This is a genomic window from Brevibacterium sanguinis (assembly GCF_039528855.1).
Taxonomy (GTDB): domain Bacteria; phylum Actinomycetota; class Actinomycetes; order Actinomycetales; family Brevibacteriaceae; genus Brevibacterium; species Brevibacterium sanguinis.
The window spans coordinates 98,145-155,472 of the sequence record NZ_BAAAMB010000007.1 but is presented as its reverse complement, the minus strand read 5'-3'; the positions used below and the strand labels follow the sequence as shown (position 1 = coordinate 155,472).

Here is a 57,328-nt window from a genome sequence, read left to right as displayed (position 1 = left end):
CTCGGTCGGTGGTTTGAGCCCGAGCTCGAACGCCGGTGAGCCGACCTCCGCCTCGGCGGGGCGGACACCAAGGGCGCCGTCGGCCTCGGCGAGGACCGCCTGCTCCCCCGCCCACTGGCCCATCCGGGTGCGCAGGCGCTTCTCGGCGAGCCGGCGCGCCTCGGCGACATCGATCATGGCCTCACCCTACCGAGTGCTGTCCGCACCTCATCGCGCGCGGCTCTCCCCTATCGGCTGCCGTCCCCGGTCGAGATGGCCTCGGCTGTCGAGACGGATTCCGCTGCCGCGACCGTCTCCGCAGCCTCACCGGCCTCCGGGCTCACAACCGGTTCCACCGTCGCACCCGGTTCCACCGTCGCACCGGACTCGACGAGGACAGGGTCGCCCGCCCCCGCCTCGGCGCCGGAATCACCACCACCAGAAACATCCTTCCCCGCAGCCCCGTCACCAGCCCCGTCCCCGTCGGTCTCCCAGACCATGTACGCGACGACGGACTTCGCGCGGGTGGGATTGTCGATCGCGGCGGCGGCGCCGACGTAGGGCTCGATCGTCTGGAGGAGCTTCTGCGGGGTGGCGAGCACCATGTGGAAGCCGAACTCGACGAAGATGTTGAGCGCCATCCGCGTGTAGCGCGAATCCGCCTTGTCGAAGGCCTCGTCGAGGATGATCGTGCCGTACTTCGCGACCGGTTCGTCGGGGTCGGCGAGCTGGTAGCGCAGGGCCGCGGCGAGGCAGAAGACGACGAGCTTCTGCTGCTGCCCGCCCGACATCGCCGCCCCGGAATCGTACGTCGCCTGTGGAGTGCCGTCGCGGTCGAGCTCCTCGGCGAGGAACGTCACGTGCAGACGCGTGTCGAGGCACTGGGTGCGCCACACGCGGTCGATGTGCTCGCTCGAGGCGAACCGGCGCATGATGTCGGCGAGCAGCTCGTACTTCATCTCCGCCGTCTCGAGGTCCTCATCGCCCCAGCTGCCCTCGGAGATCGTCGCGAGATCGCGCATGAACGCCTTGACCGTCTCACTCCGCCGGGTCTTGACGCGCAGGTGGAGGAAGCGATCCGTGTCGAACTCCGACCGCTGCAGCGAGGCGTTGACCGGGTCGACGCGGTCCTGGATCTCCCGCGGCGCCCCGAGGATCTCCCCGCGCAGCTCGCCGATGAGGTCCCGCGAGCGCTTCCGCAGCAGGTCGAGGAACCGTCCTTCGTGTTCGGGCAGGCCGTGGGCCTGGATCTCGGCAAGCATGTCGAGGAAGCCCTGCCGGTCCTCGACGTCGGAGGTGAGGTTCGCCGAGGCGGACGGCCAGGCCGCTTGGAACTGCGCTGCCAGCCGGGTGACGTCCTGCCCGGCTGCGGTCGCACGGTCCGCGGCGGCGTCCCGTTCGTCCTGCAGCCGGGTCATGACGGCCTGTCCGACGTCGCCGAGGATGTCGCGGGTGATCTTGCGCCTGACCGCCCGGAACCGCTCGTCGAGTGCCGTGCCCACGGCCGCCGACACCTCCGGGTACTCGCCGGCGGCGATCGCCTCCCGCAGGGCCTCGGCCGCAGCGGCGAGGCCGTCGCGGGTGGCGCGGGCGGTGCGCAGCCGGAAGCTCACGTCGTCGGCGCGGGTGCGCGCGTCGTCGAGGGCGGTCTCCGCCTCGTCGCGGGCGCGGTTGGCGGCCTGGAGGTCGCTGTCGCCGGCCATGAGCTCGTCGAGGCGCGCCTGGAGGGTGTCGATCTCCTTCTGCGCCCCGTCGGCGTCGACGTCGCGCCATGTCTGCCGGCGGACTCCGGCGAGGAGGCCCCGGCGTTCGTTCGCCTTCGCAACGTCCGCCTCGGCGGTCTCGACGATCGTGCGCACGGCCTGCAGGTCCGCCTCGGCGGCCTTGAGTTCGTCGATGAGGGCTTCGAGCTTCGCATCCCGGTCCCCGAGCACCCACTGCGAACGGTCGTCGATGCGGCGCCGGTCGTCCTTCTCGTACCGGGTCCGGGAGGTTTTGATCTGCCCGTTGATCGTCACGGCCTTGACGTGGTCGTCCATCTCGGACAGGTGATCGACGCATGCGTAGTCGTAGCGCTCCGACAGTGCCCAGCTCACCCACTCGCCGACCCCGGTCTCCGCCACCCGCACCCGGTTGACCAGGGAGATCGCGCTCTTCGCGGGGCGCGGGGAGGCAGCGGTCTGGGGCACCTCCTCGAACACGAGGCGGGTTGTGATCCGGTGGGAGTCGACCCAGGAGCGGACCGTTCCGAGGTGGTCGGAGCGGACGAGGAGCGTGAGCGCGAACGGTCGGAGCACGCGTTCGATCGCCCCCGTCCACGCGGCGTGCTCGGGTTTGACCTCGATGAGCTCGGCACCGAAGGGCAGGGCGGATTCGGGCAGGCCGACCGCCTCGGCGAGCATCGTGCGCACCTCGAGGAGGTGCCCGGGCACGGTGGTGCCGCTGCGGCGCAGGGCGGTGATCGCGGCTTCGGCGGCGGCGACGCGGGCGCGGGCCTTCGAGAACCGGTCGTGGTCGGCGTGGCTCGGGCCCGCCGGGGACTCTGAGCCGTCGAGGATGCGTGCGATCTCGGCCTGGAGTTCGGCGAACTCGGCGGCGGTCGTCGGGGCGTCGTCGATGCCCGCTTCGCTCAGCTGCGTGCGCAGGGACTCCCAGCGGTTCTTCGCGGTCCGGCGGGTCTCCTCCCCGGCGCGGATCTTCTCGTGGAGGAACGCGGTCTCCGACCCGCCGAGTTCGAGGGCGGCGCGCTCGGCCCGTTTGAGGTCGTCGGCGGCGGCGCGCAGGGTGCGGTCGGCGTCGTCGGCTTCGGCGTCGAGGGTGGCGATGCGCTCGTCGAGGGTCGAGCGCTCGGCGTCGAGGAGGTCGAGCTCCCGGCGCTTCTGGAACGGAATGACGCTTGCGGCGAGTTCGCGCACTTCGGCGACGGCGGCGTGCGCGGTGTCGTACCTCGTCGCCGCGTCACGCAGTTCGAGGAGGTGATCGCGCTGGTGACGGAGCTGGACGACGTGTTCGTGGGCGTCCTTGAGGTCGCCGAACTCGTCGACGGCGGTGTCGGCGAGGGCGAAGGTCGCCGGGGGTTCGAGCATGTGCTCGCGGAAGAGCTGGTCGAGGCTGTCGAGGTGCTTGGCCGACTGCGTCTTGTGGAGGAGTTGCAGCGCGGATTCGTGTTCGATGTCGAAGAGTGAGCGCATCCGGGCGTAGAACCGGCCGTGGGCGCCGTTCGAGGTGATGACGGCGTCGGGGTGGGCGGCCTTGAGCGCCCGGGTCTGGATCCCGCCGAGCGCGTATTCCTGCAGGTCAGCTAGGTCGATGCCGGAGCGGTCGAGGAGGCAGAGGTCGGAGACGTCGGAGTTCTTCGTCCCGCTGCCCTTGACGAAGAACAGGCGGGCGAGGGTCACCGGCGGGTCGATCTCGTTCTCGAAGCGCAGGACGATGCCGCTCCACGTCGCGTGCGGGCGCAGGTAGCGGCTGACGACGCGGTCCTCCTCGGCGTCGGTCATCCGCGTCCACGCCCCGCGGACGTAGCTGATGATGCTCCGCTGCTCGGTCCGGGCGCCCGCGGTCTGGGCGGCGACGTTGAAGCGCAGCCATTTGTCGGGTGTGAGCACCGAGGCGATCGCGTCGAGCAGCGACGACTTCCCCGAACCGGAGGGTCCGGTGATGAGCTGGCCCTGCCGGGAGACGGGGATCGTGTGGATCTCCCCGTCGAAGGTGCCCCAGTTCGCGAGCTGGATCCGGCTGAGCCGCCACTGCCCCGACAGCGCGGCGGTGACCTCGGCGTCGGGTTCGGGGACGCCGTCGAAGACGGAGCCGCGGGCGTCCTCGGGCAGGATCGAGAGGAGGTCGGTCTCGGTCATTCCGCGTCCTCCTCGGTGGTGGTGTGGTCTGGGCTGTCGGGGTCAGGGGCGTCCGGATCGGGGGTATCGGAGTCAGGCCCATCCTCGCCGAGGCTGTCCCCGGTGCCGGTGTCACCGGCAGGATCGACCGCCTCGGCGCTGCCCTCATCACTGCCCCCGTTGCCACCGTCCTCTCCGGCGGCGATGCGCTGGTACGTGGCGGTGAGTTCGCGGACGCGGTCCTCGTCGATGAGGAAACGGACCATCGGGGAGATCTCGAAGCGCTCGTCGCCGACCTTGTGGAGGACGCGCAGGCGGTTCGACATCCGCGCCCACGCGCCGTTGAGGTTGCGGAGAAACGTCGATTCGTCGCCGGTGCGGTAGATCATCAGGGAGTCGTAGACCTCGTCCTTGCCGACGATGACGCGGCGTTCGCCGGGGGCGGCGAGGAGGAGCTGGCGGAGGACGAGGAGCATCGCGGTGTCGATGAAGGTGAGCCGTTCGCTGCGGACCGCGCTGGGGACGTCGATCTCCTCGGTGACGACCTTGCGGGTGAACGCGAATTCGTCGACGGGGTCGATGACGAGGTCGAGGAAGAGTTCGTGGAGGCGTGAGCGCACGCTCGTCTCGTCGGCGATGAGGGCGGCCCACAGGCCGGGGTTCTGGGCGCCGGAGACGTAGGGGCCCTTGAGGAGTTCGAGGAGGACGCGGCGGGTGCGTTCGTGGAGGACACCGGTGTCACCGGACCACAGACCGGTCCCGGCGGGCCGGTCCTCGAGCGGCTGCTCGTCGGGATCGAGATCAGCAGGAGGCAGATCGTCCTGACGCAGATCGTCCTGGCTCAAACGGGGATCTCCTTCGTGAAGAGGCGGCGGTGGGTGGCCGCGCGGCGGGGCACACCGTCGGTGCCGGTCCAGGTGAGCACGTCGGCGGTGGTGGGGTCGACGGTGCCGTGGGTGGTGGCGAGCGAGAGCAGCCCGACGACGCTCGCCAGGCCCTGGCTGGCCGGGAAGCGTTCGAGCACCTCGGCGACGGTGATGTCGGCGGCACCGGCCAGGGCGGTGTTGACGTTGTCGGTGAGTTCGGTGAAGTCGATCTCGGATTCGCGGGCGACGCGGATGAGCTCGCCGAGGTCGACGGTCGATTCGCCGGCGGCGCTCAGGGCGACGCCGGCGTCGAATTCGTCGGGGTCGTGCAGCGTGACCTCGCCGAGCGAGGCGATCGGTACGGTCGAGAGGTCCAGGGCGACCCCAGAGTCCGCATAGGGTTTGCGCTGCTGGGCGGCGGGCACCGCCTCGGCGAGCGCGTCCTGGAGGAGGGTGCGCATGACGCGGTCGCGCTGGAACTCGTGGGAGTGGACGTAGCGGCGCAGGCCGCGGGCGAAGTCGGACAGCGCGCTGTGGACTTCGCGGCTGCCGTCCTTCATGTCGCGCATGAGTCCGCGCAGGGTGCGTCGGGTGGCCAGCGGCAGGGAGCGGGCGAAGTCGCGGTCGAGGATCGCCGAGACGTCGTCGTCGAAGGCCGAGGACTGTTCGGGGTCGCGGACGAGCCCGGAGAACGCGGTGAAGGTGCGGCCCTCGTCGGAGGATTCGATGAGGTCGACGCCGCGGAAGATGTCGTCGAGGACGTGGGTCTGGGCGTCCTCGGAGCTGAGGATGCTCGTGCGCAGGTCGTGGTTGAGCTCTTCGAAGCGGGCTCGGACGCGGGCGAAGTCGGCGGGCAGGCCCTGGGCCTGGCCGAGGATGTCGCTGACCCTCTCACCTGCGCGTCTGCGGTCGAGCGTGGTCGACATCGCGTCGCCGCGGCGGACGCGGGCGATCTCGGCGTCGATGCGGTCGCGTTGGGCTTCGAGGGAGCGCAGGCGCCGTGAGGTGTCGGGGTCGGTGTCGATGGCGAGCTGTCGGACCGCCTGGGCGAGGGCGACGAGGCGGGATTCGGTGGCCGTGCGGGGTGGGGTGCGCAGCTGTTCGAGGATGCGGATCGCATCGAAGCCGGCCGCGGAGAGTTCGTAGGTCTCGCCGCGGGCACCGGTGGCGGGGCGGCGGATGATGATGTCGGCCCGGCGCCAGTCGTCGCAGTAGGCCTTCGCCGTGCGGGTGCCGAGGTCGAAGTGGTCGCGCAGCTCCTCGAGGTCGGCGTCGATCGCCTCGTGGACGTCGTCGGTGGACAGACGGCTGCCCGGGCTGCCGAGGAGGTTGCCCAGGGTCGCGGCCATGATCGCGAGGTTGTCGGCCCGCAGCATGCGCAGGGTCGCGTTGTCGTCGATGAGGCGACGGAACGCGAGCGCGGAGGACAGAGCGGACATGGCCTCCATTGTCCCGCGCGGTGCCGGGGCGGGGAAATCGGGGCACGGGCCTCGTTAGACTCGGGGGCATGCCTGAGTCTCCTCATCTGCTCGTCGCCGCGCTCGGCGGCACCATCGCCTCGACCGCTGACGGCAGCGGCGGGGTTGCCCCGGCTCTCAGCGGTGCGGAGATCGCCGCGGCCGCGGGTCTCGATGAGATCTGGCCGGATCTGCGCACGGATTTCACGCAGGTCGCGCAGGTGTCGAGTGCGAACGTCACACTGGAGATGCTCCTCGACGTTGCGCAGCTCGCCCGGGAGACCGAGGCGCACGGCATCGTCCTCACGCAGGGCACAGACACCCTCGAGGAGAGTGCCTTCGCGCTGTCGCTGCTCAATGACTCAGGGGTGCCGATCTCCGTCACCGGGGCGATGCGCAATCCGACCCTGCCAGGCGCCGATGGTCCCGCGAACGTCCGGTCCGCCGCACTGACGGCGCTGTCCCCGCAGGCGCGGCACCTGCCGGTGACGCTCGTGTTCAACGACGAGATCCACGATCCCCGGCATGTCCGCAAGGCGCATGTGTCGTCGACGGCGGCGTTCTCGTCCGGTCCGGTGCTCGGCGCGATCGGGTGGATCAGCGAGGACGTCGTCCGCGTCCCCCATGCCCCGGCCGCGCTCACCTCGCCGTTCGCCCGGCGGGATCGCCCTGAGGCGATCGCCCCGGTCGCGCTCGTCGAGGTGGGGATGGGTGAGCCGGCGGAGACGTTCGCCCACCTCGCCGAGGCGGGGTTCGCCGGCGCGGTCATCGCCGGCGTCGGCGGTGGTCACGTGCCCGAGCTTCTCGTGCCCGCGGTCTCCCGCCTCAGCGCGCAGATGCCCGTCGTCCTCGCCTCCCGACCGGGGGCGGGGGCGAGCCTCACCCGCACGTACGGCTACGTCGGCGGGGAGATCGGTCTGCTCGAGGCCGGTCTCCTGCCCGCGGGCGTCCTCGATGCGAGGAAGGCCCGGATCGCGCTGACCCTGGCACTGAGCTTCGGAGTCGATCCCGCCGAGGTGTTCGCGCAGTTCCGGTGAGGTGCGAAGATGTTCGGCATCCAGCGGGACCGACGACACCGAGCCACCTCTGCGACATCAGTCTTCGTATCCGCCTGCCCAAGTCCAGTTTGAGCCGGTTCAGTCCGACGAACGCCCCTCTTCGGCAACATGTGACCGCAGAGACGTCGCAAGTGAGGGCAGGTATTCCGTGACCACATCGGTGACGATGTCTCGGTCGATACCGAAATACTGGTGAACGAGGATGTTCCGAAAGCCGCGGATCTGAGCCCACGCAACTTCCGGGTGGGCGTCGACGATCTCAGGCGGAAGTCGATTCGCCGCTTCCCCGATGATCTGAAGATTGCGCTCAATGGCGTCCTCTGCCATTTCAGCGAGCTGCTCATCACCACTGGTCAGCGCCTCCAGGTAGCGCTGACTGCGTTCGATGCCCTCAAGGATGTCGGCAACGCGCTGAGCGGCACTTCTGCTCACAACGCCACCGCGTCATCGATGGCCGTTCTCGAAACCGAGCGCCTGAGCAGCTGAACGGGAAAGACGTCGATGTCGTCACGACCGTAAAGTACGCGGGTTTCCTCCATGAGCCCAGATGCGCGCATCAGCAGATTCCCGTCGGCGGGGTCCATATCGACGAGAATGTCGATGTCGCTTCCTTCGACGGCGGTTCCCCGTGCGACTGAACCGAACAGCCTCGGATTCGTCGCAGAGTACTTCGTCAGCAGCTGCTCGAACTCCTCGCGTTTCACGCCGATCAGCTCGCGGAGGGCAAGCGATTCGGGTGTCACGTCGTTCGTCGACATGCACCCAGGTTACCGGGCACGAACGGACTCATCGACGGGGTCGTCCGCCTCGTCCGTCCGTCAGGGCTCGAACCGCGCAGACGATCGGGACCGCTCGCGCCTCCGCCATCAGACGGCCGAGGAGGAGTGGCCCCGGGCCCTTACTCCCGCTCCCCCACCGCGACGACCATCTTGCCGAAGTTGCCGCCGGTGAGGAGTTCGTTGAAGTACTCGGGTGCCCGGTCGAGGCCGGACCGGATGTCCTCGCGGTAGCGGATCCTGCCCTCCTGGATCCACGTGCTCATGTCGTGGAGGAACTGCTCGCCGAGGCGGTCGACGAACTCCGACTGGATGAACCCGCGGAACGTCAGCGACTTCCGGAGGATCGCCCCCATGAGCAGTCCCGTGCGATCGGGGCCCGCCGGGAGCTCGGTGAGGTTGTAGGAGGAAACGAGACCGCACACGGGCACGCGCGCGAACGGGTTGAGCAGCGGCACGACAGCTTCGAGGACCTTTCCGCCGACGTTCTCGAAGTAGACGTCGATGCCCTGGGGCACCGCCTCGGCGAGCTCCTCCTTGAAGTTCGGGGAACGGTGGTCGAGGACGATGTCGAAGCCGAGCTCCTTGAGGTGGTTGACCTTCGCGGGCCCGCCGGCGATGCCCACCGAGGTGGCCCCGACGATCTTCGCGATCTGCCCGACGACCGACCCGACGGGTCCGGTCGCGGCGGCCACGGCCACGGTCTCGCCGGGTTTCGGCATGCCGATCTCGAGCAGACCGGCATAGGCGGTGAACCCGGGCATGCCGAGCACCCCGAGGGCGGTGCTGATCGGCGCGATCTCCGGATCGATCTTCCGCAGCTGCGACGCCGGCTCGATCGAGTACTCCTGCCATCCGCCGTAGCCGAGGACGATGTCACCGGGTTCGAAGTCCGGTGACTGCGACTCGACGACCTCGGAGACCGTCGCCCCGACCATCACCTCGCCGAGCTCGACGGGCTTCGCGTACGACTTCGCATCCGACATCCGTCCGCGCATGTACGGATCGAGCGAGAGATAGAGGGTCCGCAGCAGCACCTGGCCCTCGCCGGGGGACTCGACCGGCACCTCGTCGTGGAGGAAGTTCTCGGCGGTCGGGGCGCCCACGGGGCGCGAGTTGAGGCGGATGCGGTGGTTCGTCGCCATGTCAGTTCAGTCCTCTCATCGGCTGTCCGGTCTCCTGTAACAACCGCTCGGTATCCGCTGATGTTCCCGCTGACCAGGAGAAATTCCGCCCGCCGAGGTGGTCGGTGCCGGCCCGAGCCGGAGCGTGGCCGGGTGCTCGGTCGGTCCGAATCCGGCGAGATCGAGTGCGAGATCGGCCCACCGCGGGTCGAAGGCCCACCGGAACTCCTCGAGGCGGTCGAGGACGAGTGCGCCGTTGGCCCGGACGATGTCCGACCACTGCGGCGGCCAGTACCCGTAGGCGCCCGCCGCGGCGATCTCGTGGACGTCCTTGAACACCGCGCCCCGCGGGTTGAGGCTGCCGTCGGGCAGGTGGAGCGGTTCGCTCGCGACGGGGAACGTGATGTCGAGGATGAGATCGCATGTGAAGACCGCCTCGGCGGTGCGACGGTGAGTCGTCTCGAGATTGACGTACCACTCGACCCGCGGCGGATTCGGGGCACCCTGCTGAGGTGCCGTCGTCTCCGCGGCCGATGGCACCGCGGCGGTCGCCTCGGCGGGTTTGACGAGCACCCACACGGAGAAGGGAACGTTCGGCGGGGCGAGCTTGAGCACGCCGTGACCCTGCCAGCGCGCGGGGATCATGATGCGTTCGGGGGCCTGTCCGCGGGGGCGGAAACGGACGTCGAGCGGGACGTCGTGGGCGCTCATGCCCTCCCAGCCGACGAGACCGGTGTCGACGACCTCGGTGCCGCCGGGCATCCAGAGCACCGCGCCGTTCGGGCCGTCGTCGATGACGCGCATCGGGCGGCGCACCTCGACATGGTCGAGGTCGTAGTCGAAGCGCCGGTACGTCCAGGTCACAGCCTGACCGGGTGTCCAGAACGGAGGTTCGCCGAGGCGCGCGGCCGTGCCGGGGACCGTGATCTCGAACGGGTCGGTGAACTCCATAGCCGCAGTCTAGGGTCGCTCACTGCGCGCATCCTGGGGATGGGATTCGGCCGTCCCCGCATAGTTGTCGGTACCGCAAAGTGTCGGTACCGCACGGTGTCGTCCTCGCATCGTGTCAGTGCCGCACGGTGTCGGTCCCGCGCCGCGTCGGTACCGCACAGTAGGGTGGGGACATGATCGCACCACCCCGCAGCGACGCGGAGATCCCGACCTACGTCGAGGCGCTCGGGCTGCCCGGGCTCGCCGACATCCACGTGCACTTCCTCCCGCAGAACGTCCTCGACAAGGTGTGGTCGTACTTCGACGACGCCGAGGCGAACTACGGAAGGCCGTGGCCGATCCACTACCGCTTCGACACGGACACCCGCCTGCAGATCCTCCGCGAGCTCAGCCTCCACGCGATTCCCGCGCTCACGTACCCGCACCGGCCGGGTATGGCCGCCTGGCTCAACGACTGGAACCGCGACTTCGCCGCCGCCCACCGCGACGTCATCCACTGTGCGACCCTCTTCGCCGAGCCCGAGTCCGCCGACTACGTTCCTGCCGCGCTCGCAGCCGGGGCGCGACTGTTCAAGGTCCACGTCCAGGTCGGCGGGTTCGCCCCCGATGATCGGGTCCTCGATCCCGCGTGGGCGGCGCTGTCCGAGGCGCAGGTGCCCATCGTCATCCACGCCGGATCCGAACCGCTGCCGGGAGCCTTCACCGGCCCCGAGGCGATCGCGCGGGTGCTCGAGCGCTTCCCCGCGCTCAACTTCGTCATCGCCCACATGGGCATGCCCGAATACGAGGCGTTCGCAGATCTCGCCGAGGCCTACAGCGGCGTCCACCTCGACACGACGATGTACGTCTCCGGGTTCTTCTCCTCTCCCGCCGAGGTGACCCCCGCCTTCCGGGAGCGCCTGGTCTCCCTGCAGGACAAGGTCGTCCTCGGCTCGGACTTCCCGAACATCCCGTACCCGTACGCGGATCAGATCTCGGGTCTGGCCGGGCTCGAGCTCGGCGACGAGTGGATGCGCGCGGTGCTCTGGGACAACGGCGCGCGCCTCCTCGGGCTCGCGCAGCGGGTGCCTGGCGAGCCCTGACTCAGCCGTCGCGGTGCACGCGGTCGGCGCGGCCGCCGCGCGGGCCGGGTCAGGCCCGGGACCGCCTCGGCGCGCCGGACGACCTCACCGCGTCGCCAGCCATTCGTCGACGGTCACGGCCGACAGCCTCGGTGCGGGCGGGATGAGTCCGTCACCAGAGCTCGCCCCGGGCACGGGGACGGGGACGACGCGCCGCGGGCGGCGACCGGCGGCGTCGACGCGGGCGATCTTCGCGGCGATCGCGGCGAGATCGCTGATCTCGGGGCCGGCGACCTCGACTGTGCCGCGCTCTCCGGCCTCGATCGCCTCGGCCATCAGCCGGGCGGCTTCGTCGGCGGCCAGCGCCCGCACCCGCATCTTCGGGGTGAAGATGACGCGACCGACGCTCACTGAGGTCGTCTCCGCGAGTTCGTACCACTGAGCGGAGCGGAACATGAGGAGCTGGTCGGCGGGCACGAGCCGGCGGTACACGCGTTCCTGCAGGTCCTTGCCCTGGTAGTAGGCGAAGAGCTTCGACTCGGCGACCTCCGGACGGAACGCGATCGACAGGCACACCATCGCCGCACCGGGGTTCTCGGCGGCGGCCAACGCGATCGAGCGGGCGCTGCGGGAGAAGAAGTCGAGGGCTCGGTGCCGGTTGTTCGTCATGAGATTGACGGCATCGACGAGTACATCGCTGCCGACGGCCGCCTCGGTGACGCCCTCACCGGTGTACGTGTCGACGCCGATCCCGCGATGGGCCGCGATCACCGAGTGCCCCTGCGCCCGCAGGCGTGAGACGAGCCGCGACCCGAACGTGCCGGTGGCTCCGTAGACCGTGACCTGCATGTGCCCGTCCTTCCGCCCCGAGGCGCTCCCGGCCTCGGGCTTCCTCAGCCCAGTTCCGGCTGCCCAGTTCCGGTTGCCCGGTTCCGGCTGTCTAGTTCTGCTCGATCGAGATCGCTCCGGTGTCCGCGGACACCGTGACCGGAATGATCGCCTTGCCCTCGGCATCCGGCGAGTTCTTCGCGGCCTCGTACTTCTCGAGGTCCTTCGCGATGTCGACGCTGCCGTTGTTCGACTTCGCATTGATCCGGTAGAAGAGGTCCTTGACCTCGTCGCCGCCGGATCCCTCGCCGCCGTTCGCAGCCTCGGCGGTCATGTTCTCCTTGACGAGGTCGAGGCGGGGCAGCTGCAGGTCGATCTTGCCCTCTTCCGCATTGAGGCTGATGCCGGCGGTCGGCACCGTCTCGGCGGCGAGCTCGACGTCGATCGCGCCGGTCGTCGTCGTGGCGTCGAGGCGGTCGCGGACCCGCAGATCGGAGCCGTCGACGGTGCCGACCTCGGACTTCGCCTCGATCGTGCCGTACGTGCCCTTGAACTCCGTCTGGCCCCACTCCGTCGACGTCTGCACGCGGTCGAAGGTGCCGTTGAGCTCGATCGATCCGGCGTCGGTGTTCGCCGTGACCTCGTTGAACTCACCGGTGACAGCGACGGTGCCGAGGCCGCCGGCGAAGTCGAGGTTCGTCTCCGGGGACGTCGCGGTCGGCACAGTGAGCACGAGGCGGGCGTTCTCGAACGTCGGCTTGTCGTCGATCGAGATGACGGACTTGCCGTTGATCTCCTCGACCTGCAGCTGCGGGACGTTGTCGCGTGGGCCGGTGCCGGTCAGTGCGACCGTCGGCGCTGGGACATCCTCGGTGCGCACGACGACGGCGGCCCCGGTGTCGAGGTCGAAACGGACATCGGTGGTCCCGACGGGCAGGTCCTCGCTCGACTCGACCTTCGTGTAGTTGAGTCGGGATGCCCCGTACGCGACGCTCGCGACGACGGGGATGAGGAGGGCGATGACGGCCGCGATGATGAGGACGGCGCGCAGACCCGTGCGGGCCGAAGGGCTGACGAGGACGGTGGCTGGCATTCTAGGCTCCGAGGAATGTGAGGACGGCGAGGACGCGACGGTTGTCCGAGGTGTCCGCGGTGAGGCCGAACTTGGTGAAGATCGAGCTGATGTGCTTCTCGACGGCGCCGGCGCTGAGGAAGAGGGTGCCGGCGATCGCGGCGTTCGACTTGCCCTCGGCCATGAGCTGGAGGACTTCGAGTTCGCGGGGGCTCAGGGTCGACAGGCCGTCGGTCTTGCGGGTGCGCACGAGGATCTGGGAGACGACCTCCGGGTCGAGGACGGTGCCGCCGGAGGCGACCTCGTCGACGGCGCCGAGGAAGTCCTCGACATCGGCGACCCGGTCCTTGAGCAGGTAGCCGAATCCGCCGGTGTTCTCGGCGATGAGCTCGGAGGCGTACTGCTCTTCGACGTACTGGCTGAAGACGAGGACCTTGACGTCGGGGTTCTGCTTGCGGATGAGCACCGCGGCGCGGATGCCCTCATCGGTGAACGTCGGAGGCATGCGCACGTCGATGACAGCGAGGTCGGGAGGCGTCGTGTTGACGGCGGCGAGGAGTTCGTTGGCATCGGCGACGGCCGCGATGACGTCGTGTCCGGCGTCGACGAGGAGTCGTTCGAGTCCGGCCCTGAGGATGGCTGAGTCTTCGGCGATCACGATGCGCATGGCACCTCCACAACGATGGTAGTCGGCCCACCTGCGGGGCTGGTCAGGTTCAGTGTCCCACGGGCGGCTTCGACCCGGTCGACGAGACCGGCGATGCCGGTGTGCCGACCCGAGCGGTCGACCCGGGCCCCGCCGTGACCGTTGTCGGTGACGACGATCTGGACTCCCGCCTCAGTGGGGGTGATGAGGACCTTCGCCGAGGTGGCTCCCGAGTGCTTGGCGATGTTCGTCAGGCATTCGGCGACGACGAAGTAGGCGACGGCCTCGGCTTCGCGTTCGATGCGCCCGCCCAGCCGGACATCGACGTCGACGGGGATCGGCGAGCGGCCGGCGAGCGCGGAGACGGCTGCGTCGAGACCGCGGTCGGTGAGCACGGCGGGGTGGATGCCGCGGGCGAGCTGGCGGAGTTCGCCGACGATGCCCTTCGCCTCGGCGTGGGCTTCGGAGATGAGCTCTTTGGCGCGTTCGGGGTCGGAGTCGATCTTCGACTTCGCCAGGCCCAGGGTCATCGTCAGGGCGACGAGGCGGGGCTGCGCGCCGTCGTGGAGGTCGCGTTCGATGCGGAGGCGTTCGGCCGATGCGGCATCGATCCCGGCCATGCGCGCCCGGTCGAGTTCGGTGACCTCCGCCTGGAGGGCGGCGGTGCGGGCCGGCGGCAGCAGGCTGCGGTCGAGCGCCCGGTCGAGGTACGGGGTGAACCAGAGGATCGCGAGCGACGAGGCGAGGACGATGAGCGCCCCGATGGTCAGCCCGATGCGGCCGAGGCCGCCGGTGGGACCGCCGAGGAAGAAGGTCTCGACCCCGTCGGGGTTGATCGCGGCGAAGACCGCGGTGATCGAGGCGGAGATGCCGGCGAAGGTGCCGCCGATGACGACGAGTCCGAGCAGCATCTTGACGTAGTGGTGGGCGGTCGAGCGCCAGAAGGATCCGGAGGAGACGAGCAGCCAGCGGTTGTGGAGGAAGCGCGTGAACCCGGAATCGCGGTCGCTGCGGGGGATCTTCGGCACGGGGATGCGATCCCCGTAGACGAGTTCGGCGCGGTAGCGTTCGAAGACGTTGGCGACCTGTTGGACGAGGACCCATACGACGAGGGCGAGCACACCGAGGCCGAGGGCGAAGATGCCGCCGATGCCGGTGAAGAGGAGGCCGAGCGGGATCCAGGCCCAGATGATCGCCATGACCGCTGACAGGATGACGTTGGCGACTCCGACGACCCCGACGGGGCGCTTGGGCCATTCGACGGGTCCGTCTGCGGGGATCTCCGTGACGTCGGTGCGGGTCAGCGGCATCGAACCGGTGACCGGCACGTACTCGAGCGGCGCGGTGCGGGTCCGCTTCCGCCGAGGCGGCCTCTGGGGCTGCATCGGCTGTTGGGACTGCATCGGCGGCTGTCCTCCCGGCAGCGGCTGCGCATGGTGCGGGTAGCGCACGGCCTGGCGGGGTTCGCGCGGCTGTGGCTGCGGGGTCTGCGACGTTTGGCCCTGCGGATGGTGCGGGGGCTGGGGGCCGACGGCGTGGAGCGGGCTCCCGGAGGCCATCGGCTCGTGGTACGTCTGCGCGGGGGTGCCGTAGACCTGCGTCTGCGGGTACTGGGCCGTCGGCTCCGGAATCGGTCCGGCTGCGCCACCGAGAACCTGTCCCTGCGGGTAGGCACGAGTGTGCGGGTATTCCTGAGTGTGACCGTCCGTCCACCCGTATTGCGCGGTCGGCGCCGCGAAGGGAACGTCGAGGTCGAGCGGGGTGGTGCGGAACTGTCCGGCCTCGGTGGCCAACGGCGCTGCGGTCTGCGCCTCCGCCGGAGGTGCAGTCGGTGCCGGCGGCGGGCCGCTGGCAGGTGTGTGCACCTGTGCGTCATGCGCCGAGGCGCCGTCGCCGCGGGTGCGCTGGTCCTCAGCGCGGTCGGGGCCGGTCGGCTCCGAGTCCTGCGGATGCTCGGGGGTCTTCTCACTCATACCGAATACGCTACGCGTCGCCGATGTCGGGCAACAGCACGTTGACCACCCACCGCACCTCGGGTTTTCCCCCGGGCTCGACCTCACCGTCGGCCGCGGACCCGAGCATCTCCTCCGACCCGCACGGCTCTTATTCTCCCGTCACCAGAGGAATCCCCAGGACGTTCTGGACAGAATCCCGGCGCGAAAATCTGTCCAGAACGACCTGAACTCGGTCGCGGCCAGCCCAGCACGCCCGGCCGCCCCGCGCACTGACGCAGTGGAGCGACAAATACGCGCTGAACCGACACCTACGCGCCGAACCGACGCTTCCGGTGCCCCGCGCCGCCGTTCTCCGGACGCAGAGTGTCGATCATCGAGTCCGAAATCGACACTCTGCGTCCGCGACTCCGGCAGAGGCACTGGGAGACATGTTTCTTGCGGGCGCATCCTGAAGGCATCCAATCGTGCGCTGGAAACCTCAACCCGCCACGGTGATCCTGACCAGAACGACCCGAAGTTCGCCAGCCGGGGCGCGACGGGAGACTCAGACGTTCTCGAGGACCGTCACCGAGGCGCGCGGTGTGCTGAGGTCACCGAGAACACTGCGCAGGGCCCGGATCACCGCAGGGATATCGACCGAGCGCCGTCAGTACACCGAGTCCTTCTGATCCGGTATGACGTTGCCGTCGGCGTCTTTCAGCGGGCCCTGAGTGCCGTCGGTTTCGATGCGCCCCGACGTCGAGCACGGGTAGACGTCCTTCTGCTGCGGCTCGGGAGCGATGAACATCGGATTGACGATCCATTTGCCGTCGACGTTGGCGTACGCGTTGCACATCAGCTCCGTCTTGTTGCGGTTGATCGCCAGACGCAGGCCGGTGGCGTCGCCGACGAAGGTGACGTCGGTGTCCGAGTCTCCGGCGGCGAAGACCTGACGCTGCGCCTCGGGGGCGGGCTCGAATGCCTGGGCTGAGGGGATGCCCAACAGCTGCTCGTTGATGAAGCAGCGCTTGCCCTCGATGTAGGGCATCGCGGCCGCATCACCGCCGCACGAGGCGAGCGTGCTCGTGAGCTTGCCGCCCTCCTCGAGGGTCTGCACCCCGGTGACCTGATCGGCGTCGACCCCGACCTCGGAGGCCCAGATCCTCACGGCCGGCTGCGATGACGCCGAGACGATGCGCACGTCGAAACCGGCGTCCTGCAGGGTGGTGATGAGGTCCTTGATCTGCGGGTAGATGCGCACCCATCCGGTCACCTCGGTGCCGCCGACCTCGTTCATCGTGCCCTCGGCGGCATCGAGGTTCTCCTTCTTCGCCGCGGTGACGTACTCGGTCACCTGCTGCGGCGTCAGGCCTTCGAGCAGCTGCGCGGCGAAGGCGTAGGCCGGTTCGATCCGGCGGGCGTCGAACCCCTCATAGGCAGCGGCCTTGTCCGTCGTCTCTCCCTCGGAGTACACCGAGAGGATCTCCGCGGCGCAGTCCTCGCCGGCCTTCTCGCCGGTCGGCAGCGGGGCGCCCGGGTCGGCGAGGTCACCGCAGACCTCGTTGAGCCTGCCTGTCGCCTCGTCCGTGAGGTAGTCGCTCATCGTCGCCCAGTCCCGGCCCGCAGGCTGGAGCACCTTGCTGTTGCGCAGCATCCAGAACGTCGTCGCATCGCCGATGTCGTTCTTGACCACGGTGTTGTCCCAGTCGAACACCGCCATCGGCCGCACCCCTCCCTCCGGGGTGGCTCCGTCGCACGTGGCGTTCGCGTCGATCATCTCCTGGAGCCGCTGCGCATTGTCCCCGTACCACCCGTCGGCGACCCCCAGCTGCGCGCAGCTGCCGTCGCCGGACTCCTCCGGCGCGCTCCCTGCATCGCCGGCGGCACATGCCGAGGCGCCGAGGAGGAGCGCAGCGAGAAGGACGCCTGCGGCCGCACCCCGCTTCGGTCGGACCGTCCTGCGGTGGCTGTCTCTGACTCCGAGGTGCTTGATCGTCGTGCCCATGTTCATCCCCATCGATTCATTGGATCACTTTCAGACCTTTGGCCGGGGATCAATCTAATGGGGCCGCGACGACAGCGTCAAGGGTGTCGTCGGTCCTCGGGCCGCCCCGCGAAGACCGCACAGCACCGACGAGAGCGCGCCCCGGACTGCCGGAGCCCTGCGACTGCGAGCAGCGGACGCGCTGGTGAGGAGGTGCGTTTCGTCCAGCACGTGTTCGGTTCCGCCCGCAGCTGCACCGGACGGCGGGACTGCCGAGGACTGCGCAATCTCGTCGCTCGCTGTCTCAGCTGGCGGTCATCGTGTCGAGTGCCGGGAGCCTCAGACGTTCTCGAGGACCGTCACCGAGGCGACTCCCGCCTGCGCGTCGGGCGCCGACTTGGACTCGGGGGCCGACTCGATCCCACTCGCTGCCTCCGGGACTGTCTCGTCGACCGCCTCGTCCGCCTCAGTCTCGGCTGCACCGACCACAGAGTTCGTCGCCGCGAGCGCCGCGTCGAGATCGGCGAGGATGTCCGCGATGTCTTCGATGCCGACGGAGAGGCGGATGAAGCGGCCGGAGATGCTCAGCTCGCAGTCGGCGACGGCGAGGTGCGTCATCGTCGCGGGATGGTCGATGAGGGATTCGACGCCGCCGAGCGATTCCGCGAGGGTGATGAGCTTCGTGCTCCGCACCAGGGCCAGCGCTCGCTCCTCGGTGTCGGTGGAGAACGAGACGACTCCCCCGAACCCGCTCATCTGCCGCTTCGCGATCTCGTGCCCGGGATGTGAGGGCAGACCCGGGTAGTAGACCTCGGCGATCTCCGGTCTTGCCTCGAGCCATTCGGCCACGGCCTGCGCATTCGCGCAGTGGGCGGCCATGCGCACCGGCAGCGTCTTGATGCCGCGCCTGGTCAGCCACGCGTCGAACGGGGAGATGCCCAACCCCACGGACGCGAAGTGACTGGTCAGACGGTCGATCACCTCGGCGGCGCGAGGACAGGTCTGCCCATCGCCGGCGAGCACGGCCCCGCCGATGACATCGGAATGGCCGTTGATGAATTTCGTCGTCGAGTGGATGACGAGGTCGGCGCCGAACTCGATCGGACGCTGGAGGTACGGGGTCGCGAACGTCGAATCGACGGCGAGCAGCGCGTTCGCGGAATGGGCGATCCGCGCGGTCTCGGCGATGTCGATGACGTCGAGGCCGGGGTTGCTCGGGGTCTCCGCCCACACGATCGCCGTGCGGTCGGTGATCGCCGCCGCCAGCGCCTGCGAGTCGGTGAGGTCGACGGTGCGGATGACGACACCCCAGCGCGCGTACTCGTTGACGAGCAGACGATACGTCCCGCCGTAGACGTCGCGGGGGATGATGATCTCATCGCCGGGTCCGAGCAGCGCGGAGAACACCGCCACCTCGGCGGAGGTGCCGGAATTGACGGCCGCCGCATAGGACGCGCCCTCGAGATCGCAGAGCACCTCCTCGAGATCGCTGCGGTTCGGGGTGCCCGTGCGGGCGTAGTCGAAGCCGGCCCGAGTCTCACCCGGGACGTCCATCTGGAAGGTCGAGGTCTGGAAGATCGGGGCGACGACGGAACCGGTGTGCGATTCCGGGGCGGCGCCAGCGTGCACCGAGCGGGTCGAGACTCCGCTGCGGCCGGTCGAGCTGCGGTCTGATGCGCTCACGGCGTTTCCTTCCTTCTCATGAGACCCTCGACGTCGATGCCGAAGTCCCACCAGTCTGGGGTCGGATCGCGGCTGCGACGGAGCCGCGCGTCCCGTGGAGTCACCGAGCGTCATCGGACCGTCACGGGGTGTCATGTTTCGTCATCCGGGGCGTCGGGGACGCACCCCAGGCACTTCCCTTCCGCCGCCGGGCATGCGATGTTTGGCATACGCCCGACCACTCATCAGGAGACCCCATGGCCCTCAGCTCCGACTCCGCCCGCGAACCCGATCGCGCCATCGATCCCGACCGGGATCTCCTCATCGAACGCGTCATCCGCGCGCCCCGGGAGGCGATCTGGGAGGCATGGACGAATCCCGCCCAACTCGTCCAGTGGTGGATCCCCAAGCCGCTCGTCCTGCGCGTCGACGCCCTCGACCTGCGTCCCGGCGGCGCGTTCGTCACCCGGATGAGCGAGGACGGCCAGACGTTCGTCCCGCACGTCGACGCCGTCTTCCTCCGCATCGAGGAGAACGACCGACTCGTCTTCACCAATGCCGTCGACAGCACGTGGCATCCGGCGCTGCCCGCTCCCGTCGCGATGACCACGGAGATCATCCTCGGCGACGGGGAGGCCGGCACCGACTACCGCGCGATCGTCCGCCATGCCGATCCGCAGCAGCGGGCCGCCCATGAGGAGCTCGGCTTCTTCGAGGGCTGGGGCACCGTCACCGAGGCGCTCGCGAGGCTCGTCGAAGACTGACGTCTGCGGCCGGAGTGCGATCCGGGTCCGGAGCGACGTCCGCGGCCGGTCGGCCAAGGCCCGCCGCGAGAACGAGCCCGGCGGAGAGCAGTCCTGCCGAGAGGAGCGTCCAGACGAACGGCGCGAGTCCGACGAGCAGGGCGATGCCGATTCCCGCAATGGCGCACCCGATCGCGGACATTGCCCGGACGCGCTCGGAGAGTCTCAGTCCCAGGGCCGATTCGAGCCCTCGCCCGAGTCGTTCCAACCGTGCCGGTGAGGGCAACGAGATCTTCGCAATCCCTGCCGCGAGCCCCGCGGACAGTCCGCCGACGATGAGCACCCACGGCACCCGTGTCAGCCACCACCACGGGGATTCGACGTCGGGCAGCACCGCACTGCCCATCCATGCCCCGGCGCCGGTGCCTGTCCCGGTGAGTGCTCCGGCGACCGCACCGAGGAGGCCGATGAGAACGATGATGACGCTCATGTGCCAAAGGTAGACGTGCATGCCGTTGGCGTTGCCCCACGCGATCACCCGATCCCAGGCCGGGACGCGCTCGAGGGCGGCGGCGAAACGGTCGTGGACCAGCCGCAGCAGACACAGCTGCACGACGCCGAGGAGGACGAGGGCTCCTGTGGGCGGGTTGAGGTTGACGAGCATGTTCGGGCTGTAGGCGCCGCCGGAGACGAGCAGGACGAGAGCGCCGAGCGCCATCGCTGCGATCGCGACGAGCCCGGTCGGTGCCACCGTGCGCCGGCGCAGGTCGTCGTAGACGAACCCCAACTGCTGGATGAGCGGCCAGACGAAGAGAAGATTGAGATATCCCAGCCCGGTCAGCCCTGTCACACCGGCGAGGACGTCGACCATCGCGACGGCACCGGCGAGCCCGACGAGGGTCCGCCTCGGCGCGCGCTCATGGAACCGCGCCATGACCGGCACGAGCGCGGTGAGCCCCACGTAGACGGCGAGGAACCACAGGGGCTGGCCGATGCGCAGGCTCGCCTCGGCGAGGAGGTCGCCTGGCGCGCCGGATTCGGAGGCCAGCGCGAGCCCGGAGCCGGCACCGAGGACGAGCACGAAGACCGGGGCGACGAGCCTGCGGACGCGCACCCGCAGGTAACCGGACCAGGTTCCTCCCCTCGCGGCGGTGCGCCGCCACTGCTGGAGAGCCGCGAAACCGCCGATGACGAAGAAGAGGGGCATGATCTGAAACGCCCATGAGGCGAGCGCGAACCCGGTCGTGCCCGACAGCGCCACCGTCGGGACGATCGCACCGTCGGTGCCGAGCTCGACTCCGCTCATCATCGTGTGGAGGACGACCACGACGATGAGGCAGCCGAGCCGCACGAGATCGAGAACCCGATCGCGGGTGAATGGTCGATCCTCTGTGATGGGCGCGGTTGTGCTGAGGGACATCGTGACTCCTTCTTCGGCGGCGGGTGCCTGGCGGGAGCGACGTTAGGGAACGGGTCCGGGAGTCCGCATCACCTCACAGGTGCGAGCTGGCGATCCGGTGTCATACCTGCGAGGGAGGCGGCGCTGACGGACAGCGTCTCGCGCCACGGTCCCGAGTGCGAGAATGGCACCAGACCCGACGTCAGGAGTGCCGGATATGACCATCGCCTTCGCGACCACCGCCCTGCCGATCATCGGCGCCCCCATGGCCGGTGGGACCACGACCCCAGAGCTCGTCGCCGCCGTCGCCCGCGCGGGCGGGTTCCCCTTCGTCGCCGCCGGCTACCTCACCGCCGAGGCGATGGCCCCGCTCGTCGAGCGCGCGCGGGAGGAGACGGAGACGTTCGGAGTCAACCTCTTCGCTCCCAATGCCGTCGAGCTCGACCGCGAATCCTTCGACGGTTTCGTCACCGCCCTCGAACCGCGGGCCGCCGACCTGGGAGTCGACCTCGATCGCGACCCGGTCAGCGACGACGACCACTACCCGTCGAAGATCGACTGGCTGATCGCGCACCCCGTGCCCCTCGTGTCGATGACCTTCAACCTCCCCACCGCCGAGGTGGTCGACCGCCTCCACGGAGTCGGCACCCAGGTCGCCGCCACGGTGACATCGGTCGACGAAGCCCGCGAGGCAGCCGCTCGCGGCGTCGACGCTCTCATCGTCCAGGGACCGAGCGCCGGCGGCCACACGGGCACCGCCGATCCGACCCGTGAGATCGAGGACCGTCCCACTGTCGATCTCGTCCGGGAGATTCGCGGCGAGGTGGACCTCCCCCTCGCCGCCGGTGGCGGAGTCGACGGTGAGGACGCCGTGGCCGCTCTCCTCGATGCCGGGGCGAGCGCGGTCGTCGTCGGGACGCTCCTGCTCCTCGCCGATGAAGCGGGCACGTCAGCACCGCATCGGGCCGCCCTTCAGGATCCGGCCGTCTATTCGGAGACCCGCCTGACAAGGGCGTTCACCGGTCGACCGGCGCGGGCCCTCGTCAACGACTTCGTCCGCGAGTTCGATCCGGTCGCCCTCGATGCCTATCCGGCGCTGCACCATCTGACGAAAGGACTGCGCGCCGCGGCGAAGCAGGCCGGCGACCCCGACAATCTCCACCTGTGGGCCGGCACCGGCTACCGGGCGGCGGCACCGGGGCCGGCTGAGACGATCGTCAAGGAGCTCGGCAACCGGTTCGCGCGGTAGGGTGCCGGGGCGCGCTACCCTCCTGCGACGACGAGACCGGACTCATAGGCGGCGACGACGATCTGCGTCCGGTCCCGCAGTCCGAGTTTCGCCAGGATCCGTGACACATGGGTCTTCACCGTCTGCTCGGCGAGGAAGAGGTCGGCGGCCACCTCGGCGTTCGTCCTGCCCTTCGCGACCAAGGTCATGACGTCGATCTCGCGTTCGGTGAGCTGACCGAGGACCGCGGTGTCCTTCGCCACCGTCGGGCCGCTGACGTATTCGGCGATGAGGCGGCGCGTCACCGACGGAGCGAGCAGCGACTCACCGGCCGCGACGACGCGGACCGCGGCGACGAGATCATCGGCGGTCGCATCCTTGAGGAGGAACCCGCTGGCCCCGGCGCGCAGGGCGGCGAAGACGTACTCATCGGCGTCGAACGTCGTGAGCATGATGACCTTCGGGTGATCACCGGGCATCGCGAACACCGCCCGGGTGGCGTCGAGCCCGTTGAGCTGGGGCATGCGGATGTCCATGAGGATGACGTCGGGAGCGGTGCGCCGCACGAGGTCGACGACCTGCGCGCCGTCCTCGGCGCTGCCGACGACGCTGACATCGGGCTGTGCGTCGAGGAGCGCTCCGAACCCCTGACGGACCATCGCCTGGTCGTCGACGATCGCGACGCGGATGGGGGTGGGCTGAGAGTCCGGCATGGTCTCACGCTACCCGACTGCAGGCATCCGACGTCACGCACACGGACATCGCCTGACAATGTCGACCGCGAGGTCCACCTCAGCGGATGCCAGGTTCACCCCTGAGTATGATGTGCGACCGCAGACCGCCTCCCTAAAGTGCCTCTCGTCGGCGAGCCCCTCGTCGATCCGAGAGCACACAGGAGCAGCCTGATGAACACCTTCGCCGCGCAGCCACCGCACACTGATGCCGCACCCACATCCGCCGACCGACCACCGAACGCACCGGCAGCGCCACCCCGCAACCACGGTTCAGGGTGGTCGCGCCTGTTCCGCACCCTCGGCGGCGACGCGCGACTCGTCGCTCCGGGCCTGGCCGTCTCGGTCGCGGCCGTCATCATCCTCATCCCTCTCTTCGCCCTGGCCCTCGGCACAGCGGTCATCTGGGTCGGCGTCCTCCTCCTTCCCGTCGTCCTCGTCGTCGCCTCGAGCTTCGCTGATCTCTCCCGCGCTCGTGTCAGGCGGTGGGGTGCCCCGCTCGCCGCAGTGCCTCACCGTCTTCGTGGGCGCGGACTGTCCGGGTGGCTGAGCATCATCGGGGACGGGAGGAGATGGCTCGACCTCCTCTTCGAATCGCTCTTCGCCCTGCCCGTGCGCATCGTCACCTTCAGCGTCGCGGTGTCCTGGTTCTTCGGGGCGTTCGGCGGCCTCACCTACGTGGTGTGGGGCCGCTTCCTCCCCGACGACGGGTCGGGCCTCATCGACCTCATCGTCGCCGGATGGAATCAGACGCCCGTCGTCGATCTCGGCTTCGCTGCCGAGGCAACCTTCCAGTTCGCCGCCGGTCTCGTCCTTCTCCTCACCTTCCCCTTCGTCCTCCACGCCATGGCCCTGCTCGAGGTCGCCGCCGTCACCGCCGGGCTCAACCCGGCCGCGACACCCTCGACCCCGGCGCATGCGCCCGGCACTGCGCCACGGGATGCATCGACTCCTGCGTCTTCATCAAGCGGTGCCCGCTCGACCCCCACTGCCTCGACTGTGTCACACGCCACTGACACGATGGTCGTGGACACCGCCTGGGCGGTGTCACGATGACCACGCTCGTCCGACCGCCGCACCACCCCACACCACAGCGATCACCCGAATCGCAGGAGACCACTGACATGCACACGCCTGCCGCACCGCCTCAGCCCGCTGACACGCAGGAGCCCACCCAACTGCAGGCCTTCATCGGCTCCGAGGGCTGGTACTGGCTGACGACGGTCTTCGCCGGCGTCGTGCTCGTGGCCGTCGGCTGGCCCGTCTACGCCTCGGCGTACGGGATGTGGGTCGTCGTCGCCATGCTCATCGCCGTCGGCCAGGCGATCGCCCCCGTCCTCGCGATCCGCCTGCCCACCCTCGCCGTCGTCGTCAGCGCGGTGTCCTCGACCGCCGGCATCGCCGCCACCGCGCACACCTCCGGCCTCGTCTGGCCGTGGGCGGTGACGGCGACGATCGCCCTCGGGCTCACCTGCATCGTCCTCGGTCTCCGTCACCGCTGGCCCCACCTCGTGACTCTCTGGGCGGTGAGCGCGGCGATCGGTGCGGGCAGTCTGCTCCTCCCGCACGCCGGGGACTTCCAGGGAGCGTTCGCGAACGCGATCACGACCGCGGCGGTCACCGCGGGGGTCGGGGGCATCGCCGTCCTGCTGCGCCTGTGGCTGACGGGGCGCCGGCAGTTGGCCGTCGAACGTCGGCTCGGCGCCGAGGAGACCGCCAGGCGCACCGAGCTCGACAACCGCAATCGCATCGCCCAGGAGCTCCACGACGTCGTCGCACACAGCATGTCCGTCATCAGTGTGCAGGCGACGACGGCGCAGTATCGGCTGCCCGACCTCGACGACCGCAGTCGTGAGGAGTTCGACTCGATCGCCGAGGCGGCCCGACAGGCACTCACCGAGATGCGCGGACTCCTCACGATTCTCCGTGGTGGACGCGACGCCGACCTGGCACCGCAGCCGACCGTCGATGACATTCCGGGTCTCGTCTCGGCGACGCGGAGTTCGGGAGCGCACGTCGACATCGAGTTCGCCGTCGACTCCGCCCGAACCGCTCCGACAACCGGACTCACCGCCTTCCGGGTTGTTCAGGAGGGCCTGTCGAACGCGCTCCGTCATGCCTCGGGAGCGCCGATCCGGGTGGACGTCGCACCCGTCGATGACGGGATCGTCGTCTCCGTCCTCAATGGCGCACCGGGCGCGGGGAACCGAACAGCACCCGACGCGGTGAACGGGACCGCACCCGACCCGAAGCCGATGGCCGGTGCGGGTTTCGGTCTCACTGGCATGCGCGAGCGGGTCGAGGCACTCGGCGGCACTCTCACTGTGGGGCCGACGCCGGACGGCGGCTTCGCCATCACCGCGGTCCTGCCGACAACGTGAGCCGGACTGCACCGACGGACCCGCCGCCGATCATTCGATTTCGTGCACAGATACGTTATCGGCATGCTTGTCGATTCCGGAGTCCGCTGCGGGCTGAGGCTCACTAGGATCGAGGACGAACGGTCGCGGCTCACTCGCCCGGCCGAGGACGAAGGAGTCGCACCGTGCACCAGACACCCCACCCGTGGATCCCCGCCGAGAGCCGAGCGCGCATCGAAGAGATCGCCAGCGACCGCCTCGGCGGAGACATGGCCGCCGTCGCATCGACGATCGAGGACCTGCTGGCCGCCTCCGACCGACTCCACGACGAGGAGGCCTTCAACCTCAACCCCGCGTCGAACGTCCTCAACCCGCGGGCAGCGGCGCTCCTGGCGGGCGGTTCGGCGTCGCGGACCTCGCTCGGGTATCCAGGCGCGAAGTACGAGATGGGGCTCGAACACATCGAGCAGGTCGAGGTCATCACCGCCGAGCTCGCCGCGTCTCTCTTCCACGCCGACTTCGCCGAGGTGCGCGTGCCCAGCGGGGCGATGGCCAACCTCTACGCGTTCATGGCCACATGCGCTCCCGGGGACACGATCATCGCCTCACCTGCGACGATCGGCGGTCACGTCACCCACCACGCCGCCGGTGCCGCCGGCCTCTACGGGCTGACCACGGTGGGCGCCCCCGTCGACGCCGCCACGTACTCCTACGACCTCGACGCCCTGGCATCGCTCGCGCGGGAGGTCAGGCCCGCGCTCATCACGATGGGCGGTTCGCTCAACCTCTTCCCGCACCCGGTCGCCGCGGTCCGTGAGATCGCCGACGAGGTCGGCGCCCACCTCCTCTTCGACGCCGCGCACCTGTGCGGGATGATCGCCGGCGGGCAGTGGGCCAACCCGCTCGACGAGGGCGCCCACCTCATGTCGATGAGCACGTACAAGAGCCTCGGCGGCCCGACCCACGGACTGCTGCTGAGCACCGACGACGACCTCTCCGAGCGCATCGACGCGATCGCCTTCCCCGGCATGACGGCGAACTTCAACGCCGCCGCGGTCGCGGCCCTCGGGGTCACCCTGGCCGACTGGATCGAGACCGGCGCCGACTACGCCGCGCAGATGCGCGCATGCGCCGCGGCCCTGGCCGAATCCCTCGCCGAGGCGGGGGTCGAGCCCTTCCGCTGCGCACAGGGGTTCACCGACTCCCACCAGTTCGCCCTGCTCGCCGCCCCGTTCGGCGGCGGCACCGCGGCCGCCCGGGTGCTCGAGCGGGCCGGGTTCCTCACCTCGGGGATCGGCCTGCCCGTCGCGGAGGTCCCCGGCGACCAGAACGGCGTGCGAATCGGCACCCCGGAGATCGTGCGCCGCGGCATGACCGTCGACGACATGCCGCGGCTGGCCGGACTCATCGCCCGGGCGCTCGAGACGGCACGGGTGCCCGGTGGATCAGTGCCCGGTGTGTCTGTCTCGCGCGAAGGATCGGCCTCGTCGTCAGATCCATCCGCCGAGGCTGTCCTCGACGACATCGCGACCGAGGTCGCCGCGTGGCGGAGGGAGTTCACGGGGGTGCGCTTCACGGTGTGAGCGCAGCTCGGGCGCAGGCACTCCCGAGGGGGATCCCGGGCCGAGGTCGCGATGGGCGCGGGCAGGACTCCGCGCACCTGCCGCACCGGCGGCGCTCGCGCCGTCCGTGACCGCCGACCGCGGCACCCGCAGTTCGGGACCGCGACGACGAGCGTCGAGGATGACGACGAGGGCGAAGACGATCGGTGCGGCGGTGCCGACCGCGAGCACCGCCGGAGCCGTGTCCGTCGCATTGAGATCGGTGCCGGTGATGATGCCGAGGCCGAAGGCGAACAGGTTGTTGACCGTGTGGAAGGCGATCGCCGCCTCGAGCCCGTTCGTCAGCAGTGTGATCACCCCCATGACGACGGCGAAGACCCCGACGCTGATGAGACCGGGCACATCAGAGATGTGTCCGGCCACGAAGAGCGGGACGGGAAGGAGGAGTGCCCACGCCGGATGACGCAGCCAGCTGCCGATGACGGTCATCGCAAGCCCGCGGAACACGAGCTCCTCGCTCATCGCCTGGAGAGGGACGAGCAACAGGACGAGGACCAGCAGCAGCGCGAGCCGGTGTCCCCAGGCGGCGCCGTGTTCGATGGCGACCGTTTCGGGCGCGATGATCCCGAGGACGACGAGACCGACCGCCCACACCACCAACGACAGCAGAAGATACCGCCCCAGCAGCCGCCACCGCATTCCACCGGGAACCGAGGCCGGCCGGGCGGGAGCCTGCTGAGCCCTTGGGGCAGCCGCTCCGTCGGCCCTTGCACCAGCCGGGTCCGCCGCCGCACCAGCCCCCGCATCTTCCGGGTCCGTCGCCGCATCGGCCCCAGCGTTGACCCTTGCGTCGGCTGCCGCGCCGCTCTTCCGCACGGAGATGAGCGGGAAGAACCAGCGCTGGTAGACGGTGAGCATCGCCAGTTCGAGGGCCGGCCACATGAGGATGACGGACAGCAGGGTCGTGAGGAGACCCGTCGCCGTGTTCAGATCGTCGATGCCAGCGACGGCAGTGTCGACATCGTCGGCACTCAGCCCCAACCAGACGGCGACAACGACGAGGAGTCCAACGACGAAGACGAGGTAGTAGAGCGCAGCAAGTCCGCCGAGGAGAGCGGGCTTGAACCAGCGGTTGCCCGGCAGGTCGCGGAGCAGACGAAGATACGCGGTGGGGAGTCGGGGCGTCATGCTCTCCACCCTGCTGCCGGATGTCGACGACCGCCATCGACCAGGGGCATGGACATTCTCATCCTTTCGGCTGACCTCGCCGAGGCGACCGCCCGGGTATCGTCGAAGGGTGCCCTTTCGCGCCCGCCACCACCGTTTCTTCCGCGCCGCCCTGTGGACGACGATCAGCTTCGTCATCGGCGCGCTCATCGTTGCCGGTCTCATTGCCGCCAACTGGTCGAACCCGAACGATCCCGCCGTCGACGAATTCAGCCGGAACGCCGAGATCACCATCCACATCGTCTTCGGGGCGATCTCCCTGGCCTGCCTGCCCATCGTCCTCTGGCTCGACGGGCGGACCGTTCCCCGCTCGACGCTGAGGCCCAAAGTCCTGGCGGCCGAGAAGCTCCGGGAATTCCTGTCGACGAGCGGCCGCGGAGGCGAGACGTTCCTCGACCGGGACGGATCGGTCGAATCCCTGCAGCGGCACACCGGAGGGTGGATTCCCGTCACCCTCGGTCTCATCGGCGTCGCCTTCGGAACGATTGGAGTCCTCGGAATCGCGTCGTCGGGGCTGCTGATGATCACGCTGTGCGCGCGGCGGAACTGGCTCCTCACCATCGCGACGCTCCTCGTCTCGATCGCCGCGCTGACCTTCGCCTACGTCATCACCCCCACGGCCCTCGGCGGCTTCCAGCTGCCCGTCTACCTCTTCAATCTCTCGTCCCTGTCGATCATCGTCGTCATCGGCGTCATCCGCGGTGCCCGTGAGCAGGGCTTCATCGACTCCGCCGCCCAGACCCTCCTGCGCGGGCAGTCCCGGCAGGAACGGGCGATCGCCGAGGTGCGCCGGAGCATCGCCCGCGACATGCACGACTCCCTGTCACACCACCTCAGCGTCATCGCGATGTACTCCGGTGCGCTCTCCGTCCGCGAGGACCTCGACCCGGCGTCGGTGCGCGAGAGTGCCCGCCTCATCGCCGACAGCGCCCGCCGCTCCGGCGTCGAACTGCGCGAAGTGCTGACGATGCTGCGCGGTGACGACCAGGGCACCGTCGTCGATCCCGACCTCGAACCCCTCGTCCGCGGCCGCGCCGACAGCGTCGACCTCGTCTACGAACCGCCGCTCACCGCCGCATCGCTCCACAGCCTAGGCGCCCTTGAGCGCACGACGATCTACCGCTTCGTCCAGGAGGCGATGACGAACGCCGTCAAGCACGCGCCCGGCGCGCGGCTGACGATCACAGTCGCCGTCGACGACACCCCGCACTCCCTGCTGCTCACCGCGAGCAACCCGCTGGGACGCGCCAGCGCAAGCGGTGCCGGACGCAGCACCGCGGTGCCGCCGCAGATGTCGCCGATCGCCGGCTCCGGGCTCGGGCTGCTCGGCCTGCGCGAGCGGATGGAGGCGATGGGCGGCGATCTCACGGTGACCGCCGGACCCGATTTCGTCCTCCGTGCGCGGATTCCCGCGCCCGGACTCCGTGCCGAACCGGATTCCGTACCCGCTGACCACAGCGCGGGGCAGACCAGTGACAGCGCGCGCCCGGAGACCGAGGTGCACGGACGGTCGAGTCTCGAACGCGCGGTGCCCGACCGATTGCCCAACGACCGACCCGCCTCTGCCCCGCCGACCGAGGAGACCGCATGAGCCTGAGGATCATCATCGCCGACGACGAGTCGCTCATGCGCTCGGGACTCAGGCTCCTCCTCGGCGTCGCGAAGGACATCGAGATCGTCGCCGAGGCGACCAACGGCGAGGAGGCCGTCGCCCTCTCCCGTGAGCTCTCCCCCGATCTCATCCTCATGGATCTGCGGATGCCGGTCATGGACGGCCTCGCGGCGACCCGCACGCTCATGGCGCAGGCCGAGCGCCCCGAGGTGCTCGTCCTCACCGCGTTCGGCACCGACGAGTTCGTCCACGAGGCGCTGCGCGCCGGGGCAGCCGGCTACATCCTCAAGGACACCCCACCCGATGAGCTCATCAACGCGGTGCGCGCCGCCGCCGGCGGCACTCGCACGCTCTCACCAGGAGTGATGGATTCCCTCCTCGATCAGGCGCGATCGGCTGACGGCCGTGCACCGCAGCGGCAGGACGGGTTCCCGAGCGCAGGCGGTGGCGATGCGTTCCTCGCCGGTGCGCTCGACGGCATGCGAGGTCCTGCTCAGCCGAGTCGCCCCGATCCGCTCGCGACGCTGACCGCGAGGGAGCGCGAAATCGCCGAGGCGGTCGCGAGCGGCATGACGAACGCGCAGGTGGCGCGGTCGCTCTTCGTCTCGACGGCGACCGTGAAGACCCATCTCGCGCGGATCTTCGACAAACTCGAGGTGAGCACTCGCGTCCAGCTCGCCCTGCTCGTCAACGAGTCACGCTGAGCTCAGATCACTTCGGCGCCATGCGGATCGCGCCGTCGAGGCGGATCGTCTCTCCGTTGAGCATCGGGTTCGCAACGATCGACTCGACGAGCTGCGCGTATTCGGCGGGCTTGCCCAGCCGCGCGGGGTGAGGCACGGACTTCCCCAGCGATTCCTGCGCCTCGGCGGGCAGTCCCGCCATCATCGGGGTCTCGAAGATGCCGGGGGCGATCGTCACGACGCGGATGAGGGAGGCGGCGAGTTCGCGCGCCATCGGCAGGGTCACCGCGGCCACGGCGCCCTTCGACGCGGAGTAGGCGATCTGTCCGATCTGGCCGTCGAACGCCGCGACCGAGGCGGTGTTGACGATGACGCCGCGCTCTTCGCCGACCGGCTCCTCCTGCTGCATCGCAGCGGCGGCGAGACGGCAGACGTTGACGGTGCCGACGACGTTGATGGCGAGGACCTTGGTGAACGCGTCGAGGGGCAGCGGGCCCTTCTTCGACACGAGCTTGCCCGGGGTCGCGACACCCGCGCAGTTGACGACGATGCGCAGGGAGCCGAGTCCGGTGGCCGTGTCGACGGCCGCCTGCACCTGAGCTTCGTCGGTGACGTCAGCGGCGACGAAGTGGGCGCGGTCGCCGAGTTCGCGGGCCACCTGCTCCCCCACCTCGGCGTTGAGGTCGACCATGACGACCTGCGCCCCGCCGGCGAGCAGCGCCTCCGTGGTGGCGCGGCCGAGCCCCGAGGCTCCGCCGGTGACCAGGGCGACTGTGTCTGTGATGTCCATGGGATTCCTTCGCGTCGGGGACGGCGGGGATCGCGGCGCCGGGTCCGGCGCTGAGCGATCGTTCACTGATCCGACCCTACCCCAGCGGTGTCGTCCAGATCACAGGGGGTCACTCGCCGAGGCGGTGCCCGGCCTCCGCGGCCACCGGAGTTCCCGGCGCCGAGGTCCGACCGCCTCGGCGAGGTTGCCCGGACACGACACAGCCCGCCTGCCGCGGACATGGCAGGCGGGCTGGGTCATTCGCTCAGACGGCGACGGAGGCGGCGTCCTCGCGGACGCCCTTGAGCGCGCCGCCCCAGGCGACAAGGTCATCGACCATCGAGGTGAACGGTGCGGCGGACACCTCGGTGGGGGTGAAGGTGCCGTCGGTGACATCGGTGAAGATGCTGAAGGAGGCCTGGTCGCGGACGACGGCGACCTTGTAGTTGGCGAGGATGTGGCGCAGGTGCTCGGCCGCGCGCACGCCCTTGTCGGCTCCGTAGTTGACGATGCCGGCGACCTTGTGGTTGAACTCGGCGGCGACGAAGTCGAGTGCGTTCTTCAGCGAGCCGGAGATCGAGTGGTTGTACTCAGGGGTGACGAAGATGAAGGCGTCGAATTCGTCGAGCTTCGCGGCCCAGGCCTTGGTGTGGGCGTTCGCGTACATCTGGGCACCGGCGGGAATGACCTCGTCGAGGAGCGGGAGGTCGAAGTCGGCGAAGTGGACGACCTCGGCGCTGACATCGTCGCGGACGTCGAGCTGGTCCTTGACCCAGGCGACGACCTGCGGATTGAGGGCCTGGGGACGGTTGGTGCCGGGAATGATCGCGACCTTGAGCATGGATGTCCTTCGCTGTCTGTCGATGGTGAGCGGTGGACCGGCGACGTCCGCCGCCGGAACCGGGCCGACGCCGGAGATGACGACGGCTCCACCGACTGGCAACATGCTTGAAACTTTAATCATTCCGAAGTTGCAGGGTGACGGTCCTCACAGTGGGGTTCTGCGGTATTGTCGAGGGGCGAGTGAACCCACTTGAAAGAATGTTCGATCCCCAATGACCGAGGAGCGTGGTCACGTGAGAGCAACGAACGGCCGCAACAACATCCTCCGGTCGGCCCGCGACACCTTCGCGACGAAGGGCTTCGACGGTGCGTCGATCCGCGACATCGCCCAGGCGGCGGGGCTGAGCCTCTCCGCCCTCTACTACTACTTCCCGTCGAAGCAGGAAGCCCTCTACGAACTCGTCCACACCGCGTACACGTGGTACATCGAGCACAGCAGGGCCGTCATCGCCGAGGTGGACGACGATCCCGTCGACCAGCTCGCCGTCTCCGTCCGCTACCTCTCCCGCTACCGCATGGCGAACGTGTCGGTATCGACGGTGCTGCTGCGCGACACCGAGCGCCTCGGCGGGGAGAACGCCGCCAGGATCAAGACGCTGCAGCGGGAGGCGCGGGACATCCTCGGCGACATCATCCAAGCGGGCATCGACTCGGGGGCGTTCCGGGTCAGCCACGCGCAGCTCGCGACCCGGGCGATCCTCTCGATCTGCAATTCGCTCTCGATCTGGTTCCGGCCCGGCGGTGAGCTCGACTCCGAGCAGATCGAGCGCGAGTTCACGCTCTACGCGCTGCGCATCGTCGGCATCGACGCCGACGAGGCCGAACTCGACCGTCTCCTCGCGCTGCCCGTCAACGAGGCGGGCATGCTCGACTTCATCTCCGACGGCAAGTAGGGCTGTCCGCGCAGCCGCCTTCCGGGCGCTGCGCCACTCCACGCAGGGTGACGCAGCGCCCGAACGGTGCCCGGCCCGCTACGCCCCGGCGGCGACCCGCAGCTGCCGCGCGAGTTCGCGCCGCTCCTTCTGCTCGACCGGGTCGGGCACCGGCAGGGAGGCGATGAGCCGCTTCGTGTAGTCGTTGCTCGGCGCCCCGAGCACCTGCTCGCCGGTGCCCTCCTCGAGCAGCCGGCCGTGGTAGAGCACACCGATGCGATCCGAGAGCATGTCGACGACGGCGAGATCGTGACTGATGAAGAGCGCCGCGAAGTCGAACCGGTTCTGCAGCTCGACGAAGAGCTCGAGCACCTTCGCCTGCACCGACACATCGAGGGCCGAGGTCGGCTCGTCGGCGATGAGCAGCTCGGGGTCGAGCGCGAGGCCGCGCGCCAGCGACGCCCGCTGCCGCTGTCCGCCGGAGAGCTCGTGCGGGTAGCGCCCCGCATACTCCGACGGCAGCTGAACGGAGTCGAGGAGCTCGAGCACCCGGGACTGCCGATCGCGTGCGGTCATCTCGCGACGGTGGATCGCGAACGGCTCGGCGATGCACTCCCCGATCGTCAGGTGCGGGTTGAACGACGCCGCCGGGTCCTGGAAGACGAACCCGATGCGCTTGCGGATCGGCCGGAAGCCGCCCTCCCTGAACCCGACCATCTCATGACCGAGGACGCTGAGACTCCCGCCGCTGGCCCGCGTCAGACCCGCGATCGCCCGGCCGATCGTCGTCTTGCCCGACCCCGACTCGCCGACGAGGCCGTAGACCTCGCCCGCCCTGATATCGAAGCTCACGGCGCTCACGGCGTGGAAGTCCGGGCGCCCGATGCCGCCGGGGTAGACGATGTCGAGGTCCTTGGCGACGACGACGGAGTCCCCCGCCGAGGCGGTCGCCCGGTCCCGCTCCTCCCCCGCGGCGGGCGCGGTCGCCGGGTCCCGCTCCTCGACGACGGCAGCTTTCCGACTGCCGGCGGCGGCCTTCCGACTGCCGGCAACGGTCGATCCGAGCTTCGGCACGGCGGCGAGCAGGTCGCGGGTGTACTGCTCCTTCGGCTCGCTGAAGAGCGTGCCCACCGGTGAGACTTCGATGAGGTCACCGCGGTACATCACGGCCACCCGGTCGGCGAGGTCGGCGACGACGCCCATGTTGTGGGTGATGAGGACGATCGCGGTGCCCGTGGTGTCCCGCAGGTCGCGGAGCAGATCGAGGATCTCGGCCTGCACCGTGACGTCGAGGGCGGTCGTCGGCTCGTCGGCGACGATGAGCTTGGCCCCGAGCGCCAGCGCCATCGCGATGACGATGCGCTGCTTCTGACCGCCGGAGAACTGGTGCGGGTAGTAGTCGAAGCGGTTGGCTGCATCGGGGATCCCGACCTGCTCCATCGCCGCGACCGCCTTGGCCCTGAGCTCGGACCGGCTCGCCCGCCGATGGTGGGCGCGCAGCCCCTCGGCGATCTGCCAGCCCACCGTGAACACGGGGTTGAGCGCCGTCGAGGGCTCCTGGAAGACCATGGCGACATCCGAGCCGCGCATCTGCCGCAGCTGCTCGGGCGCGACGCTGAGCACGTTGCTGCCCGAGAGCACGACGGCACCCGAGCGCTGCGCGGTCTCCGGGAGCAGCCCGAGGATCGACCGGGCGGTCACGGTCTTGCCCGAACCGGATTCGCCGACGATCGCGAGCACTTCGCCGGGGCGCACCTCGAGTGAGAGGTCCTTGACCGCGTGGACCTCACCGGCGTCGGTGGAGAAGGTGACGTCGAGGTGGTCGACGTCGAGGATCGGTGCCGACTCCGCCCGGCCGCTGTCAGTCTGGTTCGCACTCATGCTTCGGCCTTTCGATCGCGTGCACCGGCGGCGCCGGCCTTCGTCTTCGCCTTCCGCCGCACCCGCAGGCGCGGGTCGTTGAGGTCGTTCATCGACTCCCCGACGAGCGTGATGCCGAGCACCGTGAGCACGATCGCCAGACCCGGGTAGACCGAGGTCCACCACACGCCGCTCGTGACGTCGGGCAGCGCCTTGTTGAGGTCGTAGCCCCATTCCGCCGCCGAGGTGGGTTCGATGCCGAATCCGAGGAACCCGAGTCCGGCGAGGGTGAGGATCGCCTCGGACGAGTTGAGGGTGAAGATCAGCGGCAGTGTGCGCGTCGCGTTGCGGAAGATGTGCTTGCCGATGATCCGCGTCTTCGACGCCCCGAGGACGATCGCCGATTCGACGAAGGGCTCGGCTTTGAGCCGCAGGGTCTCGGCGCGGACGACGCGGAAGTACTGCGGGATGAAGACGACGGTGATGGACAGCGCCGCCGCGGCGATGCCGCCCCACGCGCTCGACTGCCCGCCGGAGATCGCGATCGCCATGACGAGCGCGAGCAGCAGGGTCGGGAACGCGTAGACGGCGTCGGCGATGACGACGAGGATCCGGTCGAGCCACCCGCCGAGGTAGCCGGAGATCAGGCCGAGGGCGACGCCGAGGAAGAGGGAGGCGACGACGGCGACGACGATGACGGCGACCGCGGTCTGGGCTCCCCAGATGACCCGGGAGAACACGTCGTAGCCGCCGACGGTCGTGCCCCAGATGTGCTCGGCGCTCGGCGGCAGCGGGGCCCCGAAGTTCCCCTCGGAGGTGCCGAGCTGGTTGTAGCCGTACGGGGCGATGAGCGGCGCGAAGACCGCGCAGATGAGGACGAGCCCGCAGAGCACGAGACCCGTGACGAGCATGCCCCGCTGCAGGCCGACGGACTGGCGCAGATGGGAGACGATGGGCAGCCGGTTGAACCACGACTTCTTCGCCTTCTCATCGAGGACGACGGCGGGGACACCGGTGCCGGGGGCCGCCTCGGCGAAGGACTCCTTGGCGCTCTCCGGCGCTTCGGTGATCCCGGTCTTCTCCGGGTGGGATGTGGACATCAGTACCTCACTCGGGGGTCGATGAAGGCGGCGATGACGTCGACGAGGAAGTTCGTGAACGCCACGATGACGGCGAGGAACACGACGATGCCCTGGACGGCGACGAAGTCGCGGGCGGTGAGGTACTCGGCGAGCTTGAAGCCGAGGCCCTTCCATTCGAACGTCGTCTCGGTGAGCACGGCGCCGGCGAGCATGAGCGCGATCTGCATGCCCATGACGGTGATGATCGGGATCAGCGCGGGCCGGTAGGCGTGCTTCGTGACGAGGCGGAACTCGGAGATCCCGCGGGAGCGGCCGGAGTCGATGTACTGCTGGCCGAGCGTGCCGATGAGGTTCGTGCGCACGAGACGGAGGAAGACGCCGGCGGTGAGGATGCCGAGCGCCACGGCCGGGAGGACCGCATGGGCGAGGACGTCGCCGAGGACCTCGAAGTTGCCGATGCGGATCGCGTCGATGATGTAGAAGCGGGTGGGATCGACGACCCCGGACATGATGTATTCGGTCTCCGTCGTGCCGCGCCCGGCCACCGGGAGGATCGGCCAGAAGACGCCGAAGATGAGCTTGAGGATCATGCCGGCGAAGAACACCGGGGTCGCATAGCCGAGGATCGCGAGGATGCGCAGCACCGCATCGGGGGTCTTGTCGCGCTTGTACGCGGCGATCATGCCGAAGGGGATGCCGATGATGAACGCGACGATGAGCGCGTAGAAGACGAGTTCGACGGTCGCCGCCCCGTAGGTGAGGAGCACCTCGGTGACGGGCTGGCCGTCGGAGACGGTGGTCCCGAAGTCACCGCGGAGCAGATTGCCCATGTACTCGAAGTACTGGACGAGGATCGGCCGGTCGTAGCCGGCGGCGGCGACGCGTTCGGCCAGCTGCTCCCGGGTCAGGCGGCCGCCGAGTGCCGCGGTGATCGGGTCGCCGGTGATCCGCATGAGGAAGAACACCAGGGTGGTGAGGATGAAGATGGTCGGGATGATGAGGAGGAAGCGGATGAGGACGTAGCGTCCCAGGCCGCTTCCCGGGGCCTTCTTGACCGCGGCGGTCGGCTCGGCCGCCTCGGGTTGGCTGATGGCTGCAGACATGGTTCCTTCGATGTGTCGTCGTGACAGGATCGCCGTCGTGACTGAGCGGAGTCGCGGATGCGCCGCCGGGCGCACGCGCCACCGAGGTGCAGGCAAGCGGTCGGCTCACCTGCACCTCGGTGGCGACGGTCAGGGATGTGACCGTCGCTGCTCGGGGCCGCCTCGGCGCGGGCCGGGACGGGTCACGAGTCGCGTGGTGCTCACTTGCTCAGCAGCGCCAAGCGGAACTGGAACGCGGGGTCGAGGGTCTCCTCGACGCCCTTGACGTCCTTGCCGGACACGGCGATCTGGTTGCCCTGGAGCAGCGGCAGCGTCGGCAGCTGCTCGGAGAGCTGGTCCTGGATCGTGCCGAGCTCCTTCTCGCGTTCGGCCTTGTCGGCGGTCGACGCCTGATCCGTGAGCTCCTTGTTGATCTGGTCGTCACGGAAGTGGTTGGCGAGGAAGCTCGGCGTCTCGTCCGTGTCGTAAAAGAACGGCACGAGGTAGTTGTCGGCGTCCGAGTAGTCGGGGAACCACCCGAGCTGGTACATCGGGTAGACGTCGGAGGTGCGGTCCTCGGAGTACTGGACCCATTCCGTCGACTGGAGGTTGACGTTGAACAGCCCGGTCTTGTCGAGCTGATCCTTGATGAGCGCGTACTCATCGCCCGAGGACGGACCGTAGTGGTCAGGGTTGTACTGGAGGTTGAGGTCGACGGGCGTCTGCACTCCCGCGTCCTCGAGCGCCTTCTTCGCCTTCTCGACGTCCGCTCCGCCCTGGCCGTCGCCGTACGCGGACTTGAGCGCCTCGTTCGCGCCCGGCAGCCCGTCGGGGACGAAGGAGTAGAGCGGGGTGTAGGTGTCCTTGTAGACCTGGCTCGCGATCGCCTGGCGGTCGATCGAGTCGGCCATCGCCTGGCGCACAGCCAGCGCCTTCTTCTCGTCGGGGTCGTCGGTCTTCGCACCGAAGGGCATCGTGTCCATGTTGTAGACGATGTAGCGGATCTCGCCGCCGGGGCCCTTGTGGACGGTGAGGTTCTCGTCCTTGCCGAGGTCCTCGATGTCGGTCGCCGACAGCGAGCGCCAGGCGACGTCGATCGTGCCCTTCTGGACGTCGAGCTTCATGTTGTTCGCGTCCGAGTAGTACCGCATCTGCACGCTGTCGGTCTTCGCCGGCTCCACGTAGCCCTGATAGTCCGGGTACGCCTTGTACGTGATGAGCTCGTTGAACTTGAAGCTGTCGATCGTGTAGGGACCCGAGAACGCCTCGGCGTCGACGATCTCCTGGTCCGGAGTGAGCGCGTCGGGTGAGAAGACGTCCTCGTCGACGATCGGTCCCGCCGCCGAGGCGAGCACGCCCGGCCAGGTCTGGTCGTTCTCCCGCTTGAGGTTGAACACGACCGTCGTGTCGTCGGGGGTCTCCACCGATGCGAGCCCGCCGAGGAGGGACGACGGTCCGTTGGGATCCTGGATCTTGAGCTGGCGGTCGAAGGAGAACTTCACATCAGAGGAGGTGAGGTCGTTGCCGTTGGCGTATTTGAGACCGTCCTTGAGCTTGACCTCGTACTTCGTCGGCTCGGTGAAGTCGGCCGATTCGGCGATCGAGGGGTTGAGCTCGGCGGTGCCGGGCTTGTAGGCGAGGATGAACGGATAGATCTGCTGCTCGACGAGCGAGGAGCCGTTGTCGTACGCTCCGGCCGGGTCGAGTGCGACCACCTTGTCAGTGGTGCCGACTGTCAGCGCGCTGCCGTCGCCGCCGGCGTCGCTGCCGGTGGTCGAGGTCGAGCATGCCGAGAGAAGCAGGGCGCCGGCGGCAGCGAGCGCTGCGGCCTTCACACCAGTTCGACGATTCATTGTGTTCCTGTCTTCCACGTGTGCTCTCCGTGTCGTCTTTGCTCGGAGAGATCCGGGTCACATCTTACGGATACCGTCCCAAATAGTGAACTGCCCCACAGAAAATGGTTGATGTCGAAACCATTTCGCAACCTCGCGATCCGCGGATCGACGGGCCTCACCGGCGAATTTGCGTCCCAGCTCACAATCGGCTTCACTTATGAGGTGGCTCACAGCCTAGCCACATCATTCTCTTGGGTAGGGTTCCTTGCGACGTGGCGCAGCTGCTGCCCCCGCCGCCCCGGCACCCGCCGACGAAACAACGATTGGAAGAACGTGTCCGCAGTCATCGAATGGCTCAATGGGATCATCTGGTCATCCGCACTCGTGTACCTCTGCCTCGGTGCCGGTGTCTACTTCACCATCCGGTCCCGCGCCGTCCAGATCCGCAAGATCAAGTCGATCTTCACGCAGATGTTCCGGGGCAGGAGCTCCGAGGACGGCGTCTCGTCGTTCCAGGCGCTGTCGATGTCGCTGGCCGGACGCGTCGGCGTCGGCAACATCGCCGGCGTCGCCACGGCGATCGGCTTCGGCGGACCCGGTGCCGTCGTGTGGATGTGGATCTCCGCCCTCCTCGGCGCCTCGACCTCCTACGTCGAGTCGACGCTGGGTCAGACGTACAAGGAGAAGGACCCCAAGACCGGTGAGTACCGCGGCGGTCCGGCCTTCTACCTCGAGAAGGCCTACGAGTACACGCGGTTCGGGAAGTTCTTCAAGGTCTACGGCTTCGTCTTCGCCGCCGTCACGGTCCTCGCGATGTCGTTCCTCCTGCCCGGCGTCCAGTCGCGGGCCATCGGCGGTGCGGTGACGAACGCATGGAACCTGCCGACCTGGGTCACGGCGCTCGCCCTCGTCGTCATCATGGCCTTCATCGTCATCGGCGGCGTCAAGCGCATCGCGCACTTCGCGTCGCTGGCCGTGCCGTTCATGGCCGTCATCTACATCCTCGCCGCGATCGCGGTGACCTTCCTCAACGCCGACCAGATCGTGCCCGTCATCGAGCTGATCTTCAAGTCCGCGTTCGGCATCGACACGAGCACGCAGGCGGCCTTCGGCGGCATCATGGGCCTCGCCGTCCAGTGGGGCGTCCAGCGCGGCATCTACTCCAACGAGGCCGGTCAGGGCACCGGTCCCCACGCCGCGGCCGCCGCCGAGGTGTCCCACCCGACCAAGCAGGGCCTCGTCCAGGCCGGTTCGGTCTACATCGACACCCTCTTCGTCTGCTCGGCCACGGCCTTCATGATCCTGTCGACCGGCATGTACCGCGTGCTCAGCCCCGAAGGCGAGATCATCGGCTCGGGTCGCGGGCAGCTCGTCGAGTCCCTCGAGACGACACCGGGCGAGGGCTGGCCGCAGTCGGGTCTCGACTCGATCTTCCCGGGCATCGGCGCGAGCTTCATCGCGATCTCGATCTTCCTCTTCGCGCTCACGACGATCGTCGCCTACTACTACATGGCGGAGACGAACCTCGTCTACCTGCTCGGCAAGTTCAAGAACCCCGTGTTCCTCACGATCGGCACCCGCGCCCTGCAGGTGCTCATCCTCATCGCCGTCGCCATCGGCGTGATGAACGACAACCCCGGCGATGCGTGGGCGCTCGGCGACATCGGCGTCGGCGCCATGGCATGGCTCAACATCGTCGGCATCCTCATCCTCCAGCAGCCGGCCTTCAAGCTGCTGCGGGACTTCGAGCGGCAGCAGAAGCTCGGCCTCGACCCCGAGTTCGACCCCCAGGCCGTCGGCATCAGGAATGCGACGTTCTGGGAGGAGCGCTGGGCGCGGATGAAGGCCGGCGAGCAGGTGCCGCAGGGCTGAGTGCCGTAGTTGCGGCACTGAGACGACGAGGCCCGGGACAATGGCGTCCCGGGCCTCGTGCCGTCTCGACTCAGACGGCGGGCAGGTGCTGGGTAATGCAGTGGATCCCGCCGCCGTAGGCGAAGATGTCCCGTGCGTCGACGCCGACGATCTCGCGACCCGGGTACGCCTCGGCGAGACGGTCGAGTGCCAGGGCATCGCTGGGGTCGTCGAAGGTGCATGCGATGACCGCCCCGTTGGTGACGAGGTGATTGACGTAGCTGTAGTCGGTCCACCCCTCCTCGTCGCGGATCCGCTCGGGAGCGTCGAGTTCGATCACCCTCCACGGCTGACCGTCACGCGCCGAGGCGGCGGCGAGGACCTCGTCGTAGACGGCACCGAGATGGTGGTCGGGGTGACGCGGGTCCCGCTGCCGGTGGATGAGCACCGTGTGCTCGTCGGGCAGGGTCGCGACGATGTCGATGTGACCGCGGGTGCCGAAGCGCTGGGAGTCCCGGTGGAGCCCGCGCGGGAACCAGATCGTGCGGTCGACGCCGAGGGTGCGCCGCAGCTCTGCCTCGATCTCATCCCGTGACCAGCTCGGGTTGCGGAAGCGGTCGAGCTGGACGGTGTCGGTGACGAGCACGGTCCCGGCTCCGTCGACGTGGATCCCGCCGCCCTCGTTGACGAGCTCGGAGTCGACCACCTCGGCGCCGGCATGTGCGGCGACGATGCGACCGATCTCCCTGTCCTTGCCCCACCGCGCCCATTCCTGCTGACCCCACCCGTTGAACGTCCAGTCCACCGCGCCGCGGCGGCCGCCGTCGCCGATGACGAAGGTCGGTCCGATATCACGCATCCACGCGTCGTCGAGCGGCGCGGTGAGCAGTTCGATGTCCGCGGTCAGCATCGCCTCGGCGGCGGCGCGGTCGTCAGGGTCGACGACCATCGTCACGGGCACGAAGTCCTGGGTCGCGTGGGCGACGGCCGCCCACGCCCGGCGGGCGTCCTCGGCATCGCCGAAGGACAGTCCGCGGGGCGGGAACGCCATGTAGACGCGATCGTGCGGGGCGGTCTCGCTCGGCATCCGCCAGCGCGGGCTCGCCTCGGCCGCGGGGGTGCCGGTCGCTGTCGTGGTGTCGGTGTTCGTCATCTCGTCATCCTTGGGGTGTCTGCGGCGTCGCCGTGGTGGTCGGCTCTGTGGTGGTCGTGCGGGTGGTCGCCGCGTCGAGGATGGCGGCGGCGCCGCGGCGGATGAGCCGCTGCGCCTCCGCGGTGTCGAGCTGGTCGCTCAGCCACCGGCCCGAGATCCCCTCGACGAGCGCGGTGAGGAGGGTCGCGGTCTCGGCCACGGCCGCCTCGGTGAGGCCGAGGGAGCGCAGGAGCGGACCGAAGCGCTTCTCCCATTCCTGCGTCGTCGCGGCCAGCGGGCCGCGGAGTTCGGCTTCGAAGACGGCGATCGCGCGGATCTCGTTCCAGACGACGGAGTCCCCGCGGAGGCCGGCGGCGTCACCGACCTCGCCGACGAGCTGGTCGATGATGATGTCGACGTCGTCGTCACCGGTCGCCGGGTGGAGCACGCGCTCTTCGACGGCCTGGTTGACGGAGTCGATCGTGGCCGTGAGCAGGCCTGCGCGGTCCTCGAAGTGGTAGTAGACGAGTCCGAGGGAGACGCCGGCCCGTTTCGCGACGTTCTGCACCCGCAGCCCGCGCACTCCGTTCTCAGCGATCTCCTCGCGGGTGGCTTCGAGGATCCGTGCGCTTGCATCCGGTTTCGCCATGGTCGGCCCCGCCTCTCTCATCGGCGTGCCTCCTCGGCGAGCGCCGGTACGTCGTCGTCGACACCAGTCTCCGGCCACACCCGCAGCGCACACAAATAGAGTCCCCCGCCGACGATCATCGAGACCGGCAGGCTGATGTCCACGCCCCCGGCGACGTCGGCCAGCGGTGCCGCGTAGAGCTCGTTCTGCACGGTGAGGAGGCCGGCGCTCGCGCCGACGAGGAACGGGATGACCGCCCGCAGGTTCCAGCCGCGGGAGAACCAGTACCGTCCGCCGCTCAGCCCGAACCCGAACCGCTGGAGGGCGACCGGGTCGTAGCGGCCCCGGCGGGCGACGAGGAAGCCGATGCCGTTGATGACGACCCACGTTCCGGCGAACGCGTTGAGCACGACGGTCATCGCGGTGATCGAGGAGATCGCGTCGGCGGCGATGACGCCGAGGTACATGACGACGACGGCGATGCCCGAGGTGATGAGCGTCGTCTGGGTGCGCGTGAGGCGGGGAATGATCGATTCGAGGTCGAGTCCGCTGGCGTAGATGTTGATGACACCCTGACCGAAGCCGCCGAAGACGGCGAGCACGAGCAGCGGGACGAGGTACCAGGTCGGGGCGGCGGCGACGAGATCGGCGACGTACGACTCCGAGAGCACCGGGAACGTCGAGGCGGTGAACGCGCCGAAGACCGCGGTTGCGAAGAGGCCGGTGAAGATCCCCGCCGAGGCGGCCAGAGCCACCTGGCGGTCGCTGAATCTCCGCGGCGAGATCCGCCGCGTGTAGTCGCCGACCGACGGCGCATAGGAGAGGGGACCGCCGATCGAGATCGTCACCGCGAAGAGCCACGTCGGCCAGAAGTCGCCGAGGAGGTAGTCGGCGGCCGGTGCCGCGGGGTCGAACCCGGGAGCGTAGGCGAGGACACCGAGGCAGAGCAGGATCCCGGCGACGGGGATGATGACCTTCTGCAGGGCGACGATCGTCCCATGTCCGAAGAGGGCGATGAGCACGACCTCGACGGCGATGATCGCGTAGCCGATGAGGAACGCCGTGTCGTTCTGCGCGGTCCCGAAGAGGCGGTGTGCTCCGGCGACGAGCGCCTCCCCGGAGGTCCACACGGCGATCGCCGCATAGGCGATGGCGAAGAGGAGCGTCAGCGTCGACCCGAGCAGGCGCCCGCGCATCCCGAAGTGGGCGCCGCTCGAGACGGGATTGTTCGTGCCCGTGCGGGTGCCCAGCAGCGTCATCGGCACCATGAGTCCGAGCCCGATGACGAGACCGACGGCGCTCGAGGCGACCGCCTGCCAGAAGCTGAGCCCGAAGGAGATCGGCAGCCACCCGAAGATCACCACGGACAGGGCGAGGTTGCCGCCGACGAAGACGCGAAAGAGGTTTCCCGGCGTCGATCGGCGCGCTGCGATCGGCACGAAGTCGACGCCTGCGCGTTCGACGCGACCGAACCGGTCAGCCTTCCCTCCCACGTCGCGGGCTGCGCCCGAGGTCTGCGCACGTCGTTGTGCTGAGTTCGCCATCTCACTCCTTTGGAAACGTCGTCGTGTCGGCTATCGTAATACTGACTGAATTTTCAGTCAATGACTGACATCGCCATTGAGACCGGGAGCAATGATGACCCCAGTGCCGCCGACCATCACGATCGCCGAACTCCGCGCACAGCTGACTGCGGGCGCGATCTCCGCCGCAGAGCTGCTGGATGTCCACCTCGCCCGCATCGCGGCCGATTCCGGCCTCAATGCCGTCGTCGTCGACAACCCCGCGGCCCATGCCGCGGCCGCGGAGTCCGACCGCAGGCTCGCCGCCGGCACAGCCCGCCCCCTTGAGGGAATCCCCTTCACCGTCAAGGACTCGTTCATGGTCGCCGGCCTCACGGTCGCCGCGGGATCCCCGGCGTTCGCCGACCTCGAAGCCCGGTGGGATGCGTTCTCAGTCGAGCGCCTCCGCACGGCGGGCGCGGTTCTCATCGGCAAGACGACGATGCCGCCGCTCGCCGACGGCGGCATGCAGCGCGGTCTCTACGGGCGTGCGGAGAGCCCCTTCAACCGGGACTTCCTCGCCGCCGCCTACGCCTCGGGGTCGTCGAACGGCTCGGGCGTCGCCGTGGCCGCCTCGCTCTGCCAGTTCGGCCTCGGAGAGGAGACCGTGTCGTCGGGCCGCAGCCCCGCCTCGAACAACGGCATCGTCGCCTACACCCCCTCGCGCGGACTCATCTCCCTGCGCGGGAACTGGCCGCTGTTCCCCACCCGCGACGTCGTCGTCCCGCACACGAAGTCCGTCGCCGACCTCCTCGAGGTGCTCAACGTCCTCGTCGCCGACGACCCCGAGACGCGCGGTGACTTCTGGCGACTCCAGACCGCCGTCCCGCTGCCGCGACCGAGCGAGTGGCGTCCCGCGGACTTCCGGGCCATCGGCCGCCCCGGCATGCTCGCCGGGGCGCGTCTCGCGGCCCCGAGCCGCTACCTCGGCGCGGATCCCCTCATCGAGGTCCACCCCGACGTGCGCGCCCTGTGGGAGGACACGCGGGCGCGTCTCGAAGCGGCAGGGGCGACGGTCGTCGAGACCGATTTCCCGCTCATCGACGAGTACGAGGGCACGAGTCCGACCCATGAGAGGCTCGCCGAGGCGGCCGACCTCCCCCGCGGCTGGATGGAGCACGAATTCACCACCCTGCCCGCCTTCGGCTGGGACGACTTCCTCCGCGCGAACGGGGATCCGGCACTGGACAGCCTCGTCAAGGCCGACCCCGCCCTGCTCTTCCCGCTGCCGGCCGGTGCGCTGCCCGATCGCTATCCGGAGGTCGCCGACAACCTCAATCGCTACGACGACATCGTCGCCGTCGCCCGCGCCCACCCCTCCGGCATCGACATCACCGCGATCCCCGGGTTCGCCGAGGCGCTCGGGGAGCTCGAGGACCTCCGCGTCCGACTGCTCGAGGACTGGCTCGACGATGAGGGCTTCGACGCCGTCGTCTTCCCCGCGAACGCCGACGTCGGAGGTGCCGACGCCGATCGCGATCCCGCCTCGGCGGACCTCGCATGGCGCAACGGCACGCACTACTCGAACGGCAACCTCGCGCTGCGCCACCTCGGGGTGCCCACGGTGACGACGTCGATGGGAACGATGGCGTCGACGGGAATGCCGGTGGGCGTCACGTTCGCCGGCGCCGCCTACACGGATGCGACGCTGCTCGGCTTGGCATGGGACTTCGAGCGGGTGCGGGGTCCGCGCCCGCTGCCGCCGGTCGACGAGCACTGGGAGTTCACCGCCGGAACCGAGCCGACCGCCTGAGATCCGGAGTTTCGGAAAAACTTTTCCATTTCTATCTCAGATACTGACTTGCCTGTGTGTTTTCTCCGCATATGCGGATAGATTGACCCAATGAAGAAGAGACTGATTGCCATGTGCACTGCCGCACTGCTCACCCTCAGCGCCTGCTCGACCGGGGCCTCCGGATCCGACTCGCAGACCGACTCCGCAGAGCCGACGACGCTCACCGTCTTCGCCGCCGCCTCGCTCACCGAGGTCTTCGACGAGATCGCCGCCGAGTACAAGAAGACGGAACCCGACGTCGATGTGACGTTCTCCTTCGCCGGTTCCTCCGATCTCGTCTCGCAGATCACCGAGGGCGCGCCCGCCGATGTCATCGCCACCGCGGATGAGAAGACGATGAACGACCTCGAGGGCGCCGACCTCCTCGCCGGGACCCCGGAGATCTTCGCGTCGAACACGCTCACGCTCGCCGTGGCACCCGGCAACCCGAAGAACATCGCGAGCTCGCAGGACTTCGCCGGCAACGACCTCGTCGTCTGCGCACCCCAGGTCCCCTGCGGTGCGGCCACGCAGAAGTGGGCGGACCAGAACGGCGTGACGCTCGATCCCGCCAGTGAGGAGAACTCGGTCACCGACGTCCTCGGCAAGGTGAGCGCGGGTCAGGCCGACGCCGGCATCGTCTACGTCACCGATGTCGCCCGCGCCGACGGCTCGGTCGACCAGGTCGACCTCGATGGTGCGGACAAGGTCGTCAACCAGTACCCCGCGGCCACGGTGAAGGCGAGTGAGAACCAGGAGCAGGCCGACGCCTTCGTCAGGTTCCTCACGTCGGACACGGCTGTCGCGATGCTCAAGGACGCCGGCTTCTCGACCCCGTAGGGCGGTGGCGTCCCGGGCCTCGCGCACCGCTCGCCTCCCGCCGCGCCGGCTCCCGGCACGCCACCTCCAGCACACCGCTCCCCCAGCACACCGAAGGGCCCCGCTTCGCACAATGACGAAGCGAGGCCCTTCGGTCTGTTGCGGCTAGCGCGTGTGCCGCGGCTGGCGCAGCAGGCGGTCACTCGCGCGATCACTCGACCGCTGAATCGCCGTTGCCCGGCTCCAGCGCCCGGCGCTCAGCGCCGCGCGGGCCCGGCGCCGGGTGTCATCACTTGGCGCTCGTGCCCGCCGAGCCGAGGTTCTCGCACGCTTCGACGACGCGCGCGGCCATGCCCGCCTCGGCGGCCTTGCCGTACGACCGGGGATCGTATTCCTTCTTGTTGCCGACCTCGCCGTCGATCTTGAGCACGCCGTCGTAGTGGCGGAACATGTGATCGGCGACGGGACGGGTGAACGCGTACTGGGTGTCGGTGTCGACGTTCATCTTCACGACTCCGTGGCGGACCGCCTCGGCGATCTCCTCTGCACTCGATCCCGAGCCGCCGTGGAAGACGAGGTCGAAGGGCTTGTCCTTGCCGACCTCCTTGCCGACGGCGGCCTGGATCTCGCCGAGGAGCTCGGGACGGAGCTTGACGTTGCCGGGCTTGTAGACGCCGTGGACGTTGCCGAAGGTGAGCGCCGTGAGGTAGCGGCCCTTCTCCCCCGAGCCGAGCGCGCGCACCGTGGCCAGACCGTCCTCGACGGTGGTGTAGAGCTGCTCGTTGATCTCGTTCTCGACGCCGTCCTCTTCGCCGCCGACGACGCCGACCTCGATCTCGAGGATGACATTGGCGGCCGCCGCCAGGCCGAGCAGCTCCTCGGCGAGGGTGAGGTTCTCATCGAGCGGCACGGCCGATCCGTCCCACATGTGCGACTGGAAGTAGGGCTGGCCACCCGACTTGACGCGTTCGGTCGAGGCTTCGAGGAGGGGCTTGACCCAGGCTTCGACGGCGTCCTTGGGGGCGTGGTCGGTGTGGAGGGCGATGTTGACGTCGTAGCTCTTGGCGACTTCGTTGGCGAACGCGGAGAACGCTATCGCCCCGCGCACGCGGTCCTTGATCGTCGGGCCGGAGATGTACTCCGCACCGCCGGTCGAGAGCTGGATGATGCCGTCGGATCCCGCCTCGGCGAATCCGCGGATCGCCGCGTTGATCGTCTGCGAGGACGTGCAGTTGATCGCCGGATAGGCGAATCCCTGGGCCTTCGCCCGGTCGATCATCTCGGCGTACACATCGGGGCTGGCAATGGGCATGTGGGCTCCTTGGTCGGTCCGGTGGCGGTCGTGTGCCTCCACCCTACTCGGTTCTCCCCAGGCGACTGAAGCACATCCGCCGACCTGCTCGCCGTAGGTCGTGCCCGCCCCCGACCGCCCGATCGCGTCGAGTGGCTCGCCGCCGTGTGGCGCCGGGCGGCTCGCCCCGCATTCGCGCCGGGCGACCGGCCCCCGCAGTGTGCCGAGCACGTTTGCGCCAGTTGAAGCTGAGATGGCCAGTTCCCGTATTGGCCATCTCAGGCTCAACTGGCGCAAACCGGAGTGGAGGCCGGCATCGTGGTCGAGCTCCGCGGGTTACCGGCGCCCGCGGGCCGACGCGGGACGCCTCCTGGCGGTCGGGCGCCCGTCGTCGGCAGACCGTCGTCTCCGCGGAAGCTTCCGCTGCAGCTCACCCTGGTTTCCAGGGCTCACGTCATGACATGAGCCGCCGAAACCAGGGTGAGCCCCACCAGGACCCTCGCCGAGGCGGTCGCCGGGTCGTCCGACTCCTGCCGGTTTCGGATCGTTCGCGCAGACGAGAACGGCGGCCATGTGAGGAATCCACATGGCCGCCGCTGCGGTCCGGTGACCGGGCCGAGGCATCTCGGCAGAACACCGTGTCCGGTGGAGGGCCGAGCCGTTTCGCGCCGGAAGCCCAGCCACTCAACCGGACGCCGAACCCGATGACAGGCCCCGACCACTCAGTCGAGTGCCGGGCCCCGCCGCTCGGGGGTCGGTTCCCGAAACCGGGTTCTACTCGAGGCCGTCGCGTCCGGACTGGTCGCGTTCGGAGCCGTCCCGACCAGGACTGTCCTTGCGCAGGCTGAACTTCCGCCCGGTGTCCTTGCCGGACCCGCCGTCACGTGCCCCACCAGAGCGTGCCCCGCCGTCACGTGCCCCACCAGAGCGCGCCCCACCGGAGCGCGGGTCGTCCTTGCGGACGACCTTCTCGTCCTTGCGCACGACCTTCTCGCGCTGACGCTCGATGAGCCCCTTGCTGCGGGTGATCTGGTAGTCGATGCGCTCATCGACGATGTCGCCGAGGTACTCGTCGAAGTCATCGGCGAGGTGCTCGCCGACGGCCCGGTAGGCCGCCGCGCGCTCGATCGCCGCGGTGCGCTTCGCTTCCTTCCCGAACGCCTTGAGCGTCGAGATGCACACGAGGATGAGGATGATGCTGAACGGCAGCGCTGTGATCAGCGACCCCGCTTGCAGCGCGGTGAGTCCACCGGCGGTGAGCAGCGCGATCGCGAGCGCACCCTCGAGCAGCGCCCAGAGCACACGCGACCAGATCGGCGGGTTCGGGTGACCGCCGGAGGCGAGCATGTCGACGACGAGCGAACCGGAGTCCGAGGACGTGATGAAGAAGATCGCCACGAGGATGATCGCGATGACCGAGAGGATCGAGCCCAGCGGCAGATCGCCGAGGACGTCGAAGAGCACACGCTCGGCGACAACGCCCTCCTCCGGGTCGACGAGGTCACCGGCACCGAAGAGCTGGCGGAAGATGCCGGTGCCGCCCATGACGGAGAACCAGAAGAACCCGACGAGCGAGGGCACGAGGAGGACGCCGGCGATGAACTCGCGCACGGTGCGACCACGCGAGATGCGGGCGATGAAGACACCGACGAACGGCGCCCACGAGATCCACCAGCCCCAGTAGAAGAGGGTCCACGACGCGTTCCACTCGGCACCCTCCTCACCGGTGTAGGCGCCGATGTCGAAGGTCATGCCGAGCACGTTGGCGAGGTAGACGCCGAGGGATTCGACGAAGTTCTGGAAGAGGAAGAGCGTGGGTCCGAACACGAGCACGGTGACGAGCAGGACGCCCGCCATCGTCAGGTTGATGTTCGACAGCCACTTGATGCCCGCGCCCACACCGGAGACCACCGAGGTGGTGGCGAGCAGCGTGATGATGACGATGAGGATGATGAGGAAGAGGTTGTCGTACTCACCGACGACGCCGATGTGCGCGAGTCCCGCCGAGATCTGCTGCACGCCGAGGCCGAGCGAGGTCGCGATGCCGAAGACGGTGCCGAAGATCGCGATGACGTCGATCGTGTCACCGGCCCAGCCCTTGACGTAGCGGCCGAGCAGCGGTTCGAGCGCCCAGCGGATCGACAGCGGGCGACCGCGGCGGTGGATCGCGTAGGCGAGCGCCATGCCGAGCACGGCGTAGAGCGCCCACGGGTGCAGACCCCAGTGGACGAAGGTCTGAGCCATGCCCAGCTGGGCGTTCTCGACCTCGTTGCCGCCCCATCCGGGCTTCGGTCCGGTCGTGGCGTAGGTGAGCGGTTCGGCGACACCGTAGAAGACGAGGCCGATGCCCATGCCGGCGGCGAAGAGCATGGCGAACCAGGAGAGGACGCCGAATTCGGGTTCGTCCTCATCCTTGCCGAGCTTGATCCGGCCGTACTTCGAGACGCCGACGAAGATCGCGAAGGCGACGAAGGCGCCGACGACGAGCATGTAGTACCAGCCGAGGTCGGCGACGATCCAGGCCTGGATGTCGAGGATGACCTGCCCCGCGCTGTCGGGGAAGAGCACCGAGAGCCCGGCGACGGCGACGATGACGATGAGGGCGGGCCAGAAGACGCGCGGGGCGATCATGCCCCGGCCGATCTTCACGCCCTGGCGGCGCAGCTTCTCCGTGATCGCGTCGTCGGAGTCGTCCTCGCCGATGTGGAGTCGATCGGGCAGGTGGAGCCGCACCGGATCGGGGGCTCCGAAGAGGTAGTGAGCCTGCTCTTCGGGCGGGATCGCGGTGCCCTGGGAGTCCGCGCCGGGCGCCGCCTCCGCGTCGTGACGGGCGGTTTCGGCACCGTCTCCGCCTGGCGGATCCCCCGCCGCTGTGGCTTTGTCCGCTTGAGAATCAGTCATGATTTCCTTCGCATCGAGTGCACTTAACCGACTTTCTACCTTGCCGGAATCCTGAGGGAACATCAACCGAACTCTCACCCAATGAACAATCTCGGACCTGGGAATTCAGTACAGTGACGTCATGCACTCACCTCCGCGAACCCCTGTCAGCTCGCGCATCGGCGTCTTCAGCTGGGCGCTGTGGGACTGGGGTTCGGCGTCGTTCAATGCCGTCATCATCACATTCGTCTTCACCCCGTACCTGACGAAGGCGGTGGCGAGCAGCGAGGAGTCCGGCTCCGCGGCGCTCGGCTGGTCGATGGCCGCCGCCGGACTCGTCATCGCCCTCGTCGCCCCGGCCGTCGGCACCCGCGCCGATGCCGGCGGGCGGCACAAGCTCTGGCTCGGCGTCCACACGGGAATCGTCATCGTGACGATGGCCGGTCTCTTCTTCGTCCGCGACTCCCCCGCCTATCTGTGGCTGGGTCTGCTCCTCATCGCCGTGGGCAGCGTCTTCTTCGAATTCGCCGAGGTGGCCTACAACGGCATCATGGTCCGCATCACGACCCCCGACAACGTCGGCAAGGTCTCCGGCTTCGGCTGGGGCATGGGCTATGCGGGAGGGCTCGTGCTCCTCGTCCTCCTCCTCGTCCTCGTCATCCAGCCCGAGGTCGGCCTCTTCGGCGCCACCGACGAGGACGGCCTGCGCTTCCGCATCGTCGCAGTGCTCTCGGCCGTGTGGTTCGCGGTCTTCGCGATCCCGGTCCTCGTCACCGCCCCGGGCGCGAAGGTCACGGGCACCTCGGGCGGCCATCCGATCAGGGCGTTCATCGCCGACTACGCATCCCTCGTCCGCCGCCTCGTGCGGATGTGGAAGCACGAGCATCAGACGCTGCGCTTCTTCATCGCCTCGGCGATCTTCCGCGACGGGCTCGCCGCGATCTTCGCGTTCGCCGGGGTGCTCGCGGCCGGCAGCTACGGCTTCTCGGCCACGCAGATCATCATCCTCGGCGTCGCGGCGAACATTGCGGCCGGCGCCGGAGCGATGATCGCCGGGCTCTTCGACGACCGCTTCGGCCCCAAACCCGTGATCATCACCGGGCTCATCGTCATCATCGCCGGCGGAGTGCCGATCCTTCTCACCGACGACCCGGCCGTGTTCTGGGTGTGCGCGCTCGTCCTCAGCTTCTGCGTCGGCCCCGTCCAGGCCTCGTCGCGGTCGTTCCTCGCCCGCCTCACCCCGCCCGAGCGCGCCGGCGAGAACTTCGGCCTCTACGCGACGACCGGCCGGGCCGTGAGCTTCCTCGGCCCGGCGATGTTCGCGCTCTTCATCTCCCTGCTCGGATATCAGCGTGCGGGCACGCTCGGCATCATCATCGTCCTCATCATCGGCCTCGCCCTCATCATCGCGGTGAAGTCGGACGCGCCGCAGCGGTCGATGGCGGCGATGGCGAAGGAGTGAGTCCCGCCGAGGCGGCTGCCCGTTCCGCACCCGACCGCACCGAGGCGGCTGCCCGTTCCGTACCCGTCCCCGCCGAGGCGGGAGGTCGTCAGCGTTCGGCGAGGAGGTCGTCGATCTGCCCGATCGCCGCCGTGGCACCCTCGACGACACCCATCTCGAGGACCGTCTTCAGGCCTTCGGCGGTGTCGAAGACCGAGGTGTAGACGGCCTTCGTGCCGTCGCCGTCGGCGGTGAACGTGTAGGTGTTCGCGCTGCCGGGCAGGGACTGCGCGATGTCGAAGTTCTCATCGGCGAAGTAGTCGCGGAAGGAGAAGCTCACGGGCGCGTCGACGGCGGTGACCTCCCAGAGGCCGTAGTACTTCTCCCCCTCGGGTCCGGTCATGTAGTAGGTGACCCGACCGCCGGGGACGAGGTCGTGGTCGACGACGGTGGCCGGATGCGTCGGCGGTCCCCACACCTTCTCGAGCTGCCGGGGATCGGCGTAGACTTCCCAGACCCTCTCTGGCGGGGCGGCGAACTGCGCGACCATCGTCAGGGTCTTCGTGTCCTCGTTGTGGCTGGTCTCCGTCACCGGCATGACTGCTCCTTCGTCATTGAATCCGTTTATCCCTCCGCGCCCGGGCGGGGCAGAGGCGTCGTGTCCGCGTCGTCGGCGGCGAGCAGGGCATCGATGCGCTCGACGCGGTCCCGCCATTGGAGTTCGAGATCGCCGAGGAGGTCGCGCACGGTGCGGATCGCGCCGACATCGGCCCGGGTGACCTGGCGACGTCCGCTGCGCTCCTTCGTCACGAGACCCGCCCGCTCGAGCACGGCGACGTGCTTCTGCACGGCGGCGAAGCTCATGTCGTAGTCCTCGGCGAGTTCGGACACGGACAGTCCGTCGACGAGGACACGGCGGACGATGTCGCGCCGCGTCCGATCCGCCAACGCCTGGAACATCGCGTCGACATCGTCGTCGAGTCGGGCTGTCATGCCCACATCCTACAACCGAACGGTTGTACGTCAAGGGGTGTGCGCGCACCGCATCGCTCGATCACCCCGCAAACGATGCCCCCGAGGTGGATCCGGCTCGATTTCAGCGGAATCATCGAGCCGGATCCACCTCGCGGAGGGCGGCGCGGCTGCCCGGCGACCAGGCGCAGCCCGTCGACAGCGGCCCGCCGACGCCCCTCTCCGGAGGCGGACCCGACCGCCGGGCTCACCGCGCTGCAGAAAAATTCACCGTCACCCTGTTGACGGCTCGATTGAACACGCGTTTAATATTAAACATGCGTTCAACCACTCCGCGGGACGAGCCCTCCCGCTCCCCCAACTCCTCACCCGAGACGGCTGAGAGGATCCTCGATGCCGCGGTCGGCGAATTCGCCGCCCACGGCTTCGCGAAGGCGACGGTGCGCGGCATCGCCGCCGCCGCCGGCGTCTCCCCGGGTCTCGTCATCCACCATTTCGGGTCGAAGGAGGGACTGCGCACCGCGTGCGACGACCACGTCTTCGATCTCATCACCGAGAAGAAGGTCGAGAACGCCGGGTATGCGGTCATGGCCGTGCAGATGATGTTCGACGATCCGGCGATGTCGACAGCCGTCGACTACCTGCTCAAGTCGCTGCTCGATCCGAGTGAGCACGGGCAGCGGTACTTCGACCACTACGTCGACCTCGTCGAGTCCTACATCGTCGAGGGCTTCGCCGGCTACGAGTTCCGGCAGAGCGAGGACACCCGCGGGCAGGCCGCGATGCTCGCCGTCATGGCCCTGGCCCCGGCGATGCTCAGCCGTCGCCTCGAAGCGAATCTCGGTACCGCCGACGTCGCCTCGACGATGACGCGGCTCGCCCCGCACCTGCTCGACCTCTACTGGAACGGGGTGCTCGCCTCGGCGCCGGAGCAGGATCCCGTCCCGCCGGGCACCGCCGCAACGCACGACCCGACAGCGGGAGTCCCACCGGGAACCCCGCCTGGCACCGAACAGCCTGGCACCGAACAGCCTGGCACCGCCCCACCGACCGGCGATGACCCACCCGAGAACTCGACCCACACCACCTCATCACGCACCCACTCACAGGGAGATGACGCATCATGACCGCTGACACGAGCACTGTTGACACGAGCACTGCACACGACACCACGACCCCGACCGCCTCGGCGGCCATCGAGATGACCGACGTCGTCAAGACCTACGGTCGCGTCCGCGCCCTCGACGGGCTCACCCTCTCCGTCGCCCGCGGGGAGGTCCACGGCTTCCTCGGACCCAACGGCGCGGGCAAGTCGACGACGATCCGGATCCTCCTGGGGATCCTGCGCTCGGATGCGGGACGGATCAGCCTCCTCGGCGAGAATCCCTGGTCGCATGCGGTGTCCCTGCACCGGCGGCTCGCCTACGTTCCCGGCGACGTCGAACTGTGGCCGGGACTGACCGGCGGCGAGGCGATCGACCTGTTCTCCCGGCTGCGCGGCGGGGTCGACACGGCCAAGCGCGACGAGCTCATCGAGCGCTTCGACCTCGACCCGCGGAAGAAGGGACGGACGTACTCGAAGGGCAACCGGCAGAAGGTCGCGCTCATCTCCGCACTCGCCTCGAACGTCGAGCTGCTCCTCCTCGACGAGCCGACGGCCGGTCTCGATCCGCTCATGGAGGCCGTCTTCCAGGAGTGCATCCGGGAGGCGAAGGAGCAGGGGCGCACGGTGCTCCTCTCGAGCCACATCCTCGCGCAGGTCGAAGCGCTCGCCGATCGGGTCTCGATCATCCGTGCCGGCCGGATCGTCGAGACCGGGGCGCTCGCCGACCTGCGCCACCTCTCACGGACGACGGTGACCGTCCAGGTCGAGAAGGACATCTCTGAGCTCACGACGATGACCGGGGTCCACGACCTCGTCCGCGAAGGACCGCAGCTGCACTTCAGCGCCGACACCGCGCAGCTGCCGGGAATCATGCGGGCACTGGGCGACCACGACATCCGGTCGCTGACGGCCACGCCGCCCACCCTCGAACAGCTCCTGCTGCGCCACTACGGATCGGAGGACCGGTGATGAACACGCACACGGCGACGACGGCCCGGACTCGCGACGGCGACACCCACCTGCTCACGTCGGCGCCTCCCGGAACCCACGGCAGGCATGCGGCAACGGAAGGACACCGGGACCACCCGGCCCACCGGGCCGAGCGGGGCACGAACCTCACCGGGCTCGGCACCCTGCTGCGTTTCATGCTCCGCCGTGACCGCTGGCGCCTGCCGCTGTGGGTGCTCGGCCTCTCGGCGATGGCCGCGTACTTCTCGAACGCGATCGCCCTCGTCCTCGACGGCAGCTCGCTCGAGGCGATGACGGTGTTCGCGAAGAACCCCGTCATGGGTCTCATCACGGGACCCGGCTACGGCTTCGACGACATCACCGTGCCGCGCTTCATCGTCGGGATGTACGGCGTCTTCCTCATGCTCGGGGCCGCGCTCATGTCGATCCTCACGATCTCCCGCCACACCCGCAGCGAGGAGCAGACCGGCCGGGCCGAACTCGTCCGCGCCGACGTCACCGGACGCCACACGCAGCTCATCGCCGCGCTCGTCCTCACGCTGGGGATGAACGTCCTCGTCGCCCTCGGCACGACACTCGCGTTCTTCTCCTCCGAGGCCGCACCCCGCCCGTTCTCCTCCGCCCTGCTCTTCGGGGCGAGCATCGGCGCGGTCGGCTGGGTGTTCGCCGGAGTCGCCGCAGTGACCGCGCAGCTCTCCGCATTCGCACGCGCCTGCTCGGGCATCGCCGGGGCGATCCTCGCGGTGTTCTTCATCGTCCGCGGACTCGGCGACATGTCCGCCGTCCAGGGCGGGGACCTCGACTGGCTGTCGTGGCTGTCCCCGCTGGGCTGGGCACAGCAGACGGCGCCGTTCACGCTCGACCGCTGGTGGCCGCTCCTCCTGTGCGTCGGTCTGCTCATCGTCCTCGTCCCGGTCGCCCTCGCCCTCCAGTCGCAGCGCGACCTCGCCGCGGGCATCCTGCCCGACCGGCTCGGTCGCCCGACCGCCTCGGCGGCCCTGTCCTCCCCGTTCGCCCTCGCCCTGCGCCTCCAGCGCTCGAGCCTGCTCTGGTGGTCGCTCGGCGTCCTCATCATGGGCGTCGTCTTCGGCTCGTTCACCTCGGCGATGGCCGACGGCGCCGACGGCATGCCGCCGGAGATCCTCGCGATCATGGGCGGAGCCGACGGCATCGTCGACGGCTACCTCGGGTTCATGGGCCTCTACTTCGCGATCATCGTCGCCGTCTTCGCGCTCATCTCCGCCGGCGGCCTGCGGGCCGAGGAGCAGGGATTCCGCACCGAGCCCGTGCTCGCCACCGGGGTCAGCCGGCCGGGCTGGATGCTCGCGTGGGCGAGCGTGTCGTTCCTCGGCGCGCTGCTGCTCATGGCGCTCGGCGGCTTCGGCGAGGGCTTCGGGGCCGCGGCCTCGACCGGCGACTGGGACCTGCTCGGTCCCACCTTCGTCGGCCACCTCGCGCAGACCCCGGCGATCTGGGCGCTGCTCGGCATCGCCTTCCTCGCCTACGGCATCGTCCCGCGCGCCATGGGCATCGGATGGATCGTCTTCGCCCTCTCCGCGGTCCTCGCATTCTTCGGCACGATGCTCCAGCTCGACGAGGCGATCCTCGACCTGTCCGTGTTCGTCCACATCGGGCAGTACCCGTCGGTCGACCTCGAACCGGCGGCGATCGCGTGGCTGACCGCGGGAGGCGTCGTCCTCACCCTCATCGGCGCGCTGGGCTTCCGCCGTCGCAACCTCATCACCGCGTGATTCCCCTCGCCGAGGCGGGGCGTCGTCACAG

General features: G+C 69.1%; 47 protein-coding genes (1 of these 47 running past the window's edge). 17 read left to right on the top strand and 30 right to left on the bottom strand.

The window, feature by feature from the left end; genetic code table 11:
• The 4 genes in view from ABD154_RS08910 to ABD154_RS08895 are tightly spaced (at most 50 nt apart) and all read right to left on the bottom strand, a layout consistent with a single transcriptional unit that may run on beyond the window.
• Positions 1-177, bottom strand: the 5' portion of a protein-coding gene (locus ABD154_RS08910; protein WP_344251114.1) for a Wadjet anti-phage system protein JetD domain-containing protein. 1,158 nt of this gene lie to the left of the window's left edge; only the first 177 of its 1,335 coding nucleotides appear in the window; the start codon lies at positions 175-177; its stop codon lies off the left edge, out of view.
• A gap of 50 nt (positions 178-227) precedes the next feature.
• Complete coding sequence (locus tag ABD154_RS08905) at positions 228-3,836, bottom strand: ATP-binding protein (RefSeq protein ID WP_344251113.1); 3,609 nt, start codon at positions 3,834-3,836, stop codon at positions 228-230.
• Positions 3,833-4,660 carry a DUF4194 domain-containing protein gene (locus tag ABD154_RS08900; RefSeq protein ID WP_344251112.1) on the bottom strand — a complete coding sequence of 276 codons (828 nt, stop codon included), beginning with the start codon at positions 4,658-4,660 and terminating at the stop codon, positions 3,833-3,835. Before ABD154_RS08900 ends, ABD154_RS08905 begins: the two co-directional genes overlap by 4 nt.
• Positions 4,657-6,120, bottom strand: coding sequence for a DUF3375 domain-containing protein (locus ABD154_RS08895; RefSeq protein WP_344251111.1), 1,464 nt, complete (start codon positions 6,118-6,120; stop codon positions 4,657-4,659). The genes ABD154_RS08900 and ABD154_RS08895 overlap by 4 nt, the downstream gene beginning before the upstream one ends.
• A gap of 68 nt (positions 6,121-6,188) precedes the next feature.
• Here ABD154_RS08895 and ABD154_RS08890 point away from each other — a divergent pair, with 68 nt between their 5' ends.
• Positions 6,189-7,175, top strand: a complete 987-nt coding sequence (locus ABD154_RS08890; RefSeq protein WP_344251110.1) for an asparaginase — start codon at positions 6,189-6,191, stop codon at positions 7,173-7,175.
• 99 nt (positions 7,176-7,274) lie between these two features.
• Here ABD154_RS08890 and ABD154_RS08885 read toward each other — a convergent pair whose 3' ends face one another.
• The 4 genes from ABD154_RS08885 to ABD154_RS08870 form a co-directional block, all read right to left on the bottom strand.
• Positions 7,275-7,628, bottom strand: a complete 354-nt coding sequence (locus tag ABD154_RS08885) for a HepT-like ribonuclease domain-containing protein (protein ID WP_344251109.1) — start codon at positions 7,626-7,628, stop codon at positions 7,275-7,277.
• Positions 7,625-7,954, bottom strand: coding sequence for a nucleotidyltransferase family protein (locus ABD154_RS08880; protein WP_344251108.1), 330 nt, complete (start codon positions 7,952-7,954; stop codon positions 7,625-7,627). Before ABD154_RS08880 ends, ABD154_RS08885 begins: the two co-directional genes overlap by 4 nt.
• Positions 7,955-8,094: 140 nt before the next feature.
• On the bottom strand, positions 8,095-9,117 hold the full coding sequence (locus tag ABD154_RS08875) for an NADP-dependent oxidoreductase (RefSeq protein WP_344251107.1): 1,023 nt from the start codon (positions 9,115-9,117) through the stop codon (positions 8,095-8,097).
• Between the two features lie 15 nt (positions 9,118-9,132).
• Positions 9,133-10,047 (bottom strand): DUF402 domain-containing protein, encoded by a 915-nt coding sequence (locus tag ABD154_RS08870; protein ID WP_344251106.1) that lies wholly within the window; start codon positions 10,045-10,047, stop codon positions 9,133-9,135.
• 173 nt (positions 10,048-10,220) lie between these two features.
• Here ABD154_RS08870 and ABD154_RS08865 point away from each other — a divergent pair, with 173 nt between their 5' ends.
• On the top strand, positions 10,221-11,129 hold the full coding sequence (locus ABD154_RS08865; protein WP_344251105.1) for an amidohydrolase family protein: 909 nt from the start codon (positions 10,221-10,223) through the stop codon (positions 11,127-11,129).
• A gap of 84 nt (positions 11,130-11,213) precedes the next feature.
• On the opposite strand, the gene ABD154_RS08860 is transcribed toward ABD154_RS08865, so the two are convergent.
• The 6 genes from ABD154_RS08860 to ABD154_RS08835 all read right to left on the bottom strand — a co-directional run bounded on the left by ABD154_RS08860 (position 11,214) and on the right by ABD154_RS08835 (position 19,255).
• A complete protein-coding gene (locus ABD154_RS08860; protein ID WP_344251104.1) occupies positions 11,214-11,957 on the bottom strand; it encodes an SDR family oxidoreductase in 744 nt (247 codons plus the stop codon).
• Positions 11,958-12,048: 91 nt separating this feature from the next.
• Positions 12,049-13,029 carry a DUF4097 family beta strand repeat-containing protein gene (locus ABD154_RS08855; RefSeq protein ID WP_344251103.1) on the bottom strand — a complete coding sequence of 327 codons (981 nt, stop codon included), beginning with the start codon at positions 13,027-13,029 and terminating at the stop codon, positions 12,049-12,051.
• 1 nt (position 13,030) lies between these two features.
• The gene (locus tag ABD154_RS08850; protein WP_137824472.1) at positions 13,031-13,675 is read right to left on the bottom strand and encodes a response regulator transcription factor; all 645 of its coding nucleotides are present in this window, start codon (positions 13,673-13,675) and stop codon (positions 13,031-13,033) included.
• Entirely contained in the window at positions 13,663-15,627 is a 1,965-nt protein-coding gene (locus tag ABD154_RS08845; RefSeq protein ID WP_198499809.1) for a sensor histidine kinase, read from the bottom strand. Before ABD154_RS08845 ends, ABD154_RS08850 begins: the two co-directional genes overlap by 13 nt.
• Positions 15,628-16,255: 628 nt before the next feature.
• Positions 16,256-17,605: a haloacid dehalogenase-like hydrolase gene (locus ABD154_RS08840; RefSeq protein ID WP_198499810.1), complete on the bottom strand. Its 1,350-nt coding sequence runs from the start codon at positions 17,603-17,605 to the stop codon at positions 16,256-16,258.
• A 306-nt stretch (positions 17,606-17,911) separates the two neighbouring features.
• A complete protein-coding gene (locus tag ABD154_RS08835; RefSeq protein ID WP_232623731.1) occupies positions 17,912-19,255 on the bottom strand; it encodes a trans-sulfuration enzyme family protein in 1,344 nt (447 codons plus the stop codon).
• Between the two features lie 236 nt (positions 19,256-19,491).
• Here ABD154_RS08835 and ABD154_RS08830 point away from each other — a divergent pair, with 236 nt between their 5' ends.
• Positions 19,492-19,998 (top strand): SRPBCC domain-containing protein, encoded by a 507-nt coding sequence (locus ABD154_RS08830; RefSeq protein ID WP_198499811.1) that lies wholly within the window; start codon positions 19,492-19,494, stop codon positions 19,996-19,998.
• Here ABD154_RS08830 and ABD154_RS08825 read toward each other — a convergent pair.
• Positions 19,964-21,397 (bottom strand): acyltransferase family protein, encoded by a 1,434-nt coding sequence (locus tag ABD154_RS08825; protein ID WP_198499812.1) that lies wholly within the window; start codon positions 21,395-21,397, stop codon positions 19,964-19,966. The two genes, ABD154_RS08830 and ABD154_RS08825, sit on opposite strands and share 35 nt — an antisense overlap.
• A 196-nt stretch (positions 21,398-21,593) precedes the next feature.
• On the opposite strand from ABD154_RS08825, the gene ABD154_RS08820 reads away from it, so the two are divergent.
• Positions 21,594-22,625: an NAD(P)H-dependent flavin oxidoreductase gene (locus ABD154_RS08820; protein ID WP_211978692.1), complete on the top strand. Its 1,032-nt coding sequence runs from the start codon at positions 21,594-21,596 to the stop codon at positions 22,623-22,625.
• A 14-nt stretch (positions 22,626-22,639) separates the two neighbouring features.
• On the opposite strand, the gene ABD154_RS08815 is transcribed toward ABD154_RS08820, so the two are convergent.
• Positions 22,640-23,317: a response regulator gene (locus tag ABD154_RS08815; protein ID WP_198499814.1), complete on the bottom strand. Its 678-nt coding sequence runs from the start codon at positions 23,315-23,317 to the stop codon at positions 22,640-22,642.
• Positions 23,318-23,509: 192 nt separating this feature from the next.
• Here ABD154_RS08815 and ABD154_RS08810 point away from each other — a divergent pair, with 192 nt between their 5' ends.
• From ABD154_RS08810 to ABD154_RS08800, 3 genes are all read left to right on the top strand, one after another.
• Entirely contained in the window at positions 23,510-24,391 is an 882-nt protein-coding gene (locus ABD154_RS08810; protein ID WP_198499815.1) for a sensor domain-containing protein, read from the top strand.
• A 68-nt stretch (positions 24,392-24,459) separates the two neighbouring features.
• On the top strand, positions 24,460-25,716 hold the full coding sequence (locus ABD154_RS08805) for a sensor histidine kinase (RefSeq protein ID WP_344251102.1): 1,257 nt from the start codon (positions 24,460-24,462) through the stop codon (positions 25,714-25,716).
• A 164-nt stretch (positions 25,717-25,880) separates the two neighbouring features.
• Entirely contained in the window at positions 25,881-27,278 is a 1,398-nt protein-coding gene (locus ABD154_RS08800; protein ID WP_198499817.1) for a serine hydroxymethyltransferase, read from the top strand.
• On the opposite strand, the gene ABD154_RS08795 is transcribed toward ABD154_RS08800, so the two are convergent.
• Entirely contained in the window at positions 27,186-28,445 is a 1,260-nt protein-coding gene (locus tag ABD154_RS08795) for a CPBP family intramembrane glutamic endopeptidase (protein WP_198499818.1), read from the bottom strand. The genes ABD154_RS08800 and ABD154_RS08795 overlap by 93 nt on opposite strands.
• A gap of 109 nt (positions 28,446-28,554) precedes the next feature.
• On the opposite strand from ABD154_RS08795, the gene ABD154_RS08790 reads away from it, so the two are divergent.
• Together ABD154_RS08790 and ABD154_RS08785 are read left to right on the top strand one after the other, a co-directional pair.
• Positions 28,555-30,075: a sensor histidine kinase gene (locus ABD154_RS08790; RefSeq protein ID WP_232623732.1), complete on the top strand. Its 1,521-nt coding sequence runs from the start codon at positions 28,555-28,557 to the stop codon at positions 30,073-30,075.
• A complete protein-coding gene (locus tag ABD154_RS08785; RefSeq protein WP_198499820.1) occupies positions 30,072-30,800 on the top strand; it encodes a response regulator in 729 nt (242 codons plus the stop codon). The genes ABD154_RS08790 and ABD154_RS08785 overlap by 4 nt, the downstream gene beginning before the upstream one ends.
• Positions 30,801-30,807: 7 nt before the next feature.
• Here the strand turns inward: ABD154_RS08785 and ABD154_RS08780 are convergent, their stop codons facing one another.
• Entirely contained in the window at positions 30,808-31,569 is a 762-nt protein-coding gene (locus tag ABD154_RS08780) for a 3-hydroxyacyl-CoA dehydrogenase (protein ID WP_198499821.1), read from the bottom strand.
• A 244-nt stretch (positions 31,570-31,813) separates the two neighbouring features.
• The gene (locus ABD154_RS08775) at positions 31,814-32,494 is read right to left on the bottom strand and encodes an NADPH-dependent FMN reductase (protein ID WP_344251101.1); all 681 of its coding nucleotides are present in this window, start codon (positions 32,492-32,494) and stop codon (positions 31,814-31,816) included.
• A gap of 130 nt (positions 32,495-32,624) precedes the next feature.
• Here ABD154_RS08775 and ABD154_RS08770 point away from each other — a divergent pair, with 130 nt between their 5' ends.
• Positions 32,625-33,284, top strand: coding sequence for a TetR/AcrR family transcriptional regulator (locus tag ABD154_RS08770; protein WP_198499822.1), 660 nt, complete (start codon positions 32,625-32,627; stop codon positions 33,282-33,284).
• Positions 33,285-33,362: 78 nt separating this feature from the next.
• Here ABD154_RS08770 and ABD154_RS08765 read toward each other — a convergent pair whose 3' ends face one another.
• From ABD154_RS08765 to ABD154_RS08750, 4 genes are all read right to left on the bottom strand, one after another.
• Positions 33,363-35,144, bottom strand: a complete 1,782-nt coding sequence (locus tag ABD154_RS08765; protein ID WP_344251100.1) for a dipeptide ABC transporter ATP-binding protein — start codon at positions 35,142-35,144, stop codon at positions 33,363-33,365.
• Entirely contained in the window at positions 35,141-36,223 is a 1,083-nt protein-coding gene (locus ABD154_RS08760; RefSeq protein WP_344251099.1) for an ABC transporter permease, read from the bottom strand. The genes ABD154_RS08765 and ABD154_RS08760 overlap by 4 nt, the downstream gene beginning before the upstream one ends.
• The gene (locus ABD154_RS08755) at positions 36,223-37,308 is read right to left on the bottom strand and encodes an ABC transporter permease (RefSeq protein ID WP_198499824.1); all 1,086 of its coding nucleotides are present in this window, start codon (positions 37,306-37,308) and stop codon (positions 36,223-36,225) included. The genes ABD154_RS08760 and ABD154_RS08755 overlap by 1 nt, the downstream gene beginning before the upstream one ends.
• A gap of 200 nt (positions 37,309-37,508) precedes the next feature.
• Positions 37,509-39,140: an ABC transporter substrate-binding protein gene (locus tag ABD154_RS08750; RefSeq protein WP_344251098.1), complete on the bottom strand. Its 1,632-nt coding sequence runs from the start codon at positions 39,138-39,140 to the stop codon at positions 37,509-37,511.
• A gap of 315 nt (positions 39,141-39,455) precedes the next feature.
• Between ABD154_RS08750 and ABD154_RS08745 the strand changes: the two genes are divergently transcribed.
• The gene (locus ABD154_RS08745; protein ID WP_198499826.1) at positions 39,456-40,994 is read left to right on the top strand and encodes an alanine/glycine:cation symporter family protein; all 1,539 of its coding nucleotides are present in this window, start codon (positions 39,456-39,458) and stop codon (positions 40,992-40,994) included.
• Between the two features lie 70 nt (positions 40,995-41,064).
• Here the strand turns inward: ABD154_RS08745 and ABD154_RS08740 are convergent, their stop codons facing one another.
• From ABD154_RS08740 to ABD154_RS08730, 3 genes are read right to left on the bottom strand one after another with little or no spacing between them, the layout of a single operon-like run.
• Positions 41,065-42,126, bottom strand: a complete 1,062-nt coding sequence (locus tag ABD154_RS08740) for an agmatine deiminase family protein (protein ID WP_344251097.1) — start codon at positions 42,124-42,126, stop codon at positions 41,065-41,067.
• Between the two features lie 4 nt (positions 42,127-42,130).
• Complete coding sequence (locus tag ABD154_RS08735) at positions 42,131-42,754, bottom strand: TetR/AcrR family transcriptional regulator (RefSeq protein ID WP_344251096.1); 624 nt, start codon at positions 42,752-42,754, stop codon at positions 42,131-42,133.
• A 17-nt stretch (positions 42,755-42,771) separates the two neighbouring features.
• Positions 42,772-44,277, bottom strand: a complete 1,506-nt coding sequence (locus ABD154_RS08730; RefSeq protein ID WP_344251095.1) for a purine-cytosine permease family protein — start codon at positions 44,275-44,277, stop codon at positions 42,772-42,774.
• A 94-nt stretch (positions 44,278-44,371) separates the two neighbouring features.
• On the opposite strand from ABD154_RS08730, the gene ABD154_RS08725 reads away from it, so the two are divergent.
• Both ABD154_RS08725 and modA read left to right on the top strand, forming a co-directional pair.
• Positions 44,372-46,048, top strand: a complete 1,677-nt coding sequence (locus ABD154_RS08725; protein WP_425546725.1) for an amidase — start codon at positions 44,372-44,374, stop codon at positions 46,046-46,048.
• 90 nt (positions 46,049-46,138) lie between these two features.
• A complete protein-coding gene (gene modA, locus ABD154_RS08720; protein WP_344251093.1) occupies positions 46,139-46,909 on the top strand; it encodes a molybdate ABC transporter substrate-binding protein in 771 nt (256 codons plus the stop codon).
• 268 nt (positions 46,910-47,177) lie between these two features.
• Here modA and fbaA read toward each other — a convergent pair whose 3' ends face one another.
• Both fbaA and ABD154_RS08710 read right to left on the bottom strand, forming a co-directional pair.
• The gene (gene fbaA / locus ABD154_RS08715) at positions 47,178-48,200 is read right to left on the bottom strand and encodes a class II fructose-bisphosphate aldolase (RefSeq protein WP_198499831.1); all 1,023 of its coding nucleotides are present in this window, start codon (positions 48,198-48,200) and stop codon (positions 47,178-47,180) included.
• Between the two features lie 753 nt (positions 48,201-48,953).
• The gene (locus ABD154_RS08710; protein WP_232623737.1) at positions 48,954-51,080 is read right to left on the bottom strand and encodes a BCCT family transporter; all 2,127 of its coding nucleotides are present in this window, start codon (positions 51,078-51,080) and stop codon (positions 48,954-48,956) included.
• A 121-nt stretch (positions 51,081-51,201) separates the two neighbouring features.
• Between ABD154_RS08710 and ABD154_RS08705 the strand changes: the two genes are divergently transcribed.
• Positions 51,202-52,521: an MFS transporter gene (locus ABD154_RS08705; protein WP_198499832.1), complete on the top strand. Its 1,320-nt coding sequence runs from the start codon at positions 51,202-51,204 to the stop codon at positions 52,519-52,521.
• Positions 52,522-52,609: 88 nt separating this feature from the next.
• Here the strand turns inward: ABD154_RS08705 and ABD154_RS08700 are convergent, their stop codons facing one another.
• Both ABD154_RS08700 and ABD154_RS08695 read right to left on the bottom strand, forming a co-directional pair.
• Positions 52,610-53,098 carry an SRPBCC family protein gene (locus ABD154_RS08700; RefSeq protein ID WP_198499833.1) on the bottom strand — a complete coding sequence of 163 codons (489 nt, stop codon included), beginning with the start codon at positions 53,096-53,098 and terminating at the stop codon, positions 52,610-52,612.
• Between the two features lie 26 nt (positions 53,099-53,124).
• Positions 53,125-53,493, bottom strand: coding sequence for an ArsR/SmtB family transcription factor (locus tag ABD154_RS08695; protein ID WP_198499834.1), 369 nt, complete (start codon positions 53,491-53,493; stop codon positions 53,125-53,127).
• Positions 53,494-53,789: 296 nt separating this feature from the next.
• On the opposite strand from ABD154_RS08695, the gene ABD154_RS08690 reads away from it, so the two are divergent.
• From ABD154_RS08690 to ABD154_RS08680, 3 genes are all read left to right on the top strand, one after another.
• Entirely contained in the window at positions 53,790-54,599 is an 810-nt protein-coding gene (locus tag ABD154_RS08690; protein WP_344251092.1) for a TetR/AcrR family transcriptional regulator, read from the top strand.
• A 74-nt stretch (positions 54,600-54,673) separates the two neighbouring features.
• Positions 54,674-55,546, top strand: coding sequence for an ABC transporter ATP-binding protein (locus ABD154_RS08685; RefSeq protein WP_425546724.1), 873 nt, complete (start codon positions 54,674-54,676; stop codon positions 55,544-55,546).
• Positions 55,546-57,297: an ABC transporter permease gene (locus ABD154_RS08680; RefSeq protein WP_344251090.1), complete on the top strand. Its 1,752-nt coding sequence runs from the start codon at positions 55,546-55,548 to the stop codon at positions 57,295-57,297. The genes ABD154_RS08685 and ABD154_RS08680 overlap by 1 nt, the downstream gene beginning before the upstream one ends.
• Positions 57,298-57,328: the final 31 nt, after the last annotated feature.

What these genes read in the sequence shown, in the direction of transcription:
- ABD154_RS08705 (WP_198499832.1), top strand. Translation starts at nt 51,202, where the DNA reads ATGCACTCACCTCCGCGAACCCCTGTCAGCTCGCGCATCGGCGTCTTC.
- ABD154_RS08725 (WP_425546725.1), top strand. Translation starts at nt 44,372, where the DNA reads ATGACCCCAGTGCCGCCGACCATCACGATCGCCGAACTCCGCGCACAG.
- ABD154_RS08760 (WP_344251099.1), bottom strand. Translation starts at nt 36,223, where the DNA reads ATGTCCACATCCCACCCGGAGAAGACCGGGATCACCGAAGCGCCGGAG.
- ABD154_RS08875 (WP_344251107.1), bottom strand. Translation starts at nt 9,117, where the DNA reads ATGGCGACGAACCACCGCATCCGCCTCAACTCGCGCCCCGTGGGCGCC.
- ABD154_RS08850 (WP_137824472.1), bottom strand. Translation starts at nt 13,675, where the DNA reads ATGCGCATCGTGATCGCCGAAGACTCAGCCATCCTCAGGGCCGGACTC.
- ABD154_RS08860 (WP_344251104.1), bottom strand. Translation starts at nt 11,957, where the DNA reads ATGCAGGTCACGGTCTACGGAGCCACCGGCACGTTCGGGTCGCGGCTC.
- ABD154_RS08695 (WP_198499834.1), bottom strand. Translation starts at nt 53,493, where the DNA reads ATGACAGCCCGACTCGACGACGATGTCGACGCGATGTTCCAGGCGTTG.
- ABD154_RS08890 (WP_344251110.1), top strand. Translation starts at nt 6,189, where the DNA reads ATGCCTGAGTCTCCTCATCTGCTCGTCGCCGCGCTCGGCGGCACCATC.
- ABD154_RS08755 (WP_198499824.1), bottom strand. Translation starts at nt 37,308, where the DNA reads ATGTCTGCAGCCATCAGCCAACCCGAGGCGGCCGAGCCGACCGCCGCG.
- modA (WP_344251093.1), top strand. Translation starts at nt 46,139, where the DNA reads ATGAAGAAGAGACTGATTGCCATGTGCACTGCCGCACTGCTCACCCTC.
- ABD154_RS08870 (WP_344251106.1), bottom strand. Translation starts at nt 10,047, where the DNA reads ATGGAGTTCACCGACCCGTTCGAGATCACGGTCCCCGGCACGGCCGCG.
- ABD154_RS08735 (WP_344251096.1), bottom strand. Translation starts at nt 42,754, where the DNA reads ATGGCGAAACCGGATGCAAGCGCACGGATCCTCGAAGCCACCCGCGAG.
- ABD154_RS08775 (WP_344251101.1), bottom strand. Translation starts at nt 32,494, where the DNA reads ATGTTGCCAGTCGGTGGAGCCGTCGTCATCTCCGGCGTCGGCCCGGTT.
- ABD154_RS08795 (WP_198499818.1), bottom strand. Translation starts at nt 28,445, where the DNA reads ATGACGCCCCGACTCCCCACCGCGTATCTTCGTCTGCTCCGCGACCTG.
- ABD154_RS08880 (WP_344251108.1), bottom strand. Translation starts at nt 7,954, where the DNA reads ATGTCGACGAACGACGTGACACCCGAATCGCTTGCCCTCCGCGAGCTG.
- ABD154_RS08865 (WP_344251105.1), top strand. Translation starts at nt 10,221, where the DNA reads ATGATCGCACCACCCCGCAGCGACGCGGAGATCCCGACCTACGTCGAG.
- ABD154_RS08825 (WP_198499812.1), bottom strand. Translation starts at nt 21,397, where the DNA reads ATGTCCCTCAGCACAACCGCGCCCATCACAGAGGATCGACCATTCACC.
- ABD154_RS08785 (WP_198499820.1), top strand. Translation starts at nt 30,072, where the DNA reads ATGAGCCTGAGGATCATCATCGCCGACGACGAGTCGCTCATGCGCTCG.
- ABD154_RS08710 (WP_232623737.1), bottom strand. Translation starts at nt 51,080, where the DNA reads ATGACTGATTCTCAAGCGGACAAAGCCACAGCGGCGGGGGATCCGCCA.
- ABD154_RS08765 (WP_344251100.1), bottom strand. Translation starts at nt 35,144, where the DNA reads ATGAGTGCGAACCAGACTGACAGCGGCCGGGCGGAGTCGGCACCGATC.
- ABD154_RS08840 (WP_198499810.1), bottom strand. Translation starts at nt 17,605, where the DNA reads ATGGGGATGAACATGGGCACGACGATCAAGCACCTCGGAGTCAGAGAC.
- ABD154_RS08810 (WP_198499815.1), top strand. Translation starts at nt 23,510, where the DNA reads ATGAACACCTTCGCCGCGCAGCCACCGCACACTGATGCCGCACCCACA.
- ABD154_RS08905 (WP_344251113.1), bottom strand. Translation starts at nt 3,836, where the DNA reads ATGACCGAGACCGACCTCCTCTCGATCCTGCCCGAGGACGCCCGCGGC.
- ABD154_RS08815 (WP_198499814.1), bottom strand. Translation starts at nt 23,317, where the DNA reads ATGCCGGACTCTCAGCCCACCCCCATCCGCGTCGCGATCGTCGACGAC.
- ABD154_RS08780 (WP_198499821.1), bottom strand. Translation starts at nt 31,569, where the DNA reads ATGGACATCACAGACACAGTCGCCCTGGTCACCGGCGGAGCCTCGGGG.
- ABD154_RS08750 (WP_344251098.1), bottom strand. Translation starts at nt 39,140, where the DNA reads ATGAATCGTCGAACTGGTGTGAAGGCCGCAGCGCTCGCTGCCGCCGGC.
- ABD154_RS08805 (WP_344251102.1), top strand. Translation starts at nt 24,460, where the DNA reads ATGCACACGCCTGCCGCACCGCCTCAGCCCGCTGACACGCAGGAGCCC.
- ABD154_RS08680 (WP_344251090.1), top strand. Translation starts at nt 55,546, where the DNA reads ATGAACACGCACACGGCGACGACGGCCCGGACTCGCGACGGCGACACC.
- ABD154_RS08895 (WP_344251111.1), bottom strand. Translation starts at nt 6,120, where the DNA reads ATGTCCGCTCTGTCCTCCGCGCTCGCGTTCCGTCGCCTCATCGACGAC.
- ABD154_RS08730 (WP_344251095.1), bottom strand. Translation starts at nt 44,277, where the DNA reads ATGGCGAACTCAGCACAACGACGTGCGCAGACCTCGGGCGCAGCCCGC.
- ABD154_RS08830 (WP_198499811.1), top strand. Translation starts at nt 19,492, where the DNA reads ATGGCCCTCAGCTCCGACTCCGCCCGCGAACCCGATCGCGCCATCGAT.
- ABD154_RS08700 (WP_198499833.1), bottom strand. Translation starts at nt 53,098, where the DNA reads ATGCCGGTGACGGAGACCAGCCACAACGAGGACACGAAGACCCTGACG.
- fbaA (WP_198499831.1), bottom strand. Translation starts at nt 48,200, where the DNA reads ATGCCCATTGCCAGCCCCGATGTGTACGCCGAGATGATCGACCGGGCG.
- ABD154_RS08685 (WP_425546724.1), top strand. Translation starts at nt 54,674, where the DNA reads ATGACCGACGTCGTCAAGACCTACGGTCGCGTCCGCGCCCTCGACGGG.
- ABD154_RS08740 (WP_344251097.1), bottom strand. Translation starts at nt 42,126, where the DNA reads ATGACGAACACCGACACCACGACAGCGACCGGCACCCCCGCGGCCGAG.
- ABD154_RS08690 (WP_344251092.1), top strand. Translation starts at nt 53,790, where the DNA reads ATGCGTTCAACCACTCCGCGGGACGAGCCCTCCCGCTCCCCCAACTCC.
- ABD154_RS08820 (WP_211978692.1), top strand. Translation starts at nt 21,594, where the DNA reads ATGACCATCGCCTTCGCGACCACCGCCCTGCCGATCATCGGCGCCCCC.
- ABD154_RS08845 (WP_198499809.1), bottom strand. Translation starts at nt 15,627, where the DNA reads ATGAGTGAGAAGACCCCCGAGCATCCGCAGGACTCGGAGCCGACCGGC.
- ABD154_RS08855 (WP_344251103.1), bottom strand. Translation starts at nt 13,029, where the DNA reads ATGCCAGCCACCGTCCTCGTCAGCCCTTCGGCCCGCACGGGTCTGCGC.